The 57,671-nt window shown below is 67.2% G+C and carries 55 protein-coding genes (2 of these 55 cut by a window edge); 36 read left to right on the top strand and 19 right to left on the bottom strand.

Annotated features, from left to right (window positions below):
- A protein-coding gene (locus tag ABZ824_RS33320; RefSeq protein WP_356968095.1) for a hypothetical protein crosses the window boundary here: on the top strand, nucleotides 1–62 show its end. The gene continues 136 nt to the left of window position 1, outside the view; 62 of the gene's 198 nt are visible here — the last part of the coding sequence; its start codon lies beyond the left edge, outside the window; it ends in the stop codon at nucleotides 60–62.
- Between the two features lie 540 nt (nucleotides 63–602).
- On the opposite strand, the gene ABZ824_RS33315 is transcribed toward ABZ824_RS33320, so the two are convergent.
- The 3 genes from ABZ824_RS33315 to ABZ824_RS33305 form a co-directional block, all read right to left on the bottom strand.
- Nucleotides 603–2,033: a hypothetical protein gene (locus ABZ824_RS33315; RefSeq protein WP_356968093.1), complete on the bottom strand. Its 1,431-nt coding sequence runs from the start codon at nucleotides 2,031–2,033 to the stop codon at nucleotides 603–605.
- Nucleotides 2,030–3,412 carry a DUF4365 domain-containing protein gene (locus ABZ824_RS33310; protein ID WP_356968091.1) on the bottom strand — a complete coding sequence of 461 codons (1,383 nt, stop codon included), beginning with the start codon at nucleotides 3,410–3,412 and terminating at the stop codon, nucleotides 2,030–2,032. Before ABZ824_RS33310 ends, ABZ824_RS33315 begins: the two co-directional genes overlap by 4 nt.
- An 816-nt stretch (nucleotides 3,413–4,228) precedes the next feature.
- On the bottom strand, nucleotides 4,229–5,836 hold the full coding sequence (locus ABZ824_RS33305) for an HNH endonuclease signature motif containing protein (protein WP_356968117.1): 1,608 nt from the start codon (nucleotides 5,834–5,836) through the stop codon (nucleotides 4,229–4,231).
- 705 nt (nucleotides 5,837–6,541) lie between these two features.
- Here ABZ824_RS33305 and ABZ824_RS33300 point away from each other — a divergent pair.
- The gene (locus ABZ824_RS33300; protein ID WP_356968089.1) at nucleotides 6,542–7,531 is read left to right on the top strand and encodes a hypothetical protein; all 990 of its coding nucleotides are present in this window, start codon (nucleotides 6,542–6,544) and stop codon (nucleotides 7,529–7,531) included.
- On the opposite strand, the gene ABZ824_RS33295 is transcribed toward ABZ824_RS33300, so the two are convergent.
- The 3 genes from ABZ824_RS33295 to ABZ824_RS33285 form a co-directional block, all read right to left on the bottom strand.
- Nucleotides 7,528–8,001: a DUF488 domain-containing protein gene (locus tag ABZ824_RS33295; protein WP_356968087.1), complete on the bottom strand. Its 474-nt coding sequence runs from the start codon at nucleotides 7,999–8,001 to the stop codon at nucleotides 7,528–7,530. The two genes, ABZ824_RS33300 and ABZ824_RS33295, sit on opposite strands and share 4 nt — an antisense overlap.
- Nucleotides 8,002–9,336: 1,335 nt before the next feature.
- The gene (locus ABZ824_RS33290; RefSeq protein WP_356968085.1) at nucleotides 9,337–9,789 is read right to left on the bottom strand and encodes a phosphotransferase; all 453 of its coding nucleotides are present in this window, start codon (nucleotides 9,787–9,789) and stop codon (nucleotides 9,337–9,339) included.
- A gap of 1,323 nt (nucleotides 9,790–11,112) precedes the next feature.
- Nucleotides 11,113–11,931, bottom strand: a complete 819-nt coding sequence (locus ABZ824_RS33285; RefSeq protein ID WP_356968083.1) for a helix-turn-helix transcriptional regulator — start codon at nucleotides 11,929–11,931, stop codon at nucleotides 11,113–11,115.
- 286 nt (nucleotides 11,932–12,217) lie between these two features.
- Here ABZ824_RS33285 and ABZ824_RS33280 point away from each other — a divergent pair, with 286 nt between their 5' ends.
- From ABZ824_RS33280 to ABZ824_RS33140, 29 genes are all read left to right on the top strand, one after another.
- Complete coding sequence (locus ABZ824_RS33280; protein WP_356968081.1) at nucleotides 12,218–12,457, top strand: hypothetical protein; 240 nt, start codon at nucleotides 12,218–12,220, stop codon at nucleotides 12,455–12,457.
- 274 nt (nucleotides 12,458–12,731) lie between these two features.
- Nucleotides 12,732–13,544, top strand: coding sequence for a hypothetical protein (locus ABZ824_RS33275; RefSeq protein ID WP_356968079.1), 813 nt, complete (start codon nucleotides 12,732–12,734; stop codon nucleotides 13,542–13,544).
- The gene (locus ABZ824_RS33270) at nucleotides 13,541–14,767 is read left to right on the top strand and encodes a cutinase family protein (RefSeq protein WP_356968077.1); all 1,227 of its coding nucleotides are present in this window, start codon (nucleotides 13,541–13,543) and stop codon (nucleotides 14,765–14,767) included. The genes ABZ824_RS33275 and ABZ824_RS33270 overlap by 4 nt, the downstream gene beginning before the upstream one ends.
- A gap of 2 nt (nucleotides 14,768–14,769) precedes the next feature.
- The gene (locus ABZ824_RS33265) at nucleotides 14,770–15,912 is read left to right on the top strand and encodes a lipase family protein (RefSeq protein WP_356968075.1); all 1,143 of its coding nucleotides are present in this window, start codon (nucleotides 14,770–14,772) and stop codon (nucleotides 15,910–15,912) included.
- 67 nt (nucleotides 15,913–15,979) lie between these two features.
- Nucleotides 15,980–17,479 (top strand): cutinase family protein, encoded by a 1,500-nt coding sequence (locus ABZ824_RS33260; protein WP_356968074.1) that lies wholly within the window; start codon nucleotides 15,980–15,982, stop codon nucleotides 17,477–17,479.
- A gap of 136 nt (nucleotides 17,480–17,615) precedes the next feature.
- Nucleotides 17,616–18,329 carry a hypothetical protein gene (locus tag ABZ824_RS33255; RefSeq protein ID WP_356968072.1) on the top strand — a complete coding sequence of 238 codons (714 nt, stop codon included), beginning with the start codon at nucleotides 17,616–17,618 and terminating at the stop codon, nucleotides 18,327–18,329.
- Between the two features lie 2 nt (nucleotides 18,330–18,331).
- A complete protein-coding gene (locus ABZ824_RS33250; RefSeq protein WP_356968070.1) occupies nucleotides 18,332–18,991 on the top strand; it encodes a hypothetical protein in 660 nt (219 codons plus the stop codon).
- Nucleotides 18,988–19,287: a hypothetical protein gene (locus ABZ824_RS33245; protein ID WP_280186298.1), complete on the top strand. Its 300-nt coding sequence runs from the start codon at nucleotides 18,988–18,990 to the stop codon at nucleotides 19,285–19,287. The genes ABZ824_RS33250 and ABZ824_RS33245 overlap by 4 nt, the downstream gene beginning before the upstream one ends.
- Complete coding sequence (locus ABZ824_RS33240) at nucleotides 19,287–19,583, top strand: hypothetical protein (RefSeq protein WP_356968067.1); 297 nt, start codon at nucleotides 19,287–19,289, stop codon at nucleotides 19,581–19,583. The genes ABZ824_RS33245 and ABZ824_RS33240 overlap by 1 nt, the downstream gene beginning before the upstream one ends.
- A 5-nt stretch (nucleotides 19,584–19,588) precedes the next feature.
- The gene (locus tag ABZ824_RS33235; RefSeq protein ID WP_356968066.1) at nucleotides 19,589–20,257 is read left to right on the top strand and encodes a hypothetical protein; all 669 of its coding nucleotides are present in this window, start codon (nucleotides 19,589–19,591) and stop codon (nucleotides 20,255–20,257) included.
- Between the two features lie 16 nt (nucleotides 20,258–20,273).
- Nucleotides 20,274–21,056, top strand: coding sequence for a hypothetical protein (locus ABZ824_RS33230; RefSeq protein ID WP_356968064.1), 783 nt, complete (start codon nucleotides 20,274–20,276; stop codon nucleotides 21,054–21,056).
- Nucleotides 21,053–22,489 carry a hypothetical protein gene (locus ABZ824_RS33225; RefSeq protein ID WP_356968063.1) on the top strand — a complete coding sequence of 479 codons (1,437 nt, stop codon included), beginning with the start codon at nucleotides 21,053–21,055 and terminating at the stop codon, nucleotides 22,487–22,489. Before ABZ824_RS33230 ends, ABZ824_RS33225 begins: the two co-directional genes overlap by 4 nt.
- A complete protein-coding gene (locus tag ABZ824_RS33220) occupies nucleotides 22,486–23,958 on the top strand; it encodes an SCO6880 family protein (protein ID WP_356968061.1) in 1,473 nt (490 codons plus the stop codon). Before ABZ824_RS33225 ends, ABZ824_RS33220 begins: the two co-directional genes overlap by 4 nt.
- Nucleotides 23,955–25,658, top strand: a complete 1,704-nt coding sequence (locus ABZ824_RS33215; protein WP_356968059.1) for a hypothetical protein — start codon at nucleotides 23,955–23,957, stop codon at nucleotides 25,656–25,658. The genes ABZ824_RS33220 and ABZ824_RS33215 overlap by 4 nt, the downstream gene beginning before the upstream one ends.
- An 18-nt stretch (nucleotides 25,659–25,676) precedes the next feature.
- Entirely contained in the window at nucleotides 25,677–26,777 is a 1,101-nt protein-coding gene (locus ABZ824_RS33210) for a C40 family peptidase (protein ID WP_356968057.1), read from the top strand.
- Between the two features lie 166 nt (nucleotides 26,778–26,943).
- The gene (locus ABZ824_RS33205; protein ID WP_356968055.1) at nucleotides 26,944–27,621 is read left to right on the top strand and encodes a hypothetical protein; all 678 of its coding nucleotides are present in this window, start codon (nucleotides 26,944–26,946) and stop codon (nucleotides 27,619–27,621) included.
- Nucleotides 27,618–28,160: a hypothetical protein gene (locus ABZ824_RS33200; RefSeq protein ID WP_356968053.1), complete on the top strand. Its 543-nt coding sequence runs from the start codon at nucleotides 27,618–27,620 to the stop codon at nucleotides 28,158–28,160. The genes ABZ824_RS33205 and ABZ824_RS33200 overlap by 4 nt, the downstream gene beginning before the upstream one ends.
- Nucleotides 28,157–29,224 carry a hypothetical protein gene (locus ABZ824_RS33195; RefSeq protein WP_356968051.1) on the top strand — a complete coding sequence of 356 codons (1,068 nt, stop codon included), beginning with the start codon at nucleotides 28,157–28,159 and terminating at the stop codon, nucleotides 29,222–29,224. The genes ABZ824_RS33200 and ABZ824_RS33195 overlap by 4 nt, the downstream gene beginning before the upstream one ends.
- Before the next feature lie 19 nt (nucleotides 29,225–29,243).
- Nucleotides 29,244–30,125: a hypothetical protein gene (locus tag ABZ824_RS33190; protein WP_356968049.1), complete on the top strand. Its 882-nt coding sequence runs from the start codon at nucleotides 29,244–29,246 to the stop codon at nucleotides 30,123–30,125.
- Between the two features lie 65 nt (nucleotides 30,126–30,190).
- Entirely contained in the window at nucleotides 30,191–31,120 is a 930-nt protein-coding gene (locus ABZ824_RS33185) for a hypothetical protein (RefSeq protein WP_356968047.1), read from the top strand.
- Complete coding sequence (locus tag ABZ824_RS33180; RefSeq protein WP_356968045.1) at nucleotides 31,117–32,097, top strand: hypothetical protein; 981 nt, start codon at nucleotides 31,117–31,119, stop codon at nucleotides 32,095–32,097. The genes ABZ824_RS33185 and ABZ824_RS33180 overlap by 4 nt, the downstream gene beginning before the upstream one ends.
- A 182-nt stretch (nucleotides 32,098–32,279) precedes the next feature.
- Nucleotides 32,280–33,278 carry a hypothetical protein gene (locus tag ABZ824_RS33175; RefSeq protein ID WP_356968044.1) on the top strand — a complete coding sequence of 333 codons (999 nt, stop codon included), beginning with the start codon at nucleotides 32,280–32,282 and terminating at the stop codon, nucleotides 33,276–33,278.
- Between the two features lie 49 nt (nucleotides 33,279–33,327).
- Nucleotides 33,328–35,199 carry a TraM recognition domain-containing protein gene (locus ABZ824_RS33170; protein ID WP_356968042.1) on the top strand — a complete coding sequence of 624 codons (1,872 nt, stop codon included), beginning with the start codon at nucleotides 33,328–33,330 and terminating at the stop codon, nucleotides 35,197–35,199.
- Nucleotides 35,196–36,101 carry a DUF4913 domain-containing protein gene (locus ABZ824_RS33165; RefSeq protein WP_356968040.1) on the top strand — a complete coding sequence of 302 codons (906 nt, stop codon included), beginning with the start codon at nucleotides 35,196–35,198 and terminating at the stop codon, nucleotides 36,099–36,101. Before ABZ824_RS33170 ends, ABZ824_RS33165 begins: the two co-directional genes overlap by 4 nt.
- On the top strand, nucleotides 36,098–37,003 hold the full coding sequence (locus tag ABZ824_RS33160; RefSeq protein WP_356968038.1) for a hypothetical protein: 906 nt from the start codon (nucleotides 36,098–36,100) through the stop codon (nucleotides 37,001–37,003). The genes ABZ824_RS33165 and ABZ824_RS33160 overlap by 4 nt, the downstream gene beginning before the upstream one ends.
- On the top strand, nucleotides 37,000–37,917 hold the full coding sequence (locus ABZ824_RS33155) for a hypothetical protein (protein ID WP_356968036.1): 918 nt from the start codon (nucleotides 37,000–37,002) through the stop codon (nucleotides 37,915–37,917). The genes ABZ824_RS33160 and ABZ824_RS33155 overlap by 4 nt, the downstream gene beginning before the upstream one ends.
- A 166-nt stretch (nucleotides 37,918–38,083) precedes the next feature.
- Nucleotides 38,084–38,941, top strand: coding sequence for an MBL fold metallo-hydrolase (locus tag ABZ824_RS33150; protein WP_356968034.1), 858 nt, complete (start codon nucleotides 38,084–38,086; stop codon nucleotides 38,939–38,941).
- Between the two features lie 32 nt (nucleotides 38,942–38,973).
- A complete protein-coding gene (locus ABZ824_RS33145) occupies nucleotides 38,974–39,639 on the top strand; it encodes a GNAT family N-acetyltransferase (RefSeq protein WP_356968032.1) in 666 nt (221 codons plus the stop codon).
- Between the two features lie 493 nt (nucleotides 39,640–40,132).
- Nucleotides 40,133–41,698, top strand: coding sequence for an NAD(P)/FAD-dependent oxidoreductase (locus ABZ824_RS33140; protein WP_356968030.1), 1,566 nt, complete (start codon nucleotides 40,133–40,135; stop codon nucleotides 41,696–41,698).
- A 295-nt stretch (nucleotides 41,699–41,993) separates the two neighbouring features.
- Here ABZ824_RS33140 and ABZ824_RS33135 read toward each other — a convergent pair whose 3' ends face one another.
- From ABZ824_RS33135 to ABZ824_RS33110, 6 genes are all read right to left on the bottom strand, one after another.
- Nucleotides 41,994–43,802 carry a hypothetical protein gene (locus ABZ824_RS33135; RefSeq protein WP_356968028.1) on the bottom strand — a complete coding sequence of 603 codons (1,809 nt, stop codon included), beginning with the start codon at nucleotides 43,800–43,802 and terminating at the stop codon, nucleotides 41,994–41,996.
- A 271-nt stretch (nucleotides 43,803–44,073) separates the two neighbouring features.
- Nucleotides 44,074–44,391, bottom strand: coding sequence for a hypothetical protein (locus ABZ824_RS33130; RefSeq protein WP_356968026.1), 318 nt, complete (start codon nucleotides 44,389–44,391; stop codon nucleotides 44,074–44,076).
- Nucleotides 44,378–44,650, bottom strand: coding sequence for a hypothetical protein (locus ABZ824_RS33125; protein WP_356968024.1), 273 nt, complete (start codon nucleotides 44,648–44,650; stop codon nucleotides 44,378–44,380). The genes ABZ824_RS33130 and ABZ824_RS33125 overlap by 14 nt, the downstream gene beginning before the upstream one ends.
- A gap of 75 nt (nucleotides 44,651–44,725) precedes the next feature.
- Nucleotides 44,726–44,860 (bottom strand): hypothetical protein, encoded by a 135-nt coding sequence (locus ABZ824_RS33120; RefSeq protein WP_356968022.1) that lies wholly within the window; start codon nucleotides 44,858–44,860, stop codon nucleotides 44,726–44,728.
- 3 nt (nucleotides 44,861–44,863) lie between these two features.
- Nucleotides 44,864–45,481: a TetR/AcrR family transcriptional regulator gene (locus tag ABZ824_RS33115; protein ID WP_356968020.1), complete on the bottom strand. Its 618-nt coding sequence runs from the start codon at nucleotides 45,479–45,481 to the stop codon at nucleotides 44,864–44,866.
- Nucleotides 45,478–45,672, bottom strand: coding sequence for a cold-shock protein (locus ABZ824_RS33110; protein ID WP_280184792.1), 195 nt, complete (start codon nucleotides 45,670–45,672; stop codon nucleotides 45,478–45,480). The genes ABZ824_RS33115 and ABZ824_RS33110 overlap by 4 nt, the downstream gene beginning before the upstream one ends.
- A 15-nt stretch (nucleotides 45,673–45,687) precedes the next feature.
- Here ABZ824_RS33110 and ABZ824_RS33105 point away from each other — a divergent pair, with 15 nt between their 5' ends.
- Nucleotides 45,688–45,849: a hypothetical protein gene (locus ABZ824_RS33105; protein WP_356968017.1), complete on the top strand. Its 162-nt coding sequence runs from the start codon at nucleotides 45,688–45,690 to the stop codon at nucleotides 45,847–45,849.
- A 100-nt stretch (nucleotides 45,850–45,949) separates the two neighbouring features.
- Here the strand turns inward: ABZ824_RS33105 and ABZ824_RS33100 are convergent, their stop codons facing one another.
- From ABZ824_RS33100 to ABZ824_RS33080, 5 genes are all read right to left on the bottom strand, one after another.
- Nucleotides 45,950–46,543, bottom strand: coding sequence for a hypothetical protein (locus tag ABZ824_RS33100; protein ID WP_356968015.1), 594 nt, complete (start codon nucleotides 46,541–46,543; stop codon nucleotides 45,950–45,952).
- A complete protein-coding gene (locus ABZ824_RS33095) occupies nucleotides 46,540–47,088 on the bottom strand; it encodes a hypothetical protein (RefSeq protein ID WP_356968013.1) in 549 nt (182 codons plus the stop codon). Before ABZ824_RS33095 ends, ABZ824_RS33100 begins: the two co-directional genes overlap by 4 nt.
- Nucleotides 47,085–47,897, bottom strand: a complete 813-nt coding sequence (locus ABZ824_RS33090; protein ID WP_356968011.1) for a hypothetical protein — start codon at nucleotides 47,895–47,897, stop codon at nucleotides 47,085–47,087. Before ABZ824_RS33090 ends, ABZ824_RS33095 begins: the two co-directional genes overlap by 4 nt.
- 548 nt (nucleotides 47,898–48,445) lie before the next feature.
- Complete coding sequence (locus ABZ824_RS33085; RefSeq protein WP_356968009.1) at nucleotides 48,446–49,348, bottom strand: aminoglycoside phosphotransferase family protein; 903 nt, start codon at nucleotides 49,346–49,348, stop codon at nucleotides 48,446–48,448.
- 9 nt (nucleotides 49,349–49,357) lie between these two features.
- Entirely contained in the window at nucleotides 49,358–50,437 is a 1,080-nt protein-coding gene (locus ABZ824_RS33080) for a hypothetical protein (RefSeq protein WP_356968007.1), read from the bottom strand.
- Between the two features lie 614 nt (nucleotides 50,438–51,051).
- Between ABZ824_RS33080 and ABZ824_RS33075 the strand changes: the two genes are divergently transcribed.
- From ABZ824_RS33075 to ABZ824_RS33065, 3 genes are read left to right on the top strand one after another with little or no spacing between them, the layout of a single operon-like run.
- Complete coding sequence (locus tag ABZ824_RS33075) at nucleotides 51,052–51,945, top strand: helix-turn-helix transcriptional regulator (protein WP_356968005.1); 894 nt, start codon at nucleotides 51,052–51,054, stop codon at nucleotides 51,943–51,945.
- Nucleotides 51,946–51,981: 36 nt separating this feature from the next.
- Complete coding sequence (locus ABZ824_RS33070; RefSeq protein WP_356968003.1) at nucleotides 51,982–52,806, top strand: SAM-dependent methyltransferase; 825 nt, start codon at nucleotides 51,982–51,984, stop codon at nucleotides 52,804–52,806.
- Between the two features lie 58 nt (nucleotides 52,807–52,864).
- Nucleotides 52,865–53,269, top strand: a complete 405-nt coding sequence (locus ABZ824_RS33065) for a hypothetical protein (RefSeq protein ID WP_356968001.1) — start codon at nucleotides 52,865–52,867, stop codon at nucleotides 53,267–53,269.
- A gap of 434 nt (nucleotides 53,270–53,703) precedes the next feature.
- Here ABZ824_RS33065 and ABZ824_RS33060 read toward each other — a convergent pair whose 3' ends face one another.
- On the bottom strand, nucleotides 53,704–54,666 hold the full coding sequence (locus ABZ824_RS33060; protein ID WP_356967999.1) for a hypothetical protein: 963 nt from the start codon (nucleotides 54,664–54,666) through the stop codon (nucleotides 53,704–53,706).
- A gap of 233 nt (nucleotides 54,667–54,899) precedes the next feature.
- On the opposite strand from ABZ824_RS33060, the gene ABZ824_RS33055 reads away from it, so the two are divergent.
- A complete protein-coding gene (locus ABZ824_RS33055; protein ID WP_356967996.1) occupies nucleotides 54,900–56,702 on the top strand; it encodes an IS481 family transposase in 1,803 nt (600 codons plus the stop codon).
- Nucleotides 56,703–57,192: 490 nt separating this feature from the next.
- On the opposite strand, the gene mobF is transcribed toward ABZ824_RS33055, so the two are convergent.
- On the bottom strand, nucleotides 57,193–57,671 hold the final stretch of the coding sequence (mobF, locus tag ABZ824_RS33050) for a MobF family relaxase (protein ID WP_356967994.1). Its footprint extends 5,584 nt past the window's final position; the window shows 479 of its 6,063 coding nt (coding positions 5,585–6,063); its start codon lies beyond the right edge, outside the window — the gene reads right to left on this strand; its stop codon occupies nucleotides 57,193–57,195.

Below are 57,671 nucleotides of genomic sequence, written 5' to 3'. Positions count from 1 at the left end.
TGGAACGGTCGGCGCTCGCCGCATTCGACACCGCCCGGCCCTGCAACCACCGGCTCGCATAATCCCGCCCAGAAGGTGGTGATCGATCTTGCCGTTTATGCGGCCACCGCCGCGCAGCTTTCCGTTGCACCGCAATCTGATGCGCCTGAACAACAGTGAGGAAGACCATCCGTTGAACAAATCCACCCCGCAGATGAGCGAGACACGCCGCTATCAGCAATAGCGTGCTCACCTGTCGTATGTAAAACTCGGCGACGCCGCCGAAGCGTTGCCTCGCGTCCTCGACGCCGCTACGACATCCTCGGCTGGTCCGATTGGCAGTTGCTCCGCGATATCGCCGAACTGCACTCGATCGCGTCCTACATCCGCCTGGCTCCGCACAAGCCAGCTGCGGCCGAACAGCTGGCAGTGCGGATGTGGTCGCTCCAAACCGGCCAGCGGCAAGTCTTGTGGCGATCGGTTGCTTGACGCGCGTCGATCTGCACAAATTGGCTTACTCTCCCCAACCGTCCGGCTCGTCACTGCAGACGACGTGGCCGCCATCTTTCCATCAACGTAACGACAAATGGCTGCTCAGACCTTGTCGTAGCCCAGGTGAAAGCTCACATGTAAAAGGCGTACCGCCCCTGCGGACGATCCTGCGGGCTGAGATGGCGCAGGATTTGACCGACCCGGTCCGCTGTGCGCAAGGTGATCGGCTGCCGCCCATCGAGCTGGGTCTGGTTCCAGTTCATCTTGGTCAGAGCAAGCAACTCCTCGGCCAAGTGCTCGGGACTGGACTCGGTCTCGATCATGCGAAACGGCAGCGGGGTCGGGATGTACATGCCGGGGTAGGTGCCGTAGAAGGGGACGCTGCCGCGGGTGTAAAGGACGTGCTGGCGGGCGTCGAGGCTGAACAGGGTGCCCCGCAGGGGCGGGTGCGCGGCGGGGCGAAACAGCCGCACGGGGTCATGAGCGGGGAACCAGAGCAGCTCCACGGTGTCGATGTCGGCGGCATCGGCCGCAGCACGGAAGCCGTTGATCTCTTCCGGTGTGTAGGAGGAGGTTTTGTGCAGCACGACGCGAGCGGGAAGGTGGCGGTGTTCCTTGCGGTAGCGGCCGAGCGCATCGGTGAGGAGGGCGTGAGCGTCGCCTTCGGTGAGGTGGGGTTGTTTGTCATGGTGCGACACCTTGGCGGGGGCTCCTCGGACGATGACGCCGTCGCCGCGCTGGTTGAACACCTGGGCGACGCTGGTCTCGAGGGTGGTGTGGTCACCGCTGCGGTAGAAGGTGACGCCGACGTAGCAGCTGTCGAGGTCGGTGGATTCGCGCGGCAGGCGCCAGGGCACGCCGCCGGCCTTGTAGTAGAGAGCGGTGTGCAGGTTCCATGCCCGCGTGGCCAGGTCCTGGAGACGGGGCTTGTCCCCACCTGGCGGAGTGAAGCTCGGATCCCATGTACTACGGCGGATGATCTGGATGGGGCGGCTGTAGCGCATGGCCACGGCCTTGAGTACGGCGCGGAAGTCGTCGACCGGCTCTGCGGGCCGAGCCTTTTTCCAGGGGGCATCTGGGTCGACCTGTGCTGCGGGGCGTTCTGGGAGTTGTTCGGGTCGAGCGATGAGGACAACATCGCAGCCGGGCTCCTCGTCGAGCACTTCGAGTTCGGCGGCGTACAGCTCCACAGCGGCCTTGACGGCGGCCTGCGGTGCGAGGTCGGTCAACCGCTGGAGGTCGCGATCGCGGATCGGTCGCTCCAAGCGCGAGTCCCACACCAGCGTGGAGCGGAATCCGGCACTGGTGTCGAAGCCAGGGAACGGCACAAACAGTCTTCCGAGTCGGCTGTCTTTGGCGGCGATGGGCTGACGGCAGTTGTCCAGCCAGCGCCGCAGGCCCTGAATGGATGACGGGGTGCCCACGATGCCGACCCGGATCGTGCGCACGGCCGTGTTCGTGGCGTCGGCGGGTCCGTAGTCGGTGATGCCGTGGCGCGGGTCGATGTGGCGGGCGCCGCCGCTGAACTCCAGCGGGGGTTCGTCAAGGACGGTCAGCTTCACGGTTCCACCTCGAACAAGGCCAGTTCATCGTTGATCGGCTCATCAGGTTCGTGAGCACCGTCGGCGTCGTCCGCGGTGCCGGGGTCGTTCTTTCGCGGATCGGCCTGCCAGGCGGCGTCGTCAATGGCACGGTCGGAGGTGTAGGTCACCAGGTCGCCGTAGGTGAGTATGGTTTCGCGAGGGTCGAGGACTCCGTCTTCGCCGTGGAGGTAGGTGGCCCACATAAGGGTCTGGCCGTGAACGGCGGGGTTCTTGTCGAGTCGCTTGATGCCGGCGAGGTGCTCAGACATGAACAGCGAGTCGCGATACCCATCACGGGTGTAGTGGTAAGTCGGGGTCAAGGCGCAGTACCACTGGCCGTCTAGCGGCATGAATTGCCATTCCAGGGCGACGTGCTTGTAGTAGCCGACCTGGTCGGGTTTGTTCTTCTTGAACTTCGGGTGGAACACCAGCCGTTGCCGTCCGCTTGCTCCTCGGATGTGGCGCGGCTTCAAGTCGGAGGTCGGGCGGAAGTAGACGATCTTGCGTCCGCCGTGCCAGGCGCAGTCGATGCTCACGTCGCGCTGCAGCGCGTAATTGAGCAGTTGCACGAGCCAGCGCTGTCGCATCGGGTCGGAGTTCCACGACGCTGTTTCCACGGCGTCAGTAGGACCGTTGGCGACGTGGCGCAGGGCGGTCTCCTCCACTGGCATCCAGCTGTAGATCTGTCCACCTCGCAGGATGAAGTCGCGCCGCACATCAGGGTCATCGCTCTCGCGCTGTCGACTGATGACCTCCCGCGGGTCGGTGTACTTCGTGGGAGCCGCGTAGAGGAGGGCGGGGACGGCGACCGGCAGGAGGTTGGTGGTCAGTACCTCCTCGCGGTGCTCCGCGACTGCGACATGAGCACGTCCGTGCGGGTCGGCGAGGTTGAGTAGCCGGTGCGCCGCGTTCTGGTCGAAGCGCTGGGTGCCTTTGTCGAAATCGATCCGGCCGGAAGCGCGGTGATTGGCGTCGGCGAACCAGCTTTGGATGTGCATCCACCATGCTTCGCCGGTCTGCGGGTGAGCGCAGACCAACAGGACCGGGTTGTCGGCACTCATCCAGTAGTCCACGTCGGCCTGTTTGCACAGGTAGTGGAAGCCACGTTCGTTCTCGCCGGGAAAGGGGCGATCACTCGCCTTGCTCTGCACGAAGATCACCCTGTTGGCAACCTCGCCGGTCGACGGGTCGCGCAGCTCGATCTCCCCGTCGATTCCAGCGTCGAGGGTTCCGGCCCGCTCGTGCCACACGAAGCCCATCTTGTTGACCATCTGGTGAATGAGCGCAATACCGCTGTCACCGATGTGCGAACCCACACCGATCTTCTTCATGCGCACCTCACCGGGGCCGGGCTGCATGTCCCATGCCTCCGGCCGGAACTACCTGTCGCAGCGTGACCGACCATCTGCGCGACTCCCTTCGCGATGACCATGCACGCTACGCCGAGGGTCCGACAAAACGAGGCAAACAGCTGCAGCGAGCCGTCGGATCAGGTGCACAGCGTGTCCGGTCCCGGCGGGTGCGCAGAGGCCGAGCAGCATGTAAGCCGTGGGCGGTTCCGTCACGCTCCGTCCACCGCCTAGCGACTCACTCGGACGGTTGGAGCCCGAAGCGGCCCTCGACCATTAGGCTGCCGCGATAAATCCGCTGGTCAGCCCTGTGCCCATCCTTGGTACTCCCGCCCGAGGGCACATCGAACGTGGGAACGCCAGCGGTGCTGGGCGTGTGGTGTCGCTGGCGTTTCCTTGTGATGACAGTCTTGGCGGTGCGTTGCGCGTCTGCCAGGGTCAAGCCCGAGAGGGTGATGCGGTAGGTCGCTCGGTGCTGGAGCTTGTTGTAGCGGATTTCGAGTCGTAGGGCACGCCGTGAAGGAGATCGCTACAGACCGAGTGCTCGACCCAGCATCTCAGGGCTCGCAGCCTGCCGAACATCCGCACCGATGACCGGGTCGCTCTTGTCGCGCTGTGTATGGTGGCCAGCTCTGCATGGAGACTTTGAAGATTCGAATACAGTCGAGGACAGAACCGGACGGTTTTCCTTAAAGTGCAGGGTTCCGTGGCTCGACACCGCGAGAAACAGGGGTGTGGCGCGGCGAGCGAGGACCCCGCCACACCTGTCCACCTCTAGAGCCGGAGGACGCAGGGACTTTGGACACCTCCCACGTATTCCTGTCATCATAGGGCCGGAGGCTCACGGGGCCCTTCCCTCGGCTCGTCAGTGAGCGCGGTGGGGTCGGCACTGTATTCGGTAAACATCTCCAAGATTTGACGCGCCTGCGCCTCATCGTGTTCGCTGCGTTCCAGATCCTCTTCCCATTCGACGGTGCCAAACAGCCCGGTGTGCATCCAATCATCGATCAGGTCGTTCGGTAACGCATCGTCGCTGAATGCAGCATCCGCTGCGCTGTACAGGATGTGAAGATCTGTCTCCACAATCCGATAGCGGGGTGGGAACTTATATAGCCTCCGATGTATCGGCCGATCCGGCGCGTACTCAAATGCTCCCAGGTACCACTTGACATCACGCCGGAGCAGATCATGTAGATCTTGCCTCTGAGAAACGGTGAGCCCGGAAACAACCACGACAGCGACAGCGTACTGCCGAATCATGTTGTCGAAAGCGGGAACGGACATCGCTTTCCATAGGCCAGCCTTATCGAAAACCCTCAAGGCGATCTCGGCCGTGGACAATCGCGTCTGCTGCAGGATGCGAGCGGATAGAATACATGCTGCCGTTGTGGTCAGCTCGCGACGGTACTCCGGGACAACGCGCAGCAACCTTCGGAACACTTCCTCCTCGATCTGCAGCGGCATGACCCGATCCTCGTCGAAATGCAATACCACCGTGCGGGTCACCGGGATGGGTTGTGAAGGTGCGGCGACATCCTTCGCCGTGGACCCTGACGCCTCGTCGGTGAAGTCCGCCAGATCTAGCTCATCCCGGCCGCCGCTGCCCAGTCGTGCATATTCGAACATGGCACGCATCGGACTCATCGGCTGCCCGAAAAGCCACGCGGATATCTTGATCTCGGTCTCCGAGACGCCGACGACCACACCCAGTCCCGCGTACACAGTCGGCTCGCGTCGGGCCTCGTCCAGATCGGTTGTGGCCGTGGCGGTGGTCAACCACGCCGGGTCGAACCGGATCTTCACCACGCGGTCGCCGAGTTCGCAGGTGAGGTACGGATCCTTTGCCCACGAACCGGTGATCGGCCGCGGCGGAAGCTGCGGCGGGTTCACCACGCGCATGGGGCCGTCGAAGGCCACCGTCAGACCCTGCGTCAGCACATCGGCATGTTCGATATCGAGCCGTACAGCCTGCTCATTCCAAGTCTCGAAGATCGGTTGGATGCGGTGCACAAACATGCCCACAACAGAGCCTTGGCCGTTGAAAGGGCGCGACGGATCCAGCCCCACCGCATTCGCTATCCGGTGTAGACCGAGTCCGTCTGTCTGCATACTGACGCGCGGTAGATTGACATAGTCCACGGTGGCGTAGCGGATGTTCCAGGACCGGCCAGCCTTCCGTAGCACTGCACACCAATGCTCGTGCGCCGCCTTCTTGGTGCGCAACTCCTCGGCGCCGACCTTGGTTTTGTCCACGATGTCGTGGCAGCTGGGACACAGCAGCATCAGGTTCTCTACGGAATTCCTTTCTTCCGTAGACATCCCGGTATCAGCGCGTGGACCGAAATCCGAGAGTGCATGGATATGCGCAGTCTGCGCTGTGGGCACCGCCCCCGCAACGCCGGGGTCGAGTTCGCGTCGACACCGATGACACATACCGTTAGCCATGCGCCAGAGCTGGCGCTTTACAGATTCCTTTACCTCGGCACTACGCCCCATACCCACCTCGATACCGACAATGCTTGTACGGTAGAGCGATTCGATGAAACCACCAATAGGTGGATCCGATGAACCCCCATGACGGGAACAGCATAGCCAACACCGCAGCGCGGCTCGGGCCTGGCACGCGAGTGTACGGTTCGACCTCCGTGCTCAAGCGGCCTGTTCAGGCGACAGCGTCTTAGCAGTTGGTCAGCAGCTTCGAGTTGCAGACGGCGGCCCGCCAAGTGCAACGGCACCGCCGTCGGGATTTTGCGGACGCGGACTGCCTCTGGCAGGTGCAGGTCGGTCCACGCTCCTAGCCAGAGACCACGGTTCATCCACTCGAAGGTACGCGTCATCCGCAGCTTGAATTTCTCCCTCGGTCTCTGGGTTCAGACAACCACGGCTGCCGGTCGCCCGGCACCGGTGGTTTGCAAATATTCGTCGGCCCCGTTGGTCATCAGTAAGCGGTGCCAGCTGGGCTAGAAGAGCTGCGACACGTTCGAGGAGGGTGATTCGCGGTCCACGCAGGCGGGACTCAATTGTTGAACCGCTGGTGCCGCCTCGCCGATGTCTATATCAAGATCGAAGCGCGCCCGCCGACAGGCGGCCCCCGAATCTCAAAGCTCGGCGCGGTCTGAAGGAATACCTGGTTCCCAGGTGCAGTTGGCGCATGACTTCTCCAACCTTGTTGCGATAAGGGCTTACCGAGCGTCGCCGGTTCTCATTCACCTCGGCGAAGCCGCTCCGAGTCGAGTTCTTAGTTGTTACGCTGACCACGTGGGGGACAGCGAATTGCCAAGCGCGACATACGCGACGGGGCTCAGGCATCCTCGCATAGGGGACCAGACGGTAAAGGTCATGATCACCGTCAAGACCTACCCGAACCCGAGCGACACGTACGGCGAGACCGTCTGCGTGGCGGGCGTCAGGCTCGATCGAAAGCGTCCCGAGTGGATCCGTCTGTACCCGGTGAAGTTCCGCAACGAGGATTTCGACAAGCAGTTCAAGAAGTACGAGGTCCTGCGTCTCAACGGCACGTACAGACAACCCAACGACAACCGCCCCGAATCGTTCCGCCCGCGCCAGGACGAGCTGGAACATGTAGAGCTGTTGGACACGAGCAGCAACTGGCAGCGGCGCCGGATGAACCTCGACGGCCTCATCGGCGCCACCACGATGTGTGATCTCCGCGCACAGAACCCCATCGGCGGCATGGGCACCCCGTCACCATCGCTCGGGCTGATCAAACCGACCGATGTCGAGGTCAGCGTCGTCGCCGGAGATCCCTGGTCCGCAGCGGAGCAGGCGAAGATCGACAAGTCGTCGGCGCCCGATCTGTTCGGGACCTCGCTCGAACCGCTGGAACCGGCGCCATTCGCCGTGCGATACAGGTACCGCTGCGAGTCGTCGAAATGCCCCGGACACGACCAGAAAGTGCTCGACTGGGAGGCAGGGCAGGCCGGCCGACGGTGGTTGAAGTCCTACGGCGCCCTCCGAGCGCAAGAGATGCTCCTCGCGAAGTGGCGCGACATGATGCTCTCACCTGACCGCGACGTCCACTTCTACGTCGGCAACCAGAACCAACACCGCCGATCCTTCTCCGTCCTCGGCGTCTGGTACCCCAAGACCGAACTCGCCTTGTTCTAGACGTGCACCACGGCGGCATTGGGCCGGGCTTCGAGAAGCCGATCCACAACAATGTCACGGTGGCACTCGGAGTGGTCGTGCTCGAAGCACAGCAGCGCCACCACGCCACCATCGAGAAGCTCGCACACGTGCGCAAGAGCGTCAGTCGCAGCGGCACTGTCGAGTAAGTCGTGATACCGAGCACGGGACTCCGGCTCACCGGCACGGAACCCCTCCCGATTGCTCTTCGGATTGCCGAGTGCGCGATGGTGAACGTAACCGATACCCACCGCAGCCAGGGACTCGGCGAGCCTCGTCTTCGACAACCCAGGCTTGCGGCTCAGCGGAGTCAAACGCACATCGACGAGCACCTCGACGCCTTGTTCGACGAGCTGGGCGACGAGATCGCCGACGGTCTTCCCCTCGTAGCCGATGCTGACAAGGGTTCCTTCGGCGCCGGCATACTCGGCGGCAGTGTCAGAGGTTCCCATGGGTTCCTATGGTGCATCAAACCACGGCGATGCAGTGCGACAGACCCCAAAATGCGCGACAGAATCACGACCACAGCTCAGGCCGAGTCCGACCAGTCGCGCGGCCCGCTGAGTCGCGCGGTGACGGCGAAGAGGTGTCTAAGCAGCCAGCCCACTCCGACACGAACAGCGACCTCAGTGATCGGAATCACAATCTGGATATTTAGCCTGTCTGACCAGTGGCTCCACAGCACTGCACCCCCATCTTCCAGTCCGAACGAGGGGTGGCTTGCCTGCCGGACGGGATAACTTCAGTGTCGAATCCATGAGTAGCGCGATTGCAGCTGGTCTGTTGTCCCTTCTGATTGGTGTTCCCGCCTCCGCCGCCGTGTTGGTGGCCACTGTGGGTGCCGTGTTCCATCGTGACCGTGAACACCGAAGAACCGCAGTGGAAGTTCTTCGAATCCTGCTGCGACGGAGCCGCTGATGGAAGCGGGGATTCGTCGCGGGAAAGGCGTAACTGCAAAACTCCGGCGCCGCGAGCGGCTCCACTGGCTTCTGTCGGTGATCGCCGCATGCGGTCAAATAGAGGTGCCACGACTGATACGCGGTTCAGCGCCCTCCGCCGCGCCTGCCACCCTCGAACGCTACCAACGTTATCTTGACGAACTCGTCCAACTCGACCTGGTGTGGATACACCGGGGACGTCGAGGGGTCCGCATTGCCAGCGCGACCGCTCGGGGCCACAGTGCGCTGGCACGAATTCAGACCATCGAGTACCCGCCCCAACATCCGCGTGTCAGATAGCTGCCCGAGGCTCTCACCCAGTAACACGCGAGAGCCTCTCATATCGTGCGACGGAGCAGCCCGGCGGAGCTTCGGCATGCGCCTTGCCCACAGCTGGTAATCCACTTCGATCACCAACCGCCCACCCGAAAACCGCAGGTCATCCCCGTTCCCATGTTCAATGTGTCCCGCCCCGGGCACGACGAACATGGGAACGGTGAACCGATCCGTGCGGACGCACCGCAAATCGTCAGACCGGATACGCACCCACTATGACCAGGCGTTTTGCAGTTGCCCATGTTTTGTGTGTCCTGCCGAGGGAATGGTGCTCGAGCCCGGACGTCTGTCCCTGGGTGAGACGGCGGAGGTGATGGGGAGTCCGGTGTATGCGGCGATGCTGCACGCGAACCCATGCTGGCAGCTGCGACGCGGTGGCACCGACCAATCTGATCGGCACATCCGCAGTTCAGCGGGTCTTGAAGACTCAGCGCGTGCGAAGGGCGGCCTCGACCTGATCACGCCCGGGTGCCGGACGGTCCCACAACGGTGAGGCCTCGGTGAGTCGTCGGGTCAGGCCGTCGACGAGCGCCTGTTCGCCTGCGGGGTGCGGTCACCCGCCGCGATGACCTTCGCGTAGCGGACCGCGTCGATGACAGCGGCTTTGATCCTCTCGCCGGCGAGGTAGCGGTCCAGGTCTTCGGACCAGCCCGGATGCGCGGCGTCGGGTTCGGCGGCGGCCCACGCGGTCAGGAACGCCTGCTGCTCGTGCGGGAGGTAGGTCATTTTCGCCAAGTGGATCGCGACATCGGCCAACGGGTCACCGTAGAGGGCCAGCTCCCAGTCCAGGAACACCGTCCGGCCCTCGCGGATCATCATGTTCTTGCGATGGACATCGCAATGGATCAGCCGGAACGGGCGCGCACGCAGCGATTCGGCGGCACCCGACAGGGGCGCGAACGGATCCTCGGGGATGCCCAGGCACCGGAACAGCGCGGTGAAGTCCGGGCGGTGGCTGTCGTGCAAAGCGGCGGGTGTTGTCCCACAACCGGTTCGCGAACCGGCGCGGATCGTCGTCGAGTTCGTCTGCCGGAGAGGGCAGCTGGTCGGTGGGGATCGCGCGGAGCTGACCGAACAGGCTGGCGACGTCGGCCGGGACGTGCTCGGGGACGGCGGTGCCGCGCGGTGCAATCGCATCGAGTTGGTGGCCGTGGATGTATTCCTGGATCTGGTATCGCGGCTGGTCACAGGAGCTGTAGAGGCGTGGGGCCGCAGCGACGTGGGCGGCGATCGCGGCCAGGATCCGCGGTTCGGGCCATTGGGTGACATCCATGAGGTCCGCGTGTTCAAGCGGTATACGGACATTCACCGCGACGCACGCGACATCGACTCGGATATTGCGGTTGTAGAACCCGGCCGACGCGTTCGGACTGTCTAGAGCCTGGCGGTGCAACTCGGCGGCGGCCATGGCCAGGACAGGGAGCGTGTCCCCACAGGATGAGATGTGGTGCGCGAGAACGGACGAGGCGGCGGATCCGGATGCGGCACAGCTGCCATGCACACGATCGTAGAGCTCGCACGAGGGCAGTCACCGAACAGGGCACCGCGCGCATCACCTGCTTCCCTTCGCCGCTGGCGGTACATGCATCGTCGGGTCACCGGCGCGTCGAGCCCGCCGCGCACATAATCAGCCTGCCGAGACCCGCAAACCATCGGTGAATTCAGTTGGTCGGCCGGGCCAGGTGGGGCGAGCTCGGTCGGTTGGTTGTGGTGCAGGTTGGCGTTTGGTGGGGCGCGAAGATGGGCTTCGGGAGCCTTCGATCGCGGCGTCGATGTCGCTGGCGGTGAGGAAACCAGGTGCGGCCGGCTTTGTGGCCGGGGAAGCGTCCGCTCTTGAGTTGTTGGAACGTAACAGCGTTCGGATTTCCCTAGTGCGCGGGCACCGGCGGATACCGGATAGGTCTGCTCGTGAGGTCCGGTGGGAAGAGGTGGGGTCCGGACCGGGTGCGGGGTGCGGGGTGCGAGGGTTTTCAACCATGGTCAGATCCAGTGCTCAGTTATGGATCCCGAAGTGCGGATCCGGCGAAATCGACGTCGAGACGTGGATTCGATCCGAATATTCCAGCAATTTCTCGACGGCTGTGGGGACGACGAGTTCTTACGTCCGCTTCATGGCAGGGGATAACAGACATGTCACGGTGCCCCGAGGTTGCCGATGGAGGGGCATCGACAGCCTCGGGCGGGCGACATGTCGGCGTGCGGTAACGCTGAGCTTGATCAACATGACCCGGTGGTCGGCTGAACTCCGAGAGAGGTCTTCGGCGTGTTGTAGCGCGTGTCGAAAGTTTTCTATCCGTCGGCTTCTCGGTTCGTCGTCGAGCCGGGGGAGGGTTTGGGCGAGAGGATGAGCAGCAGGACGGACTCGGACTGATTAGAGATGGTCAGGCTGTAGGCGACGGGCAGGCCGGTGACGGGATGGATGGTGTGCATCAGCGCGCTGGGGTCACGCCCGTAGGCGGCGCGTACGTGATCGCTCCACGATTTCCGGAACTCGATGTTGGGGCCCAGGTGTCGGAAGACCACTCGGACCTGCTCGGTGTGGCGATAGCGGCCGGTCATGGCACGAATGGAGGCTGTTGTGTAGTCGAGTTCGAAAGGCCGGTCGGTCAGGATCGGTTTGGTGTTGTCGCTGAACATCCACACTGGGACCGACCCGGTGCGCTCGAGTCCTGGTGTCGCCTCGCGGAACAAATCGTTGCAGGCCAGCACGTTCCATATCGGGTCGATGTAGGCGGCGAGGTCGCCTCGGGCGTTCAGGTCGCGGAGATGGGCGATGAGCAGGTCGTTGGCGGTGACCGACCTGGCCAGAACCGCGGTGGGTTCGAGGTCGAGTGCTGCCACTCCTAATTCGCGCACGTGGCGGGCGAGGGCGGAATCGAGTCGGTAGCCGGCGATGATCAGCTCCAGCAGTTCTGGGCTGGGGTTTCGGCGGCCTCGTTCGATATCGGTGAGGTAGCTTCGGCTGATTCTGAGCATGGCCGCGGCGTAGTCGCGGGTGTAACCGCGTTCGTCACGGATTCGGCGGACGGTGTTGCCGAGAGTGGGGACACGCGGTGGTAGTGCGTGTCGGGATCCGGGTGATCGGCGTAGTTCGGGATCACGGGTCATGGGAGTGGAATCCCCCTCCTCGAAAGTCTTCCACGGCAGGATGGGCAGAGGTTATGGTGATCGGTTGGCCCCCAGGTGATGTTTCGTTCCTACCAGAGCGGGTACCGCCCGGCAAGCGTTTAGATGATCACATCATCCAAACCAGTAGCTCCGAGGATGCGAGCGCCGAGGATGGTCGTCTCGATGGACGGTGTTGTGGCGGAGCGACTTCGGTGGAAATTCCAGGTATTGCAGCTTGCATACATTCCGCAGCAAATCTGCTGATCAAGTAGTGAATAGCAAATGTATGCAAGTAGCGGTACCGCAAACTGCATACCTGAAAACCCTGGATTTCCAGCAGTTCCGGGCGTTTGGTTGGAAGCGCGAGGTCGACACCGATCCCGCCGAGAATCCGAAAGACGCTGAGAGGAACGCGATCGTGGATCCCTTCGTAATTCTGGGCTACATCAACGCCGGGCTGTCGGTGCTGTCGAGCGGCCTGAACGTCGCAGCACAGGCACTCAGCCCGATCCTGCCCTTCATCTGACCGAGACGACCTGAGAAGCGGTCTCCCACAGCGGATCCCCCGCTGTGGGAGACGCCGCCCAATTCCTAGGCCGCACTCTCGCGCGGCAATTCCACTCCCCGTATCGCTCACCCTCACTGGGAAGGCTTATTTCGTCATGCCCTCATCCGGGAATTCACCGCTCCATCGCACGTCGGCCAACCACCACGCGACGCATACGCCTGGTAATCGCGCCGCACGCCGAGCCCGGCACACACCGCGCACCACACACGTAGCCCGCGTCACCCTCTGCGCGGTGGTCCCGGTCGCGGTCCTTCTCGCGACAGCGGGGACTGCGCAGGCCGCCGAGCCGCTCACCGCGATCGCCGACCAGCCCGGCGTCACCAGCCCCGGTCAGCCCGGAACCACCGCGCCGCCACCGCCGCCCGCGCCGGAGCCGTCCCCCGAACCGGCGCCGCCGCCGGAGTCCGCGCCGGCACCGCCGGTGTACTACGCCCAGCCGCCGGAGGTGCGCAACGCGCCGACGCGCCCGGCGCCGTCGGTGGACGAGCCGGTGGAGCCGATCCGCATCGAGGACCTGCATCTTCCCGAGCCGGTGGAGCCGGTCGCGCCGGTCGAGGTCCCCGACGATGTGATCCGGTTCGGCCAGTGGGAGACCGCGCGTCCCGGCTGGCTGGATCCGCAGTGCGCGGACGCGATCAACGATTTCTCCGCGGGCATGGAGGCGCAGCTGGCGACCGCGCTGGACTCGATCGGCATCCCGGCCGGGCGCTCGGATCGGGTGTCGGGTGCGACGCTGGCCGGTGCCGGGATCGGCGGCGCGGTCGGTGCGGTCGCGGTCGGCGCGCCCGCAGCGGTCGCCGGTGCGGTCGCCGGGGGCCTGATCGGGGGCACGGTAGGCGGGATCGCGGGCGCCGCCCTGGGCACGATCGTGCCGGTCCCGGTCATCGGCGAGGTGACCTCCGGTGTCGCTGGTACCGCACTCGGTGCGGCGGCCGGTGCCGTCGCCGGGGCGGTCGTGGCCGGTGTCCCCGTCGCCGCTGTCGGTGCGGTCGCGGCCGGAACCGTCGGCGCGGGCTTCGGCGCCGGAGTCGGAGTCGGCCAGTGACCACGACGACCTCGAACGCCCGCCGACTGGCCGCTGCCGTGGCGATCGCCGCCACCGCGTCCGGTCTGACGCTGGCCTCGGCGCCCGCCTCGGCGGTGCCGATCGGCCCCGGGTGCCCGGCACTGTACGTGCTGGGTGTGCAGGGCACGGGCCAGTCGTCCCCGACGGCGGACCCGCTCGCCGACACCGGGGTGGTGGGCGCGCTCATCGCTCCGGTGCTGTCGGCCGCCCCCGGCCTGGTGCAGCGCTCCTATATCCCCTACGGCGCCGGTTTCGGCGGTGCCGTTCCCGGCGGAGGCCCGGATCCCTACGCGGTGTCGGTGACCGACGCCCGCCGCCAGCTCGACGCCGCCGCGGCCCAGATCGTGGATACCTGCCCGGACACCTTGATCGCCGGAATCGGATACTCCCAAGGCGCACAAGCTGTCTCGGATTTCGCCGCCGACATCGGCGCGGGCCTGGGCCCGATCGGTGCGGACCGCATCGCCGGTGTCGCGCTGTATGCCAACCCCGATCGCGCGCCCGGCGCCCCGGTCTTGCCGGGCCGGCCTGGACAGGTGGTGCCCGATCCCGCGCCGGGCACCAGCGGTGCGGCGGTCTCGCAGGTCGCGATCACCAACCCCGCGGCCGGTGGCGGCGGGATCGCGGGCGCGGTCGGCTACGGCGAGCTGACCGGCCGTGTCGCCGATATCTGCACCGACGGCGACCTGGCCTGCTCGGCCCCCGACCGCGCCGCGCTCCTGCGGGTCGGCGCCGAGATCGCGGCCCAGGCCGACCTGCGAAACCCGATCGCCGCGCTGGGCACCCTCAGCGGCCTCTTGCAGGCCGCGCTCGGCGATGCGTGGAACACGGTGCTGCTCAACGACTTCTACGTCGACGGCGGGGATGTCGACTACCGGCCGCAGCGGGGGCTGGCCGATCGGCTCGTCGAGGCCGCCGACCCGCGCACCCCGACACCGGACGGACAGGCGGCGGCGGCACGCTGGGGTGAGATCACGGCCACGGTCGCCTCGAATCCCTTTGTGCTGCTACCGAAGCTGGCCGGACAGCTGTCGGCGGCGTGGGGGCAGTTGGTCGCCGACAACGCCGACTTGGTGAATCCGGCGGTGCTGCTGCGCTACGTCGACACCATCGCCCGCCATAACGGCTACGCCACCGGCGGCCAACTCGCTTCCGGGGTGGCGTGGATGGTCGCCCTGGCCCACGACCTCGCGGGACGGTGACCATGACCACCTTCGGCATCGACGACACCGTGGACGAGTTCTACGTACCGGACTCCGACGACTTCACCCAGCCCGCAGGTGCGCTGCTACGAGCACGCGAGGTCGAGGTCCCGGTGTTAGCAGGAGCGGGACGCGCGTGGCAGGTGGTGTACTCGACCCGCACCGCGTTCCACGCCCCACTGCCGGCGTCGGGGCTGGTGGTGGCTCCCGAGCAGGCCGTCGCCGGTGACGGGTCGATACTGCTGTACTGCCCGCGGTTCCAGGGACTGGGAGGGCGCATCGCCCCATCTCAGCGCCTGGACCAGACGGCCCTCGCGGATGTGGCCGCGGATGTGGCGATGGCGTTGGCGCGGGGCTGGGTCGTCGGGGTGCCCGACGGCCAGGGCGTGGGCATGAGCGGTCTGGGCGCGCACCCGTTCCTGTCCGGTGCCGCCGCCGCGCACACCGTGCTCGACCTGGGCCGGGCCATCATCGGCTCGACCGATTTCGGCGCATCCGGCCCGTGTGCGATCTGGGGGTACGGCGACGGCGGGCGGGCCGCGGTGCTGGCCGCCGAAACCCACCCCGACTACGCCCCCGAACTCGACCTGCGCGGCGTCGCCGCCGGCGCGGTCGTCGGCAACCTGCGAGCCTTGGTCGCCGACCTGGACGCCGGACCGTGGGCCGGACTGGTCTTCGCGGGGATGGTCGGACTGGCTCGCGCCTACAGCCATCTGCCCGTCACCCACCTGCTCACCGAGGAGGGACGGCGTGGCCTCGCGCACGCCCAGACGCTGACGGTCGATGAGCTGATCGAGACCTACCGGCACATTCCACTCGGCACGTGGTGCGAACGCCGCGAACCCTGGAACGACCCGATGTGGCGTTACGTGCTGGCCGCAGAATCCGCCGCCTATCGCGCCCCCCGGGCGCCGGTGCACCTGTACCACGGCACAGAGGACGCGCTGGTCCCGATCGCGCTGAGTCGCGCCCTGTTCGCCGAATACCGGGCTCTCGGGGCGGATCTGAGCTGGCGCGAATACAACACCGGCCACACCCGCACCGCCGCCGTCGGGGCACGCGAAGCGCTGATGCGGCTGAACAGCTTCCTGCTACGCCGCCGGACACCCTCTGCGGCCACCATCTCGCAACCACCCGCCACCTGAATCGTGTCTGCCCGCCCCGGCCCCCTCGCCACGGGGCGGGCAGGCACCCCCATCGAGGTGAAATCTCATGCACAGCAACCGCATACGACCCCGCCACCTACTCCGTAGCGCCGTGATCGCGTTGATCATCGGCACTACCACCGTCAACGTCACCGTGACGGCATCAGCCGAGCCCGGCGCGGCTGTGGACGGCCCGTGCCCGGTGCTGTACGTGCTCGGTGTGCAAGGCGGCGAGGAAGGTGATGTCGTCTCCGGCAGCGACACCGGCGCGTTGGGACAGGTATTCGGACCGCTGACAGCTGCGGCGGGACAGGCCGTGCAGCGCGCCTACATCCCCTTCGGGCACAGCGGCGACGGGAGTTCACTGGCCTACGACGACGCGGTCATCGCAGCGGCCGACCAGCTCGAGCAGGCCGCGGCGGCCGTGGAAACCCGCTGCCCGGACACCCGTCTCGCGGTTGCGGGATACGCGCACGGCGCCGCGGCGGCGGACCGCTTCGCCACTCGGGTCGGCGCGGGCAGCAGCACGGTCGACGCGGACCGGGTGGCAGCGGTCGCGCTGCTGGCCAATCCCGCCCGCCAACTCGGCACACCCGTGTTGCCCGGCCGTCCGCAAGCGCACACCCCCTCGGCCGCGCCGGGCACCGGCGGAGCCCATGTCTCGACGATCACGCTGCTCAACTCGGCGCTGACCGGAGCCGGGATCACCGCCACGACCACCGCCCCGACCGGTTACGGAACATTGACCGGGCGGGTGGCGGATCTGTGTGTCGGCGGCGACGCCACCTGCGACACCGCACCCGGCAGTCCGCTGGCGGCGACGGTGGCCAACATCGCGGCGCGCTCGGACCTGCGGGATCCGATCGCGGCGATCTCCACCATCGCCACCGCCTTGTCCACGACGGTGTTCACCACCGCGGTTGGCGTCGTCAACGACGACCTGTCCGGCACCAGCCTGGACCAACTGTCCTACGACCCCGCCAAATCCCTCGGACAGCGCCTGGCCGAAGCCTCCGACCCGGCCACCACACCACCGAGCCACGCCGACGCGCTCTCGGCGCTGTTCAAACTCGGCACGATCGGGCTCAACGCCGCGATCTCGGTCGCCCGAACGGTGATCACTCCGGCGACGGTGGCTGAGCTGGCAACCGTCGGCATGGCTGACCCGCTGGCCGCGGTCGGGATTCTCGGCACGAAACTCGCCGCCGCGGTGGTGCAACTCGTGCCGCCCCAGACCGCCAGCCGGTGGGTCAACGACGCCTTCGACGCGATCACCAGCACCGTCACCGCGCCCGATCAGCTCTACACCCTGGCCGGGTCCGCCCAGTACAGCGACACCACCGGCCGCCACGGCTCCTACGACAGCGTGCCCGCGGCCGGCACCGGCGAATCCGCGCTGCGCGCGGTGTCGGCCTGGTTCACCGCCGTTGCCCGCGACCTGGCGACCGCCCCGACCACACCGACGACGGCGACCTCGACGACGAGAACGCCCTCGGCCACCGCGCCCTCCCGGCCGAATTCCCTCCCACCGGTGACCACGAGCTCCGTGGCTCCGTCGAGCCGGTGAACCACCCCAGACCCCTTCGGGCGGAAGCCGGATTCAGCGGACGCTACCCCTTCGGTCTGCTGATCCTCCCCGGAACTTCCGCCCGGAGGGCCCACCCCGACCCCGACACCGACCACCGAAGGAGGTGGCACCGACAATGGCGGACACCGAGATCGACTCCCCACACGGGGCCGGGTGGCTCGAGAAAACGACACCCGCGGCCCTGCAAGCCGTTGCGCCCGATACGGGAACCCCCGACGGTGACGATCACGCGTGGCGGTGGCTGGATCGGCCTGCCGAGGAGCCACCACAACCCCGCAACCGCCGGACCGCCCGGCCCACAGCGCGACTGGGGCGGATAGGCATCGCGCTCGGGACGGCACTGGTCGCTGTCGTCGTCCTCGTCGCTGTCGTAATCCGTTGGGGCAGCCATGAACCCGACACCAGTAGGGTGGCGCCCACCGCCCTGGCCGCGCCGCCCACCACGACCGCGGTCGCCGCCGCGGCGTGCACCGGGTTGAGCGGTGACGTGGTCACCGACACCGCTGGTGACCCTCGCACGATGGCCGGGGTGATCGCGGCCTTCGAGCACGCCTACTACCAGCGCCGCGACGCCGAGGCCGCGCTGCGGCTGGTCGCACCCGAGGCCGGTCTGGTCCCCGAGGCCCTGGCCGCGGGTATCGCCTCGATCCCCACCGGGAGCACGCACTGCGTGGCGATCACCGCGGTCGCCGAGACGACCGCCGAAGTGCACCTGGTCGAGCGGCATCCCGATGGCAGCCGCATCGACTACCTGCAATTGGTCAACGTCCGGGCCGGCACCCCGAACAGCGGCGATCTGGTGATCTCCAACATCCAGAAGCGAGGGTGAGGATGACCGCCGCGCACCGCCTCGCCGACACCACGCGACCGCCCGGGCTGGCGCGGCTGAACCCGGACACCGTCGCCGTGCCAGACCCGCAGCACCGTGCCCCGGTGCGTGAACAGCCCTTGGCGATCACCGGCGCGCACCCGCCGCTGTTCGCGGTTCTCGGCGCGCACGGAGGCGCTGGTGCCTCCACCCTGGCGCGCTGGTGGGCACCGGCCGCGGACACCGGCGCGGCCTGGCCCGCCTGCCCGCACACCACCCAACGCGTGCTCGTGGCCGCGCGTCTGTGCACACCCGGTCTGACCGCGGCAGCCGATCGACTGCGGGAATGGCACGCCGGGCTGGCACCGACCGGAGTCGAGGTGATCGGGCTGGTGCTGACCCCGATACGGCCCGGCAAGGTCCCGGCGGTGGTGCGCCGCTACCGGGCACTGGTCACCGACCTGGTCACCGACGTCTACGACATCGGCTGGCACGACCAGCTCCTCGAGATCGAACTCGGCGAGCTGGCCGAATTCACCCCCTTCGACCTACCACCGTCTCGTCGCGCCGGGTTGCGCCACGCCGTTCCGGCCGATGTGCATCGCGCCGGAACACAGATCATCACCCGTTTGTCCGCGACCCACATATCGGTTGCGGTACATCCTGATTCGGAGACGACATGACCATCGTCGCATTGGCTACCGACGTGGCCTCGACCGTGCTGGCCCAGGAAATCAAGATCACGCCCACGACCCCGCCGGGCTCGAAGCAGATCATCAACCTGGTCAACTATCTGGCCTGGCTGGTGAGCCTGGCCGGGATCGCCGCCCTGATCTACGCGGGCGGGAAATTCGGGTGGGAACGCTGGCACGGCGGCAGCGTCGAATCCCCGAAGATCATCGCCGCCGCGATGGCCGGAGGCATCCTGGCCACCAGCGCCGGCCCCATCATGAACGCCGTCGTCACCGGAGGCTCCTGATGGCCTCCAACAACTCGAACTCCGTGCTCGCGCATCAGGATTGGATGCCGCTGGCGGCCTCACCGCCGGGCAGCACGATCCTGCCGAGGCAGGTACTCGAACCTCTGGCCCAGCTGCTGGGGTATCTGGCCTGGTGCGTGCTGCTGTTGTGCATCGCGCGCGCGATCTGGGTGGGCGGGCTGCTCGCGATCCGCACCTACCGCGAGGAAAGCGTCGAAGGGCTGCTCGGTGCCCTGCTCGGCGCGGCGCTGCTCGGCACCGCCAGCTCCCTGGCCCTGGCCGTCATTCCGCGGTGACCACCATGCCCACGACACCGACACCCCCGCACCCCGACCGACTCCCGCGCTGGGCCGCGACCGCCGTCCTGGCTTTCATCGGCTCCCTGGCCGCCGCCGCTCTGCTCGCCTGCGGCGCCGACGCCACCGAACCCACCCGCGCCCCGGTCGCCGCGAGCGACACCCTCACCCCGCCGACCGGGCTGCGATGGCAGCCCTTCCAAGGTGTCGACCTGCCCGTCACCGACCAAGGCCCCCACCGTATCGACGGTGCCGTCGCCGCCGGGTTCGACCACTCACCCGCAGGTGCCGCCGTCGCCGCGGCGCAGGCGACGGTGCGGGCCTCGATCGCCACCGACACCCAATGGCCCCAGGTCGGCGCGCACATGCTCGCCGCCGGTGCGGGCCGTGACGGCTGGGCAGTGGCGCGCGCGCAGATCTCGATCACCGCCCCCGTCGCCGAGGGCGCCCCGCGCCTGCTCGGCTACATCGTCACCCGCTACAGCCCCGAGGCCGCCGACGTCGAGATCTACAGCCTGCACCCGGACAACTCGGTGACCCGCAACCGCGCCGCCGTGCTGTGGCAATACGAGGACTGGCGCCTGGACCTGCCCGCCTCCGCTGTCGCCGCCCCGCCGGCGGTCACCGTCACCACCGAGCCGCCCCCCGACCTCGTCGTCTTTCTGCCGCGTTGAAAGCGAGCTGCCCCGCATGCGAATTCCTCGACTGCTGATCATCGTCTTCGCCGCCATCGTCGTGGTGGTGATCGTCATGTTCGTCGTGACCATCACCCGCGACGACGGCCCCGCTCAATCCGGCAGTACGACAACACGTCCGGCGCTTTCCTCCTCCGAGCCCCGCCCCATGGGACCGACCGCGGACCTGTTCGGCAACCGGCTCGAGATTCCCGCGAGCGAGGCCGGGACCGCACTCGCGCAGGATCGCACCCGGCGGGCCGACCCCGGACAGCCGGACTACCTGGTGCACGCGCCTGCGGGCCTGCGCTGGCAACGGGGATGGGGCGGTGCGGCGCTGCCGGTCTCGACCGGCGACGGCCCGACCACGATCGCCGAGGGCATCGCCTCGGGTTTCGCGCACACCCCTCAAGGCGCCGGGCTCGCCGCCGCTGACGCGCTCGCCCGCGCGCTCGCAGCCCCCGAACCCACCTGGCAGCAGGTCGTCGCGACGCGCTATCACGGCGGCGGACAGGCGCTGATCGACCGGTTCGCGCGCTCGCGGGCGCGCACTCCCGACGCGGCCCGCTACGTGACCGTGCCCGACGGCGTGCGCATCGCCGACGGTTACAGCCCCGACTACGCGGTCGTCGAATTCGCGACCCGCGACGGGTTCGGCTACCGGATCGCGCGCTGGCCGATGGCCTGGCTCGACGGCGACTGGCGCGTCGCGGTCCCCACCGAGATCGAAACCCTCTGGGGACCAGGGACCTTCGTCGACTCGATGACCGGATTCGGTACCTGGAAGGCCACCTCATGAACGACAGCCTCGTATCGGCGTCCCCAGCCGGCGGTGCCCGTGAGCAGCTGCCGGTGCCCGGCGTCTGCGATATCCCCCTCGGGCCCCAGCAGGTGTGTGACCAGGTCGGTGAGGTCGCGACCCAGGCGGTGGGCTCGGCTTGGGAGGACATGGTCGATTTCCTGATGTCGGGTTTCGGCCGTGGGGTGCGTTTCGTGATGGCCTGGTGGACCGACCTGCCGTCGCCGGTGCTGACCGGTCCGGGTGGCCAACCGGGCGCGGCATTGACCGCGGTGCGCGACTTCAGCGGCGGGCTCCAGGTCGTGTTCCTCACAGCCGGGATCATGTTCGCCGCCGCGCGGTTGGCGCTGGCCAAACGCGGTGGATTGGCCGGAGAAGCACAGGAGAGCTTCCTGATGCTGGTGCGCGCCTCCTTCACCTCGATGGCGTTCGCGGTGCTGGTCACCACCGGTACCCGCGCGGGCGATGCCTTCTCGGAGTGGGTGATCTCCACCTCCAGCCATGGGGACTGGATGCGCGCGGTCGACCGGCTCACCGAATTCGACAAGGAAACCAACGCCGGGCTCGGCACCGGGATCCTGTTCGTGGTCGGGCTGCTCGGACTCATTAGCACCCTGATCCAGCTGGTCATGCTGGTGATCCGGCAAGCCCTGTTGATCCTGGTCGTGGCGGTGATCCCACTGGCCGCCGCGGCGTCGGGCACCGGCCCGGGATCGCAGTCCTACAAGAAACTGTTGTCCTGGTCGCTGGCGTTCGTGCTCTACAAACCCGTCGGGGCACTCGTTTACGCCATCGCCTTCACCGTGATGGGGGATGAGAAGCAGACCGATCCGCAGCAGGTGCTGCTCGGGTTGATCCTGCTGGTGATGAGCGTGATCGTGCTCCCGGCCCTGGTCCGCCTGGTCGCCCCCGCGGTGTCCACCCTCGGCGGGGGTGGCGGCGCGACCGCGGTGCTGGCCGGTGGCGCGGCCGGTGTCGCGATGGGCTCGACCGGAGACCGCGGCAGCGCCCGCAAGGTCAGCGAAGGCGAGAACGCGCCCAGCAGCTCCGGCTCCGGCGACGCCTCCGGTGGCGGTGGTGGCGGCGGTGGTGGGGGCCGACCACTGGGCGGCGGTTCGGGCAGCGACTCCGGCACCGCTTCGGAAGCGAGCGCCGGCACCGGGGGATCGAGCGGATCCGGCGCAGGATCCACAGCCCGGTCGACCCCGCCGAACGCGAACCCGTCCTCCGGAGCGGGAGCGGAGTCCGGGGGTGCTGCTGGTGGTGGTGGGGCTGCGGCCGGTGCCGGTGCGGCCGGTGCGGCGGTGATGGCCGCGCAGCAGATCAAAGCCGCGGGCGAGCAGGGAGTCGCCGCGGTCGAGTCGCAGACCCGCGACGCTGCCGACGGGGGCTGGAATCCCGATTCGCTGACCCCGGCGGAGGTGCGGCGGTGACCGCGCGGATGTACGGACGGTGGGAACGCCCTCGCAGCGCAGGCTTCTTCGGCCTGACGTGGGGTGTGTCGATGGTGGGGCTCGGGCTGGTGATCATGATCATGGCCGGGTTCCTGATCTCGCGCTCGCTCGGCGTCGCCGCCGGCCTGGTGGTCGTGGCCGCGGCGGTGTTCGCACCTTTGGCGGTCACGATCAACGGCCGCACCGGCTGGGAACTCGCGCTGCTGCGCGTCCAGTTCGCCATCGCCCGCTCCCGCGGTGAACACCTCTATCGGGCGGGCCGTTTCGCCCGCATCCCTGGCATCGCGAAACTGCCCGGCCTGCTCGCGGATTCGAGCCTGTCGGAGTACGAGACCGCGGGCGGGCGCCGGTTCGCGATGCTGCACATCCGCCGCAGCGACCACTACACGGTGGTGCTGCGGGTCGTCCCGCGCGGCAAGGAACTGGTGGATCAACCCCAGATCGATGCCTGGGTCGAAGGATTCGGGCATTTCCTGGCGACCCAGAGCCGCGGCGGCGAGGTCGTGGCGGTCACCGCGGTGCTCGACAACGTCGTCGAGACTCGGCTGCGCCAGGCCCGCGAGGTCACCCGGCTGGTGCGTGAGCAGGCCCCGGAGTTCGCGCAGGCTGTGATGCGCGAAGCCGCTGCCGACCTCGGCGGCGTCGGGGTGCGGATCGAGGCGCGGATCGCGATCACCTACCGCGCCATCGGCAAGGGCCGCGTGCGCCGCGACGACGCCGAGCAGGCCCGCGAGATCGGCCAACGCCTGCAAGGAGTGCTGTCTCAGCTCGCCCGCGCCGGCCTGCCCGCCACCCCGCTGCAGGCATGGGAAGTCCTGGCGCTGGTGCGCACCCGCTACGACCTGGCCTCCCAACGTGACGTCGAAGCCGCCGGCGCGTCACTGCTGGAAACCCAGTCCTGGGATTCGGTCGGCCCGATCGCCCACGTCGATCGCTGGGATCACTACGTCCACGACGGCGCTCGCTCGATCACTTGGGAGATGGACGCCGCCCCCCGCGGCGCGGTCATGGAAACCGTGCTCGAGGAACTGCTGCGTCCTCGCGCGGATGTGCCCCGCAAACGTGTGGCTCTGGTGTACCGGCTGCACTCGGCCGCCGAAGCCACCTCGCTCGTGGATTCGGACTTCCGTGACGCGATCGCCGCCGAGCAGACCGAACGCGGCATCGCCTCCGCCTCGGCGCGCATCCGGGTTGGCAACACCCAAGCCGCCCGCGAAGAACAAGCGCGCGGTGCGGGCCTGACCCGGTTCGGGGCGCTGGTCACGGTCACCGATCACCTCGACGGGGACCTGCCCGGTATCGAGGCATCGGTCAAGGCGATGAGCGCGGCGTCGCGGCTGTCGGTGCGCCGCTGCTACGGCTCCCAAGCCGCGAGCTTCGCCGCCAGCCTGGGGATCGGGTTGATCCTGCCCGAGCACTCCTCGATCTCCAAGCGGGTCAGCGCATGACCGGCAACAACGACCACCGGGACCGGCGGCGCCGCGAGACCGTCGCGGGGGTGCGGGTGCTCACCGCGACCGCGCGGGCGGCGACCGAAGCCGCTGCCGCCCGGCCCGGGATCCGGGGCTGGTGGGCGAGGCTGGCGATATCGAGCGATGATCATCGCCGGGCCACCGCCGCCCGCCGCACCGAGAACGCCGGTGCCGGAGATGGCTTCGACCGATCACTGGCACAGCTCACCGACCGCGGCTACCGCGGGCCGGGCGGCGGCCGAGCCGCCGTTGTCCCCACCACCCCGGAATGGCGCGCCACCACCGTCCAGGTCGCCGGACTATGGCCCTTCTCGGTCGGCGCCAGCGCCCCAACCGTCGGCACCCCGGTCGGCTCGCACTACATCACCGGCGCACCGGTCCACTTCGACCCGATGAGCTGGTTCCTCAAAGGATTCATCACCGCACCGATCGCATTCGTGTTGGCACTCAACGGGTTCGGCAAATCCTCCCTCATTCGGCGCATGGTCACCGGGGCCGTCGCGGCGGGGGAGACCGTGCTGTGCATGGGCGACACCAAACCCGACTACCGCGACCTCGTTGAGCGTCTGGGTGGACAGGTCGTCGACGTCGGGTACGGGCACGGCACCCTCAATCCCCTCGACGTCGGTGCGTTGGGGGCGATCGTGGACCAGCTCACCGACGCCGACCAGCGCCGTCAGGTCACCGCGCGGGTGGAAGCCGGACAGGTCAATATCGTCGCCGGGCTGATCGAACTCGTGCGCGGCTCGCGTGTCGCCGACTACGAAGAAGTCCTCATCGCCGCCGGGCTGCGCGAACTCTACAGCCCCGCACACGATTTCAACCACGAACGGCCACCGCTACTCGAGAACCTACTCGAGGTGATCTCCACCGGCGGCGAACAGATGATGCGCTTCGCGGAAGAGGACGACGAAACCAGCTACCGCGCCTCCACCAAGACCCTGCGTCGTTCCCTGCGTGCCCTGGTGGAGGGGCCGTTCGGGGCGATCTTCAACGGCCCCACCACCACGCAGCTGGACCTGGCGAGCCCGGCGGTGTGCGTGGATGTCTCGCGCATTCCCGAAGGTGACACCAAACTGCTGGCCGCGGTGCTGATGGTGTGCTGGAGCGAGGGCTTCGGTGCCGTCGCTGCTGCGCACGCCCTGTCCGATGCCGGGCTCGCCCCGCCGCGCACCTTCGAAGTGGTGATGGACGAGATCTGGCGCGTGCTCGGGGTCGGTGAATTCATGGTCGATCGCGTCGACGCCCTGACGCGGCTGAACCGGACTTTGGGCACCGGGTTGATCATGTGCAGCCACACCATCAAAGACCTCGCCGCCTTCGATTCCGCTGCGGCGCAGGCGAAAGCGCTGGGGTTCTTCGAACGGGCCCGCGCGAAGATCATCGGCCCGGTCGGCCCGGAAGAGATCGACCGCATCCGCGCCGCGGTCGGCATCACGGACACCGAGAAACTCCTCGTCACCTCCTGGGCCGCGCCACGCCCACCTACCGACGATGACCTCGGCCCCAGACAGCGCGAAACACCGCCCGGCACAGGATGTTTCCTTCTCAAGACCGGTGAAGCGGCCGAGCCGGGTGTGGCCTTCCGCATGACCTTCACCCCGACCGAACGGGCGAGTCAGGTCCACAACACGAATCAACGTTTCGATCTGGACAGCGAGGCGACGAGGCGATGACCGGCGGCGATGATGAACGTGACCTCGAAAACGACCGCCGCCGCAGCGATCCTACTACCGATCGCGCTGCTGGTGTTGCTACTCGGGGTGGTCGCAGCCGATCCCCGCACCTCCTGCGCCACACCGCTGGCCGCCGGAGCGGGCGGGCCGACCGGGCAGACGGTGGCGGGTTTGAGCGAGGCGCAGTTGCGGCTCGCGCGCGACGGGGTCGTGATCGGCAAACAGCGCCGGATGCCCGAATCGGTGATCCTCGCCGAACTCGCCGCCCAAGCCACGGAGTCTGGGTTCCGGAATCTGGCGAATCCGTCGGTTCCGGAATCGCTGAGCTATTCCAACGACGGGCTGGGTCACGACCACGACTCGGTCGGCCCGCATCAACTCCGGGCCAGCGTGTGGGGATCGGTCGGCATCGCGAAGCTGATGCAATCGAGTTACCAGATCAACTGGTTCTACGACCGCGCCGAACAATCAGGGCTACTGGCGCAACAGCTCTCACCCGCGGAGTTGGCCCAGCACATCGAGCGCTCGGTGCCCAACGCCTACGCCGGACAGATCGAGCTCGCGCGCGAGTTGTATCAGCGTTTCGCCGACGTCGACCCCCGCACCGCACCCGCCTCGGCGGGTGCGGCGCCCACGGGCTGTGGTTCGGGGGCAGCGTCGGTGTTGAGTCCCGCCGAGGCCAGCGCGTTCGGGCGCGCGGTGATCGAGCACGCCTCCCGCTGGATCGGCACCCCGTATGTGTGGGGCGGCGGCGATATCAACGGCCCGACCAACGGTGGTGTGGACTGCTCGGGACTGACCCTGTATGCGATCTACCACGCTTCCGGCGGCCGGATCCGGCTCCCGCATTACACCCAGGCCCAGCAGGACCATCCCAGCGCGGTCGTCGTGCCGTTCGCGCAACGACAGCCCGGCGATTTGATCTTCTTCACCTCCCAAGGGGACTCGGATTCCCATCACGTCGGGATCTATCTGGGACCCGACGATCAGGGGCGCGACCAGCTCCTGCACGCTCCCCAATCCGGGCAGACGGTGACCACCACTCTTCTCAGCGGATTTGCGGGGGAGCGAATGGACGTGCGCCGCTACGAAGTTCGCGAATCGACCGGGTTGTCATGACCGATTGCGTCTTCTCACCGGATCTTGCGTCGATCCCGTTGCGCGCCGGTGCACGGCCCACAGCATGCCGCGAGAACCCATCCCCCGGCCGCGATCACCGCCCCATCTGCCGACGCCCCGCAGAACCGGAAACAGCACGTAGACAACGACACACGGAGGTCGAACCGTGAGTGAGAACCCCACAGACCGCCCCGCCGCCGGTGCGGGAACGACGATGCGCGATATCGAATTACTGGTCACCACCAACACCGCGCGGCTTCGCCGCACCACCCGCGCCCTGGACCTGGAGCGCTTCGCGATCGAGCACGGACTCGACGATCCGGCCGGATTTCAGCGATTCGTCCGCGTTCTGCGCTCGATGGCCGGGGTCGACTACGAGGCCGTGCGCGCGCTGAACATCGCGCAGAAGGGCGCCGACCCGATCTTCGCGGTCCGCGCGGTCCACGGTCCGAGACTAGCGCTGTGGTGCGCGGGAACCCGTGCTCATTTCACCGTCATCCGCTCGGGCGGAGAGATCGTCTGGCGCGACCGCCACCCGCCGGACGCGACGGTCAAGAGCGCGGCGCAGGCCGCCGAATCCGCCGCACGCCAGGCGATCCGGGTCGCCGGGCAGACGTGCCGACGGTGGGATGTCGACGCCGCCGCCCTGCGCCTGACCGTCGCACGCAGCCACGGGCTCGATCTGGCCGGGCTCTACCGCGCCGCCCTCGCCGCGAATCTGTTGCTCGAGATAGTCACCGATCCCGTCCGCAATCCGGCAGCCCGCGCCTCGAGCGCCCCCTGCGTCGAATGGCGCGGCAGCGACCTGCTGTCGCTGACCGACCCCGACCCCGACCAGTCATGAGCAGCCGACGCACCGCGGCGGCATGGATCGCCACCGTCGCGATCTGCGCGACAGGATGTGCCGCACAGTTGCCAGCCAGCCCCACTACTGGCGAGATCAACTGCCACGGGAAAGATTTCGCCGCACCGTTCGATCAGGTTGATCCCTGCGATGCCGAGCAGGTACTCACCGCCGCGCTCGGCGCGATCTTCGGCTACCAACCCGGTGAGCAGGCCGACCCCACCGAGGCGCTGGCCTCGGCACGAGCGTTGCTCGAGGACCGGTTCGCCGCCCGCGCCGCATCCAGCGCGCTGGTCTGGGCGCCGGTCACCACCGCCGTCTGGCAGCAGTGGCGCACCGACCGTGTGCAGGTCGCGACCACCGCGCGAGTACTGGCCGATGACCACCCACCCGACACCGCCACCCAGGTGGCACGGGTCGTGACCATCGACATCGACGCGCCCGTGTCGGATCCGACCGCCTTCGCGGTGTATGCCACCGCGACCCGCGACAGCGTCGAGACACAGTGGCTCCTGTCGGAATTGCAGGTGACCCAGTGAGCGGAGACCCGGTCGAGGAGGGCGGCCAGCAGATGCGTCAGGGCTTCGTCCAAGCCCTACAAACCGCCCACACCACCGCAGCCCTGATGCGCGGCCGCGGCACCGATAGCCGCTCGCACACCGAACACCTCCAGCGCGTCGAACAAGCCGACCGGCGCGAGCAGCGCTCGATCCGCGAGTACAACGTGCGCGTCGCCGCCACGATCGACAAATCCAGGTCCGAGTGGCAGCTCAACCAAGCCCGCATCACCGAAATCAAGGGTCGCACCACCCACAACCAGGAAGCCCACACCCTCGCCCAGACCGAAACCCGGCGGCGCATCGAACGCGCCGACAGCGACCTGGCCCGCCGCAACAAACTCGGCGATCAAGAGCACACCCACAACCAGCAGATCCACGACAAGAAGACCACGGCGTACGACAGGCGCGAGGCCCGCGCCGACGAACTCCACAGGCTCGACGTCGAATACAAGCAACTGCTGATCGGAATCCGTAAGCGTGCAGCCGGTTTCACCGACACCCTCACCGGCCAAGGCACCGACGGTGAGGCTGCGGCGTCGACGGCGGCGTTCGCCGCCGCCGACGCCAACCGGGACCTGTCCGAGGAACACGAGCGCGACGCCGATGCATACGACCAGCGCTTCGCCGAGGACACCGGCCACAACGTCACCGAGGTCATCGACGCTCCTTCCCTCCCGGCTGCCGATGCCGACGCCGTGATCGACGTCGAATTCTTCGACATCGAGCCCGACCAGCCCGGCGGCGACGACTTCGGTGTCACCGACCCCACCGCATCCACCGAACCCGAGTACCCGGGGTCGGTGGCACCGGATGCGTGGCAGCGACTGACCGAGGACCTGACCGCCGAGACCCGCCTCGCACACGCGGTCGACGAACTGATCGATCCCGCGCCCGAGCCGGATCTGCCGATGGCATCGGTGGTCGCCGACGCCGTGGACGCCGCGGTCGGTGGCAGCACCGGTGAGGAACCGCTGCCCGAGGACGCGCCGGGCATCGATCCCACGACCGAGCAGTTCGGTCCAGAACCGGAGTGGGAGCTGTGACCGGGTCGAGGAGTCAGTGATGGACAGCCCGACCGCGCTCCAGGCCCACCTGCTCAAGGGCATCCAGAACCTGGCGTTGGACAACGAGCGCCACCGCCCGCGCCCGGCCGAGACCGGCGAACCCGCCGGCACCGACGAACAGTGGGGAATTGGACAGCGCTGCCTGGACCAACTCGAACAGGTCGCCCTCGGGATTGGGGTACCGCACGCGTGGATCGACTACGCTCGCGCCTCCGGGCAACGCGGCGAACGGTGGCAGGCGGGCCGGCAGATGCTCGGATCCGGGCGCATCGAACGCTCACTGCTGATCACCGCGCTGGGCCGTGACGTTCGCGGCTTGCAGGACATGGCCGGTATCGGCGCGGTCTTCACCCACCGTGGCGTCGACGCCGAGGTCACCGCCCGCTTCCGCCGGATCATGGGCATGACCTGGCAGCGTCTGGGCGCGATCTCCCACGCCCTGGGGTTGACGACCGAAGAACGACACCAGGTCTGGGCCCGAGGCGAGCGCCACTGGTCCACTGCGGTCGCCGAGCGACTCCGCGACACCGACTTGAAGTCGTTGGCACAGGACTGGAACCGGATCGTCACCGCTGACTTCAGCGCGGCGACCATCCCGGTGGTCGTGCTGCAAGCCGCCGGGATCACCGCCGCCGACGCCCACGCGGCGATGCCGACCTCGCCCGACGACATGGTCACCGAGGTCACCGAAGCCCTCGCCCTGCTCGACGAACGCCACATTCCCGACCCCGCCATCGCCCGCACGGCCGCCGCGATCGCCACCGCGGTAGAGCCCTCACCCGAGCCCGGCGCGGCCCTCGCCGATCCGGACTCCACCTCGGCGGGCGAACAGATTGCCCTGCCGTCCTATCCCGATCCGAGCGACGGAGCCGAACCATGACGGCAGCTACAGAGATGCAACCGAAAACCGTTGTGCCACAAGCCCAAATAGGAAGGAAAAGGCAGATGAGTCGAACCGATGATCTCGGGGACTTGGCGGGCTGGAAAGCCGGGCTGCTCGCGCGGATCCAGGAGCGTGGCGCCGAGCACGCGCGGTTGCTGTATCGGGGATATCCCGAATACGGCCCCGGCTTCGGACGCCGTGACATCGCGATCCAATCCTGGCAAGCGCACCTGCGCGACCTCAAGGCCGAACAGCGGGAACTGATCGTGCGCACCGACACCTCCGGAATCCCGCCCACGGCGATCACCGCGGCAGTGGAAAACGGCAAGGCGGGCCGACGGTGGGGCGAGGCGGTGACCGATCCACCGACAACCCGCCACGGCGACGACCCAGTCCGCGCGCAGATGATCGCGACGATCGCCGAGGACATCTGGACGTTGGAACACATGGCTGCCATCGCCATCGCGCGCGAAGAACGCGAGGTCGGCAACCCGACCGACAGCGCCGGTCACCAGCAGTACCTGATCAACATGGACCTGCTATGGGAACGCGTCGACTCCGTCGCGGCGCTCGCCGAACTGACCCAGGCCGAACGCGATCAACTCTGGGGACGAGACGAACTCGGCTGGTCGTGGCTGGTCGAGTTCAGCGTCGACGGCTACGACGACACCGAACTCGAACAGGCTTGGCGCGTGCACGCCTGGGCGGGAATCGCCTGGGACGTGCACCGCAGCGTCGAGAACATGACCGCCGACGCCGCACGGTCGATGGTCGCCGACCGGGCGCGACCGCCGACGCCGCAGGCGCTGCTCGGGCGCGCGGGCGGCGGTGACCGGTGTCGCCGAGGCTCCGGGGGACGCGATCACCCGCGCACTGTCCACGACTCGCAGCGAGGTGACGGCGAGCACGGATCGGCGGCTCGAACCACCCGATCACACGCCGGAGAACGGGCCGACCGGCGGGGTCGAGCTGTGAGCGGGTGGCGATCATGACCACTCCGCCCCCGGCGCCAGGATCCCGCGAATCGGTCGTGCAGTGGCAAGCCCAGCTGCTCTCCCAGATCCGGCTGCTCACCGGCGAGCACACCCGAATCCTCGGTGCCGGCTGGGAAGGGTTCGAACCGCTGGATTCCGGCGGTGACGCCGAATCGGCTTGGCGGCAACACCTCGACGCTCTGTCCGCCGAACGAGAGCGCGTCGAGCAGACCGCGCTCTCGGCGGGTGTGCGGCAGGAATGGATCGACGACGCGGTCGCGCTCGGCGAGAACAGTGCCCGGCCCCGTGTGGATGCCCTGTCGAGATTGGATTCGATGCCCTGGCGCGACAACGCCGCCCAAGGATTCTTCGTCGGCATGCTAGGGCTGGACCTGTGGCATTTGGAGCGGATGGCCGCGTTGGCGGCCGAACGTGACGACCGCGTCGCTACCGGCCGCTGGAGCTACGGCAAGAACCCGATGTCGGAAAAGCAGTTCGCCCAGAACATGGAGCTACGTCACGAACGGGTGGTCGCGCTGGCACACGCCGCGCAGATCACCGAGGACGAGGCCGACATGTTGTGGGGCGACGCTGCCGAACCCTACCGGCGTGATCACGCCGTACGGCTGGAAATCCGCGACGAACTCAGTGTGGCCCGAGCATGGCACTCCTACACCAAACCCAGCACCGAACTGTCGGTACCACCCTACGTTCCGACCGACCCCGCCACAGGCACCCCAATCGTCGGCGCGCACACGCTGCCCCCGACACCGCAACAGATGATCGCCGCCGCCGCCGCGACACTGCGCGCCGAATTCATCAACGCCGCGTTAGCCGACACCGACGTCGCCGCCGACACCACCACCGCGCTCGGCGCGATCTCCGCTGCCGTCGACAACGAGCTGCCAGCCGAGGACACCGGCCTCGCCGTCGACCCCGGACCGGATCCGGACAGTGACGGCGGATATCGCCACGACTACGGCACCGACCCCTGACCACCTGACAGACCCTGCGTTTCGTCGATGCCGTTGGTCACGGGTACTGGCCGCGACATCGAACCCGCCACCGGGGACACCGATTCTTCCTCCTCTCTGTTTCGGAGGCTGCCGATGTCCATCCCGCAAGCACCACACCACCGAACACCGCGACACCGTGACCACACCGCGGGCAGGCGCTGATGAGCTGGCCCGACTCGCACCCCGGATCGCCCACCGATCCCGGCTACTACCACGACACCGCCGACGAGCGTGAAGCCCAACTGCGCGCCGATTTCGCCCGCTACCACTACCTGCGCGAAATCGCCCCGTACGGCGAAACACCCGATCAGATCGCCGAACTCACCGCCCAGGCCCAGATGCTGTCCAAGCGGTGGACGGATCCCGGCGACGCCGAAGCGCGCGCGTTGTGGACGCAATTGGACGCCAGCACCGCCGCCTGGCAGGCCCGGCCGGAAACCACGCGCGCCGCCTACGACCGCCTCGCACAAGCACATGCCACAGGCGATCAACTCGTCGACGACCTGACCTGGCGCACCCTGCGCCAGACCGCGATCCTGACCGGACGCATCGAACCCGGCATCACCGGATCGGTACAGGACAGCGCACGCTCACGCCCCCAGGACCAGGCGAAAGTGATCGAGCTGCGCCCGACGAGCCGAGTGGACCGCGCACTCGGCGGACGTGGACCCGATATCTCGCTGAAGGAAGTCGACGCGCTCATCGCTTCCACCGACGAGCTGCTCGACGCCGAAGAACGCCAGGGCGACCTCGATACCGGCGCAGACCAACGCAGCGTGGAGCGGCAAGCGGCACTGCGGCAGGTCCAGGACCTGTCGGCCGAGCACACCCGCACCAGCACCCGCTTCGCCGGCGTGCCCAGCCACGACCAAGCCCTCATCGAGCGCCTGGACGAACTGCTGGCCCAGACCCGCGACGCCCGCGCGGAGGCGGCACGGGCAGGGGCCACCCAAGACCAGATCGACCTCGCCTACCTCGCCGGACGCGACGGCACCTACGCCCACACCACTACCGAACCCGACGCGACCGCCGCCGACCGCATCGACGCGGCAGTCTCGGCCGCCATTTCCGCCGACCCAGTCGACACACCGAGCGCGGAGTCAGACACCGGCGTCGACACCGAGCCCGACCCGTCCCGAGACATCGAGGTGACCCTGTGAAAACCGCTGTCCACCAACAGATATCGGAACACAATCCAGAAGCGCGCACATGATCTCGACACGGGAGACCCGTCGACGGACCAAGAGCGGGATCGGGGAAGAGACCACGATCCTGCTGCTGTTCGTTGCGGCGGTCGCGGTGTCGCTCACCGCCTGGGCGGCGCTGTCGCTGGGCCGGTGGTGGGCCGGAATGCCGGTCACCGGCAACCCGGTCGCCGCGCTGCTGGCCGTCGCGATCGGCGAAGCGAGCTGGCCGTGGCAGGCCACGCTCGTGGCCGTCGCACTCTACGGCCTTGAGGCAGGCTTGCTCGCTGCCGGATGGCTGCTGCTGCGCACACCGCACGAGATCGACAGCGCCGCACGAACCATGCAGCGCCCGAACCAGATCCGTATCGCCCGCGCCCGCGACAACGCCGTGGCCAATCGGCGGTTGCTGGCCGACGCCCCCGAGGACGTCCAAGAACTCAAAGGCCCGCCCCTGGGCCGAACGGTCGTCGGCGGGGTCGAGCTGTTCGTGCCCGCCGAGTTGGGGGTGACGATCGCGGCGGGCACCCGAACCGGCAAGACCATGGCCTGGGCCATCCCGGCGGTCCTCGCGGCGTGGGGGCCGTGCCTGGCTACCTCGAACAAACCCGATCTCTACCGCCACACCCTCGCCGGACGGCAAGAGGCGGGCGATATCTGGCTTTCGGACCTGCAAGGGGTCACCGGAACACCGACCTGCGGATTCTGGGTGAACCTGCTGACCCAGGTCACCGGCCTACCGGCGGCACGCAAACTGGCGGGATTCTTCGTGTCCGCCGCCTCGGGAACCGCCGCTCAAGCCGCGAATGCCAAGGTGGACAGCTATTTCGATGGCGGCGCCCAAGAACTACTCGCCCTCTACATACTCGCCGCCGCCCGCGCGGGCGGGGATCTGCTGCACGTGGCGGAATGGCTGGGCAAGGACCAGGACCCTACCCCGGCGCTGATCCTGGATGCCCACGGCCAGCGTCGCCCGGCCGAGCGTATCCGCGAGTCCCAGGCCCTCTACTCGCGCCAAAGGGACGGGCTCTACGACATGGCCAGAAGGTTCTTGAACGTCTTGGCCGATGCCGATTACGCGCAAATGGTGACCCCACCTTCACGCACTCATCTGCGGGTGCGTGAAGGCAAAGCGGGCGTCGTGATCGAGAAGGCGGCCCAGCCCCGCACACACGAGTTGCCCGAGTTCAAGCCGGTCGATTTCGTCGAATCCACCGACACCGTGTACGCGCTGTCGATGGCCGGACCCGACGGGGCGACACCGCTGACCTCGGCGTTGGTCGGACAGATCATCGAGGCCGCACTGAGCGCCGCGCGCGCGCGTCCTGACGGGCGGCTGGCGGTGCCGCTGCTCGGTGTGCTCGATGAGGCCGCCAATTGCGCCCGCATCAGCGAACTACCGTCCTACTACACCTACGCGGGGGGCTGCGGCATCATCCTGATGACCATCCTGCAAGTTCTCGAACAGGGCGAAGACCTGTGGGGCGTCAACGGGCTCAAGACGATGCGCGCCCAGTCGATCGAGGTCTATGGCGGTGGCATCGCCGCGGTGGACTATCTCCAGCACTGGTCGCAGATGGCTGGACAGCACGATGTCGCCGACCGCTCCCGCAGCCGAGGCCAAGGCGGCACTAACCGCACGCTGTCGTGGCGCGCCGAACCCATCCTCGAGGTCTCCCAGCTCGCCGCGCTCCCCAAAGACCGCGCCTTGGTCCGGCTGCCCGGACACGGACCGGTCCTCGTATCCAAAACCTGGTGGCAGGACACCCAATACGCACCGCTGATCCATCGATCGCTGAAGCAATTCGCCACCGACAGCCAGCCCGTCGCCCTCGTCGTACCCGAGAAACCCGACGACGCAGACGACGGTCCGGATGCCGAAGGGCAGCGGTCATGAACTCCACGAACCCGACGGCACCAGCCGCCAAACCGGCGCAGGCCCACAAACCCTCGTATCCCCACTTCGTCGCCTTCGCCGAGAAATGGCTGCTGCCCTTGATCAGCGTCCGGATCTCCGGCGGCCAACGCGAGAACACCTACACCTGGTGTGAGCAATGGTGGGCACACCGCCCCGTCGCGGTCCGCATCGCTTTCTTGCACACCGCGTTCGAAGCCTCCCGTGGCCCCGGCGCCAGCGGATTCGTCACCGGCCACGTCGACCCCCATTTCCGCGTCATACTCGACGCCGCCAAAGGACCCCTGCACCGCTGCACCCCGACCGACCACGTCAAGACACCCTCGCTGCCGTTCGAACCCGTTCCCCCCGAACGCATTCCGCCCAACGTCCGCGCGGAACAAGCCGCACCCACCGGGACAGGTACCGGCTCGACGAAGGACACCGACTCCGAGAAGAAGAAGCCGCCACCGCGGTTCACCAACTACGGACTCTGGGTGCAGCAGTGGCTGCTACCGGTGACCTCGGTACGCATCGCCGCCCAGCATCGCGAGGGCACCTACACCTGGTGCACCCGCTGGTGGGAACACCACGGCGTCGCAGTTCGGTTCGCGCTGCTGCACGCGGCGTTCGAGGCCGCGGTCGTCTCCACCGACAAGACGGCGATGTCGTCGCTGTTCACCCGTCAGATCGATCCGACCATGCGCTTGGTCCTCGACGCCGCCAACGGGCCGCTGCACCGCTGCACACCCGGCGACCACGTCGAGCTGCCCGGACTGGCCGCCAGCCGCGTACCCCGTAACTGGTTCGGCGCGCCCGGCGCGCGGCCGGCGATCGAACGGCTGGGATTCGGGCCCGATTTCCGAGCCCTCGCTCCCGGCGAGGACGAGGAGGAGCTGTCGTGATCCCGCCCTCCCGAGTCCAGACACGGGTGCTCAAGGCCGTCCAGAACCGCAGTCGCGCCATCGCCGCCATGCTCGCCGAGGCCGAAGGATTCGACCGCTCACCGACGCAGGAGTGGTTCGGCACCTACCAGCACCACGCCATCGGGCGCGCGGACCTGATCGCCGCCGCCACCGCAGGGGGACTACCGAGCGAATGGCTCGACCAGGCCCAGGCGCGCGGCGAGCGCGGGATCGGGTGGCGCGCGGATCTGTATCTGGTGACCCCCGGCCCGACAGACTGGGACCGGATCCTCGGCGATCTCACCGGGGATGTGGCCCGGATCCAGGAATGGGAAGCACTCGATACCGCCCACCGGCAGTTGCACGCCCACGACCCAGGCGGCGCGTCGGCGAGCCTGCGCACCAACCTGACCGCCATGCACATGCGCACCGCCGGTGTCGCGAATCTGCTGGGACTGACCGCCGATCAAGGAACCCAGTTGTGGGGCGAACTCGACGACTGGGCACGCTCGGCCGCCGCCACGCTGGACGGACTGCCCGCCGAACAGATCCGGCACCGCTGGCACGCCGCCGCCGACACCGACACCCGCGCCTGGGCCGGGCAAGCCACCGCGCTGGCCACCGACGCCAGGATCGCCGTCGACTCCAGCCCCGCGCTGCCCGCCCCTGCGGCCCTGCGGACCGCGATCGCCGACGAATTGGGACCGGTCCACGCGCAGTTCGTTCCTGCGCGCGACACCGAGCTTCGCGCGGCGCTGGACGCGGCGATCCCCGAACCCGACCAGCAATCGCCGAGCACCGAGGCGCTGTTCAGCGACGCACCGTCCCCCGATGAACCGTGGGTTTCCGAACACGCCGGTGGGGAACCGGTATTCCTGAGCGCGGAGGGGAGTCCGTGGTGAGCGGGGTCGCGATGCCTGTGCGGGTGCGCGATATCCCCGCCGACCACGCGCAGGGACTGCGGCGCATCCACGAGCTCGCCGCCGAAAGCGCCCGCCTGCACCATCTCCAGAACACCGCAGGGGCGTCGGTCACCGAGCGGCTGGGCCGGCAACAACAGATCGATCAGGCCGACCGCGAGCGGGGCCTGCTCGAAATCACGGTCCGGGGCAACGGCGTCCCCACCGAATGGGTGGACCTCGCCCGGCGACTCGGATTCTCCCGACAGCCCTGGACCCCGGCACAGATCCTGCCCCCGCCTTCGCCCTCGACACCTGCGCGCGGAAACCGCAACCGGGTCGCCTCCGACACCCATCTGCTCGCCGACATGGCCGCGGTCTCCGCGGTGCGCCAGCACCTGCTGACCCACCACCAGATCAGCATCGACCCGAACTCGGTCGCCGAACACCAGTTCCGTCGCAACATGCACACGGTCTGGCAGCGCGCCGTCGTCACCGCCGCAGCGATCGGTATGCCCACATCCCAGCGCGAACGCATCACCGATGCCGCCGCCGCTGGCCTCGACCAGCGCCTGAGCATCTACCGGGATCTCACCCTCGACGACCTCGACACCCTGTGGCACGCCTACACGGGCGCCGCCTTCGGCGAGACCGCGCGCCGGAAGCTCACCAAGGCGCCCGAACGCGACACCACCAACGCCGCGTTTCCCGCTCCCACGGACTGGCTCGAACAGGCCCGGACCGGTCTGTCCAGCACGCTGCCCACCGACCCCGCCGACGACATCGCCGCTGCGGTCGCCGCAGCCGTCACCGACACCGACCCCGACCAGGGCACCGAGCGAGAACGCGACCACGACCCCGTCGTGGACCAGTTCGCCGACCACCAGGTCGCGACGGAGTCTGGACCCGACCCGTGATCTGTCCGACATCGGCGCGCCCGCAACCAGCACAGGAGCAGACGTGACCCGCCCTCGCGGCAGACACGACCCGCCCGGCCCCGACAACCGCCACAACCGCCGACGACGCAGTCGGCCGATCCCGCACCGAGACAACAGGTCTCGAACATCAGAAGGAGAACCCACCGTGTCCGTCACCAACGATCGACTCACCCGACCGGCCGGACTTCGCCGCCAAGTCTTCGGCCACCTTCGCGTCACCTACCTGCCCGACGGCGTGGCGCTGCTGGATGCCCGGCGCTGGCTGCCCGACGCCGACGAACACGTGTGGCGTCAGTTCACCGCCTTGCTCGATCCCGACGGCTACCTCGTGGCCAGCGTGGGCGCGCTGCTCATCGAATACGGCAACCGCGCCATGCTCATCGACGCCGGATTCGGGCCGCTGGCCGTGCCCACCCCGGTAGGACAACTGCGCGGCGGGCAACTGATCGACAGCCTCGCCGCCGCCGGGAAATCGGTCAACGACATCGAACTCGTCGCTCTCACCCACCTGCACATGGACCACATCGGCTGGCTGTGGCAAGCCCATACCGACACCACCATCAACGTCTTCGCCGGAATCCCGGTACTGGTCAGCACCACCGAATGGGACATGCGCGACCTCGCCATCGCCGACGGCACACCCCCGGAAGTACTGGCCACCTTCGCCACCCAGATCCGTCCCGTCCCCGACAGCGAGTTCTTCCCCGGCGTGCGTGCCCTGCCCACACCGGGACACAGCCTCGGCCACACCAGCTACCTACTCAGCAGCCTCGGCGAGCGGCTGATCGTGTTCGGCGACGCCCTCACCACCCCCGTCCAGATCACCCACCCGCACCTGACCACCGCCATTGACGACGACCACGCACAGTCGCGGGACTCCGCCGCCCGGCTTCTGCGTGAACTCGCCGAGCCGCACACCCGCGGGTTCGGCATGCATTTCGCCGACATCCAGTTCGGCCGCCTCGTCACCCACGAGCACACCAACCACTGGCAGCCCGAATAGCGCCCGCCACCACACCGATGAAAGACGACACCATGACCCAATACCGACCCACGACCGTCAACACCGACCGACCGGATCCCCGCATCGCCGTGCGCGATATCGACAGCGAAGCCGAACTGCACCAGTTCGTACGCTGGGCCGCGATGAGCGGCGTCGGGGATCCGGACTTCTTGGTCGAGCACCTGCTCGGCTTCCACCAGGACGGACTGCTCGGCAGCGACCTCATCACCACCCGAGCCACACTGCGCCGGACCCTCGACAGCCACGGCGTGCCCGCCGCCGCTGCCACCCGCACCAGTGCCTCGGTCGCTGTCGTCGACGGCCAACTGGCCGGAGGCATCCTCAGCGGGCCCACCCTATGGCTGCTCACCCGCGTCATCGCCACCAGCCCCGACCACCCCCTCCTCGCGCTGCTGCGCACCAGCGAGATCCAGGTCTTGGCCGTCGATGAACAGCATCGACGAACCGGCGCGGGAGCAGCCCTGGTGAACAGCGCCATCCGATCCTCGCGAGCCCTGAAAGCCCACGTGCTCTACGGACAGTTCCCCAACACACCGCGGTTGTTGAGCTTCTATCACGGCTGTGGACTCACCGTCCACACCCCCGGCGCCGCCATCGATTTCGGCAAACTCGCCGGAATCGATTTGACCATCAATACCTCCAGCGAAGACCGGTTCTTCACCCACAACCTCCGCTGAACTCGCACGCGGCGCGACGGCGCGATTGCCGGGCACACGAGAGATCCGCCCCGCGCAACCGCGTCGTCGGCCAGTCGGCACCGACCGGCCGCCTTCTCCAGGGCGTCCAGGTCAACGAAATCCCGAACCAGGCCGCAGCGTCGCAGAGCTGACCCCTCCAACGACAGGTAACCGACCCCAGCTGAGGAACCCAAACGATCTCAGCTTCTTGTCGTTCGACGCCCGCACAACCCGTCCCCGGCACAGACCAAAGGAATGCCATGCTCACCAGCACTCGTTCGACCACACCCGCAGTCGAAATACGCCACGCCATCACCCGCCGTGAGGCGCACGAAATCGCACGCTGGCGGCGCGTGGCCGGAAACCCTCTGCCACGGCTCGCCAGACACCACCTCCTCGACATCCACCTACACCCGCGTACCGATCTACCGGCCGTCATCGCCCCGAGAGCGCACTACGAGTCGCTGTGCCATCTGACGATCGGCGATCGCTCATGACATCCGAACCGACAGCGCACGACCTGGCGCAGGCGAATACGCACCGGCATCGTTCCGCCGCGAACCCGGCAGTGCTTCAGGTCGCGGTCATCGGCGCCGGATTCGGAGGGATCGGCATGGCCGCGGCACTGCGGCGAACGGGCATCACCCGGTTCGCGGTCTTCGAGCGATCCGGCAACATCGGAGGAGTATGGCGCGATAACACCTACCCCGGATGCAACTGCGATGTCCCGGCCCACCTGTACTCGCTGCCGATCGCGCCCTACCGAGATCGCCATATCCGCTATCCCGATCAGCGTGCGATCCTGAACTACCTGCACCGCATCGTCGCCGACGAAGGACTCACACCGCACCTGCGATCGGGTATCGGGATCACGGCCGCCACCTATCTCGACGACACAGGCTTCTGGGAATTGGTTACCGACTCCGGACAGACGATCCTCACCGAAACCGTGGTCTTCGCTCTCGGTCAACTGCACCGCCCTCACATCCCCACCCTGCCAGGACACATAGAGTTCGGCGGCACCATGTTCCACACCGCGCGCTGGAACCACGACCATCCCCTGACCGGTCGCAGCGTCGCGGTCATCGGCACCGGTTCCAGCGCTGCCCAGATCCTGCCCAGTCTCGCCGACACCGCAGCCCGGGTCCGAGTCTTCCAGCGCACACCGCACTGGGTGCTGCCCAAACCCGGTCCCGCGTTCGGGCCCGTCACCACCGCGCTGCTGGCGGTCCCGGGCGCACATCACGCCTACCGTCGGCTGCTGCACCACAGCGCTGACAGCCTGCTGGCGCCGATCATGCGCCGCGGCTGGCCCGCCCGCCCTGCCGAAGCGATCGCGCGCCGCTATCTGCGACACCACATATCCGACGCGGTGATGCGCGCGAAACTGACACCGAACTACCCTCTGGGCGGCACACGGATCGTGCTCGACAACGGCTTCTACCCGAGCCTGCGCAGACCGAACGTCGAGCTGATCACCACACCGATCTGCGGACTCGACACCCGCGGACTCATCACAAGCGACGGGACACACCACGACGCTGACACCATCATCTACGCCACCGGCTTCCACGCGCCGCAATTTCTGGCCGACGTCACGGTATCCGGGCGTGGCGGGCGACTGCTGCACGAGCAGTGGGCCGAGGGGGCGAGCGCCTTTTACGGCATGGCGGTGCCGGGATTTCCGAACCTGTTCCTGATCGCCGGACCCAACTCCTTCACCGCCGCGGGCAGCAACCCGGCGATGAAACAACTCCAAATCGACTACATCCTGGCGTGTCTGCGGCTGCGTGCCGAAAGCGGTGACATGGCAATAGAAGTTGACTCCGAGGCGATGTCGGCCTACCAGGAATGGATGGACCGGGCCCTCCAGACAACCGTGTGGCCGCGCAGCCCGCAGAGCTGGTACAAACACGCCAACGGCGCGGTCACTAATCCCTGGCCCGCGACCGTAGGTCAATACCGCAAGAAGTTGCGACGGAACCCGCCGACACACTGCTTCACAACGATTGCCCACCAGCCTCCGACGATGGCATTCGCGGGTGAGTTCGCACAGTGAGCGAACCGAGTCGACGGGATCGACGCGGTCGGCTTACTGACCCGAACTCCGACGTTCCACGAGCGACGCCGACCGAGGTGCCGCTGGGGAGGGGATCCGGCGGCACTCGGACGACGATCAGCGTGTGCTGACCCCTCGCGACGTTACGCTCACACCGTCCCGTACGGCAGCGAACCCCCGATTCGACGCCACGCCGGTGAGGACTCGACAGCGGGTCGGCGCGTCGATAGGCCCAAGACGATTGGCCGATGGACTGAGGAACCGAACACGCCGGGCTGATCCTTCGACGGTGGTTCTATCGGCGAACGCTCTGGATGACAGCGATGCAGTTCAGTGGTACAGCGACGGGGTCACGGCATGGACTGATCTCCAGGAGCACGACGCTGTGGTCGCCGGTGATCCCGTACAGGGCTGCGGGAATATCGATCAGTCCTGCGGTGTATTCGGTGGGTGGATGCTCGATCTCGGGGAGCAGGCCCCACCGCGAATGGACTGTCGGGGGTTTCGCGGCGGCGATTTCGAGTCGGACCTGCACGTCGGCGGTGTTGTGGGCGCTGGTGCGGGAGAAGGCTAACGCGAACAGGTCGAGGTCATCGACACCTGGGATAAATATCGAGCCGGCATGGTTGAACGCCGCTCGTGCCTCCCAGGTGGTCCAGCTACGGTCGTCGCCGTGGAGGTGCGCGGGAAGCTCACGGCTGTTCAGGGCGAAGGGGCGGGAGTGGTACTGGAACTGGGCGTCGTTGAGCGCGGTGACCAGGCGGCGGCGTTCGGTCTCGACACGCGATGACGGTCGGGGCGAGTGAGCCAGGTCGGCCGGGTGGATCACGACTCCGACTTCGCGCAGCAGTTGACGAGCCGCAGTGACGGGGTCGACGTCGTCGATCAGCGGTGTCGAGCGGATGTGGGAAGAAATAGCATGCGCCTGTTCGGCGGCGTGGTCGGGTACCCGCAGCACTGCCACGGTGGTCCGGTCGCGATCGTCGTAGTCGTCGGACAATCTGCTGCCGTATCGGAGCTCGATCGGCATGGGCGGCAGCAGCTGCGGGTATTGGGTCAGATAGGCCAGTCGTGCGCGGGATGCGACGTGCAAAGGCCATCCGGCTACCAACAGGGCGCGTTCGGGTTCGGTGCTGTGGTCGCGGCGATGGACTCCGCGCAGCCCGTGCAGGGCCATTTCCGCGCGGTCCACCCAGGCGGTGACGGTCCGGTCCCGCAACGTGGAAAAGACCCGATCCGACCAGCTCTGCGGTGTGTCGGCAGGATGGACCGCCACCGTGGGATCGGCCGGTAACCGGGTCAGGTCCTTCACCTGGGACAGGTGTTCGGCGACATACCTGGTGGCATTCGCGGTGATCATGGCGGGATCGGAGTGGCCCTGCCGGTGCGCGGCGAGCCAGAGACCAGCGACCGACGCCCAAGCGTCGAAGGACCGATCCTTCAGGCCGTAGACCCTGATACCGGAATCGGCGGTACCGGTTATGGCCGCAAGCAGATCGCTTTCGGCGCGTGCGGGTGAGTCGGTGTCCACGATGTCGACCGCCCGATCGAGCAGCCCGTCCTCGGCATCGGAGCCGAGCCGCGTGGCCAATTGCGCGAGCAGCTCATCGTGTCGGCGCGAGTAGTCGAGGGCCGCGCTGTTGATGGCGGCGATCGTGCGCGAGTAGCCCCGAACACCCCGGATCTGGTCGATCAATCCCGCTATCGATTCTGTCGACATCGGGCATCGGGCACGCCATTTCGCGTAGTCGAGCCATTCGAAGGTGGCGTCTGGATCGGCGAGCATGCGAGTGAGCGAGTCGATGTGTCGGCGCATCGCGCTCACTTCGCCGACGGCTCGGAGGGTACTCGCGTGTACGGGGTCGACGGAGCTGGCGACATTCGCGCAGTTGCGGCACACCTCGTCCCACCGGATTCCGAGCAGCGGGATCTGCTGGACGGCTCCCTCACGCCCGTACTGACATCCGTTTCGGGCATGCCATTTACCCGACCTGGCCGCAACCAGCTCGACGGTGGCCTGATCCAACGCGGCGGGAATCGGAATCTGGTGACGCTCGAAGTCGGCACGGTCGAGCACGTCGGAAGGAAGGGTGACCGGGCTCATCGGCCGCGATCGGGACTCGTTCGCGCGGCCGAACCCGAACGCGTCGCGAAGGGGTTCGCGGGGAACTGATGCGCCACCCAGAGGAGTTTATCGGGTCACCGAGCACAGCGGATCATTTGGCGTGGCCGCAGCAGATCCGATCCGCGCATCTGGGCGGTCCCGTCGTCGACGATCGAGCGGGCACGCCGGGCAACTATGTGCAGCAGTCGGTCTGCGATCGTCGTGCCGGATTGTTCCAGCGCCTGCACCGCTGTCCGGCATGGGCCTGCGTTCAGCCGCTCGAGTGGGCAGATCCGTGGAGGTGGTCATCGGTACTGTCGCTCGCTGTTCTCGTCGCTGGTGTGGTGGGTCTGCGCGGGTGGCGCGCCTTGGTGGCGAGTGTGGGCGCGCGGGCCGGTTCGAGGTCGGCTACCGGTTCCCACGCCGGTGACCACTGCTTCGTTCGCTGACCGAGGTGGAGGAATTCGGGGACGATGAAGCGTTGCGTGATATCGGGGCGGACCTTGTGGAGCAGGACCGCGAGCATCGCGATACGCGCGACGAGATCGCCGATGGTCACGATCCCGTCGGGTTCGTCATCGAGGGGCAAGGCTGCGCCGTGGGGTGGCTGAACCGTTGGGCGAGTTCGACACGATCGCTTTAGTGGCCCGTGCTAGTGCGGCCTGGCCGCCGTGCAGGGTCCAGTCGTGGCTGTCGACGATGTCGATACCGGCGAGGTAGGCGGCCCAGATGTCGTGGACGGTGTCGAGCGCGTCCTCGATCGTGGTCGCCGGGGTCACTGATCCGTGCCGGATGCCGAGGAGCCGGTTCATGTCCGGACAGGCCGGGGCCGGTCGAAAGATGCTCACCTGTGGTCTTTCTCGGTTCGGTTGCGCGTCGGACCGCTCGGGTGGGGTCGAAGATCGCTCGTCGTTACGGCGGGCTCAGTCATCGCGCACCGCCGCGAGTGCGTCCCGCACAACGGTGATGACATCGGGGTCCTCGTCGGCGGGAGTCGTGAGCGCGATCTGGTGATCGGTGGTGGTGCGGTCGGGGGTGGGCCGGCTGGGATCGGGCATGGGTCAGCTCTCCTGGATGGGGGTGCTCGTTCTGGGGAATGTGCGGTCGTTGGGGGCAGGCAGTACGAGTTCGATTTGCGTTCGGATCCACTGGTGGTCGGAGGTGGCGTCGTCGGGCGGGCCGATGGCGAGCCCGACCAGGGCGGCGATCAGTGATGCGGCAGTGGTCGGGAGCTCGATGCCAGGGCAGGGTTCCATGGTCGTGGTGAGCAGCTCGGTCAGTGCCGCGTGGATACGGTGTCTGCGGTCGTGGTGCTGTGCGCGGTGTTCCGGGCCGGTGGTGGCGAGATCGAGTTCGAACCAGATCCATTCGGGGTGGCTGGTCACGGTGCGCGCCCACTTCGTCAGCGTCGTGACCAGGTGGCTGCGGTCTCTCGGGTGAGCATCGCGGATGCGGTGTACGGCCAAGGCGGTCAGCCTCTCGGCGACCTCGTGACCGATCAGATGTTTGTAGGGGTAGTGCTTGCCCAGCGCACCGGTGGTACACCCGGTGGCGTCGGCGATATCGGCGATATGGACAGGCCCGTAGCCGTGGGCGAGGAACAGTCGTCGTGCGGTAAGCAGCAGTCGGCGCCGAGTCCGTTGCCCGCGCCCGCGACGCGCCGTTGCCGGGGCGGTCACAGGGACCGCACGTTCTGCGCGGCAGGGCCTTTCGGGCTGTCGATGGCATCGAAGGTGACGCGTTGATCCCGGTGCAGCGCGTCGTGGCCGTGGACATCGGCTTGACGGACGAACAGGTCCGGGCCGGAGTCGGGTGTGATGAACCCGAAACCCTTCTCGTGGTTGAACCATTTCACGGTCCCGAACTTCACGTTTTCCTACCTCTCTTGGTGATTCGATGGACGGTCGGCATCGATTCCGCGGTCGGCGAGTGGGAGCTGCGCGCGGCGTTCGTGGGTCGCGGTGACCGGGTCGGCGTGGCCTTCCTGGACTTGTGCCATGCGCAGTGCCGGCTCCTGCCGGTGTTCGGCGCTGCTGGCGTGGCGTAGTACGGACCGGGATTGGCGTGGATCTGCGCGGCGTGGCGGTCGACCTCGCCGAGGGATCGCGCGTGGCGTTTCGGCAGGGTGGTTGTGGTGTGGGGCGTGGTCAGTGCCGTGCATTGGCCGGTTGTGGGACACGGGTGGGTAGATGGACCCGTCCTGCGGCGACGTCGGCGGCGAGCACGTCGTAGACCACGGCCTGACCGACCAGGGACTGGTGTGCTCTCGGACCGGTCTCGACCGGGACAGAGGGGTCGATCGCGGTGATCCAGCATCGGCACAGTTGAGATACCTCGGCGCCGAGACCGTTGCGATGACAGGTCGCCGACCGGTGTACCGGCGGGGCGAGGGTATGGGCGAGATGGTCATCGATCCGGTCGATCAATCGGCCGAGTCGTCGGTGGGCGGTATGCAGGGCGTCGGTAAGAACGTCGATGTCGACGCTGTCGTCGTGGCCGGGCGGCAGCCGCAGTAGCTGGCCGAAGGCGGCCCGGTAGTGGTGATGGGCATCGAGCATCTCCACCGCGATACCGACCAGAGTGGGGAACGGGTAGTCGGCGGCGGCGAACCCTGGTGTGTTCCAGGCGCGGAACAGCACGTGCGCGGATGGGATCGCTCCGAACCAGGATGAGTCTTTGCCGGCGGCCCGTGGCGTCCGGGGGTCTGGTTGGTGCCCGGTGCCGGGGCGTGTGCGGTTCATCGGAGCTCCTGGATTGCTCGCCAGCCCAGCGGTAGTTGGACGCGTCGGGTACGGATCGCGGTGACCAGATCGGCGTAGCCCTGGTGGGTTTGGGCCATCCGCAAAGCGGCTTCGTGGTGGTGTTCGGTGTTGGTGGTGTGGCGCAGGATCCACTGGGACTGGGCGAAGACATTGGCGTAGTGGCTGATCACTTCGCCCAGAGGATGGGTGTGGTGGGCGGCGTTGACAGGTCGGGGCAGGCGGAATATCGCCCACTCGTCGATCGCCGCCATGACCGCGGTCATGTGGTCGCGGGTCGCGATCTCGTCGAACCCGGCCGGACGCCGATCCGGTGACACCGCCGCGCTCAGCAAGCTCGCGTGGATATCGGCCAGCTCCCGCGCCCACCCGATCAGTGACGAACTGCCCTCGACACGGCGTCCGGCCACGGCGAGGTGAAGTTCGCGAGCCTCCAGTAGCCTGTCGACTGCCCCGTCGCGATCGTGCTGTCCGGCGTCGTATTTCGAAATCGCTAGCGGGCCGGTGACAGGTGTTGTGGTGCTCATCGCTGACTCACCGCCGACTCACCGGTCATGCTCACGCGGGCCGGTAGGGTGCAGCGAGTGACGGTGTGTGCGCCGCGTGGGAAGCGTTGCACATGCTCGCACAGGGCGATCAAGCCATGGGAGGGCTCATCGCTTCGCGGATACGGCTCATCGAGTTCGACGAGCAGCGACCCAGTCATGGTGTCGACCAACGTGCGGATCACCGTGTCGGGCATCGCAGTGGGTTCAAGCCACAGCGTCCGGGTGGCCGGGTGGTGGCGATCGCCGATGAGGGCGACATAGACCGCGTCGACGCGTTCCATCACCTCGGGCCACCGGTGACGGGTCAGCGCCTCGGCGGCGTCCAGTTGCGCAACGGCAGGGATCGCGCCGACTCGAGACTCGACCACGAGTTGTTCGTGGCCCGCGTCGTGCTCCTGTACCGGACGCGATACCGGAGCCGGTCGGTGCGCGGTCCCGTCGAGATAGTGCAGGGTGAGGGTGGGCAGGGCGGTGAGTTGGGACAGTGCCGCCCGTCCTGACGCGTCGAGATCGGACAGGTGTTGTCGGGAGGGCACCAGGAACCAGACATCGGTCGCTTCCAGAATTCGCGACAGGATCGACCAGAGCAGATCGGCTCGGCGGTGACCCGGTGCCAGGAGCCGTCCGAGGTCCACCCGTCGCGACCGTGCCAGCGACTCGAGGCGGTTCAACACCGGCACGGTACGGTCGATCTCGGTGAGCAGATCACCGATCAGGGTCTCCGGTGCGAGCGGTTCGAAGAAAACGCGGCCGTCCCCGAACCCGTTGCGCGCGGCGAAGTCGTGCACGGATCGATCGAAAGCATCGGCGCCGTGTCTGGACAGCAGGTCCGAACGGGCGTATCCAATCCACATTTCCTGTGACCCCTTTTCGCTGGTTCTCCTCGAAGAGGTGAAGGGCGGTAGTGACCGATGACCAGTGGCGACCCGAAGGGTCTTCGGGCATGCACGAGATGAGCCTGCGTGTCGCCGCCGATGACGTGGGCGAGTCCTGACAACGAGTGATCAGGGAAAACAGTTCTGGGGGAACGTCGGGTTCCGCAGCGCTGATGTGGCTGCCGTCCAGGCGGCGCGTGGCGACCTATCGTGTCGATCCGGTCCGGCGCCGACGTGGCGGGGCGCGGAGTACCTCATCTGCTGTCATAGACAGAGTTAATCGTCGCCGGAGGACTGCCACCATGACATCGCGCAGGGCAGAATCGGGCAAGTTCGCCGACATTCACATGACAGATTCGGACACCCGGTCCGATGACTCCGGGCACGAGCTGTCGAGGATCGTCGATGCGACTGCCCTCCGGTGCTGTCGGTCGGAGGCCGGTTTGCCGCCACGCGGGGATCTAGGTGTAGAGGTCCCAAGGGATGTCGTGCCGCCCTGTCTTGAGTGTGGCCAGGCGGTGGGCGTGTTGGGCGGCGACGCTGGGGCGGTGCTGGAGATCGGGCAGGACGCTGGTGACCATGATCAGCTCGCGGATACGAGACAGGATCGGCCACGCCGGATCGTCGCGGACGTCGCTGCCGTATGCGTGGACGAACTCGCGGTAGAAGTCGTGGCGGTGGAACCGCGTTGCTCCGACCGCTTGGGGAACGAGATCGTATGCGAGAGGACCGATCCCGGCCTCATCGAGGTCGCAGAGCACGACGGTGTCATCGTCTCGGTGCAGTAGGTTGCCGGTGTGGGGATCGCCATGGATGATGCCGGTTGGCAGCTGGTCCTGGACGCGCCGGAATTCTTGTTCGGCTCGGTCCCATTGCTCGCGCAGCCACCGGGCGTCGGCGGGGGCGAGGACAGCGGTGTCGGCGTGTGCGAGCCGATCGCGTGCGGTGGTGAACGGGTCCCAGGTCGGCAGGACGGTGTGGTCGAGGTCGAGGGCGTGAAGTCGATGCAGCGGCGATGCCAGATCGGCAGCGGCCCAGTCTGTTCGCCGGCCGAGTTCGTGCCAGAACGTCACCGTGTAATCGCCTTCGACCTTCAGCGGTTGTTCACCGTCGAGCAGGGCCGCGATCGGGGCGTTGCGGGCCTGCAACCAGCGGGCCATGGTGACCACGCGCTGTCCCCGCGAAACTCCGACCCGGTCGGAAGCGACGCGAAGGACAACGCGTTCGCGTGGGAGCCGGTAAACGGCGTTGACGGTGTATTTGATCAGTTCCGCCCCGTGGGAGTTCAAACCGATTCGGGCGCAGGCCAGCTCGACGATGCGATGCAACTCGGCGGCACGCTCGGCCGCGATATCGGTCGCCACACCCCCAGCCTATGCGCTCGTGGCACGGCCCGTGGTCGGGTGATGTGACGCGCGGGGGATCGCCAGCAGGCTCGCTTTGACCGCGTGGGACAAGTCCCGGACGTCGCTGCGTGGTGTCGCGGTGGTGGCGCAGCGGACCATGTTCTCCAGCCGGTCCGCGACCCTGGCGCTGGTGATCCGTTCGGCCATCTCGACGGCGGTGGTGGCGAAGGACAGGCCAATGTCGATCTCACCGAGTCGGAAGCAGGCGGTGGCGGCGGTGATGTTGTCGAACAGGATGCTGCGGGCCGGCCGCCCGGGCGCGGAGGCTTGCAGGGAGGCGCGGGCACTGTCGAGGGCGGCGAGGCAATAGCGGTCGGCCACGGCGCGGGGCGCGGTGGTGGCGTATTCGTTGTAGATCACGGCCTGGATACCGGTGAATTCGCCCGGTGTGAAGAACACGCGAGTCCATGGCGCGACGATGTCGCCGACGCGGTTGATCTCGTCTTCGGCGCATGCCAAGGCGAAGTTCATGCGGTTCTGATCGCCCAGCATGGCGTGTGCCCACGCCTCGTTGGCGTACAGGCGAGCCGATTCGCCGCCGTCGGCGGCGTCTCGCGCGGGAAGTTGCCCGAGCTGGAACATACGCAGTGCGGTGCGCGGATCGCGTTCGATCACACTGATGCGGCCCAGCACGTACAGGATCGACGCAGTCAGACTGTCCGCGCCCGCCCGACGCGCGAAGACCAGAGCCAGGGTGGCGAACTGGCGCGCGCGATACTGATCTCCGGCATCGTGAAACGCCCAGCCGATCAATCGGGCCAGGTCGGCCGAGGCAACCAGAATCGCCTGATCGGCAGTCTCGTCGCGACACAGCTTCCGCAGATCCGGTATCGAACCCAACAACGCCGTCGCAGAACCGGTGACCGCGAAGCCGCCGCGTTGTTGATCGAGCGACCGCAAACGCGCCGTGGCCGACCGCACACCATCGGCATCCATGGCCCGCCCGCGGCCGACCCGATCCGTCGCCTCTGCCTCGTCGAGTCGCGGAAGCCACGGGACCAGCGCGGAAGAAGATCCGACGACCGCGGCGGCGACGGCCTCCAACAACGTTGCTTCCGGCGCGCGTCCCAGCTCGGATACGCCTGACCCGACAGACCATGACATCGGTGCCTGCACGGGCACGGCATCGGTGGCGGGTCGCGCGCGTGCAGATCTCTGGTCGTGGTCAGGGACAGGTGCGCCGATTGCCACCAGTAGACGTCGATACGGTGCGCTCGGGGTCCGGACGTCGCCGTCTTCCCACCGGGCGACATGACGCTCGGAACACGCGACGTTGACACGCTCGCCCCTGGCGCGCGCGTTGATGAGCTCGGCGAAGTCCTTGCGACTGATCTGGAGGTGATCGAGCCGAAACGACCGCAGGCGTTCGCCCCAGGATCGGTCGCTCGCCTCAGCGCCGGCCGCGAACTCGGCGGTGGGATCGCGCAACATCGACGGCTCCACCGGCTACCCCTTACCTTCGGACACCACCTGCTGAACCCTGACGCCGCACGCGCCGGTTCGGCGTCCCACATCTCCCTCGCGCGTCGACGCCCAACCGAACATCGACTAACAGAGTGCTCTCTTGCCTCGGACAGATTATCTTTGCTGATAATCTAACCTGATAATCAGTGTTACGGGTGGAAAGAGTCCGATCGAGCTGTGGGATACGGTGGGAGTGCATGGCGAGGACCGCGAGGAAAGTGCTGCTCGGACGGGAAATCGATGACCTGCTGCGGCGGTCGCGTGTCACGCAGGCCGACGCCGGCCGGATCGTCGGTGTCGGCCAGTCGCGCATCGCCGCCGCGATCGCGGGAACCGGCAATCTCACCGCCGAAGCGCTGAAGAAGCTGGTCACCGAATTGGGGATCGGCGATGAGAACTATCTCCAGATCCTGCTCGACCTGCGCGAGGACAGCCATCGCCGCGGGTACTGGACCTCGGGGTACCGGCGTGCCTACATCGAGGACCTGCGACTGCTGGTCGATCTCGAAGCCGTGGCCGATCGCCTGCGCGAAACGGCCGCCGAGATCATCCCCGGGCTACTTCAGCATCCCGACTACATTCGCGCGCTGCACCAACCGTTCCAGCCCGACGACCACGATCCTGACGCCATCACCGTCGATGACTACGTCGAAGCACGAACCGCGCGCCAGCAGATCCTGTTCACACGCAACGCACCGGAGTTCCACGCGATCCTGTCCGAATCCTGCCTTCGCCGCACCTACGGCGGTGACCAGGTGATGGTCGACCAGATTAGCCATCTCATCGAAGTGTCGGCGCGGCCCAACATCCAGATTCAGGTCATGCCCTTCACCCACCAAGCCCCGGGCGCCGGTATGGAGGACCGCTACATTCTGGTCCGCGTTCCCTCACCCGGAGCGGCGGGCGATCTGGAGATGGCCGTGGTCGAAGCGCAAGGGGAAATACGCTACATCGACGACAAACCCGCGGTCGCCATCCGCGACAAGATCTTCAACCGCCTCACCATGACCGCCCTCAGCCCCGCTGATTCCCGGCAATTCATGCACCATCTGCTCCGCGGCCTGCGCAGCCGACCCACCGTCACGCGATAGCCGACCGCAGGACCACAACCGAACAGGAACCCGTCGATGTCCGAACCCGACTTCGAACCTCGCCATCTCGACACCGCCAAGCCGAGCTCGGCGCGCATCTATCTGCACATGATCACCGGCGAGGTCATCTACGAAGCCGACCTTCCCTTTATCGAACAGCTCTACACCGCGATACCCTTCTACCCCAAGTGGGCCCGACACAACCGCGCCTTCCTCGGCCGCGCCGTCCGGCACATGGTGGGCCACGGAATCCGGCAATTCCTCGACATCGGATCCGGACTACCCGCCGGTGGCAACACCCACGAAGTCGCCCGCGAACTCATCCCCGATCCCCGCGTCGTCTACGTTGACAACGACGAAGAGGCCATCAACCGCGCCCGCGAACTTCTCACTCAACACCAGCTTCTCGACACCACTGTCATGATCGACGCTGACCTGCGCCAACCGGCACGCATCCTCGAACACCCCGATACCCGCAGACTGCTCGACTTCACCCAACCCATCGGGCTGCTCCTGATATCCGTACTGCCCTGGATCACCGACGAAGACGGCCCCGCCGAACTCCTCGCAGATCTGCGCGACGCGATGCCACCCGGCAGCCACCTCGCGATGACCCATGTCTCCCTCGAAGACGCAGGACCCGAAATCAAGACCCAGGTCGCTGCCGGTGCGTCGGTGTTCGCCGACGCGAGTACCCCCGTCACTCTCCGAACCCGACAGCAGTTCGCGAACTTCTTCGACGGATGGACCCTCACCGAACCCGGAATCACCTACGCCACCGACTGGCACCCCGATACCCCCACCGACACCGAAGATGACGCACGCCCCTGCAACTTCGCCGCTACCGCCACCCTCTCGTAACGTGGACTGGTGCGAGAACCGGAAAACCCCCGGTCCCGCACGCTCGAAAGGAACGCCCATGCTGCCGACACCGACCGTAAGTCAATTCCGCAAGGCTGCCGCCAGCTCACCACAACAGGCATGCGTCATGATCTACCGAGACGCCACCCGCACCATCGTGTGGGACGACAAACTCGCCCACATTGGCGACCACGAAGTCCCCCTCGACCAGTGCCTGACCTTCGACCACGACCAATTCGAGGCGATCCAACACGCGATCCGAACAGGCGAGCCGGTGCGTCACGCGCTCACGATCACCCGAACAAGCGGCAACGGCTACGTTTTCAGCGCTGCCGAAGGGCATGCGGGAAGCGCCGGAACGGCCAGACTGTACTTCGACCACAACGAATACCGCGCTTTCATCACAGGCGTGCGAAATCGCGAGTTCGAACGCGGGGTCTACTCCGTAGCAGCCCTTTTATAGGGTCTCGAAACTCGTGTCGGAATCTTAGAACGTTTGGCGGTGCCGTGGCGGATCCGCCACGGTTCTGAGATTCCGCACCGTCGGTGGCAGATTGACATCCTCGGCTGCTGGGGTGGTCCTAGCAACCTTCGCCGACTGCCTGGCCGTTCGTCGGCATTCCTTCTTACGATCGGCTCGAAGCATGGCGGTCCGGCTGCCTCTATGCCGATGAGCCGGTAACAGGAGGCAAAGCGGGACCAGCCTCGCTTCGCCTCGGATTCCACGGCACATGCCTCGTTGAGTCTCAGCCAGCACTGTCGCCGCCTCACTGTTCGGGACTGGCCAGGAGCCAGGAGCGAGCGGCATACACCCTCATGGCTGCCCATTCAAGGCTGAAGCAGTACTGTAGAGCCCCTCTTGAACGGAGTGCGGGCCTCCGATCGCGGCCCCACGCGCTACCGCCACTGCACCTTCGAAGTCTCCGGTGCCAGCCGGTCGAAGATTGAGAAGTCGAGGCCTCTAACCCAGTCCTGGATTTCCACGCCATACCCCTCGTACAAGAAGTAGGCCGCCGAGATCCAGAAGTTGTACTGGATTCGCCCCGGCTGCTTCCACAGGGTGGTGAAGGCATAATCGATTGTTCCCGCATCCTCGTCCGCCGATACCTCGACGACATTTCGCGCCTGCAACTCGTGCAGGCCCATGTCGAACAACCTGGAGCTGACGACGCGGTTCTTAACGTTCTGCAGCGGTAGATACGGGCCGAAGTCTGATGGGTCGCCAAAGTCGCACGTGTGGTCCAATTCGTTGCGGCACTCAAGCAGCCACAGCTGAAGCAGCTGCGAAAGAGTATCGAGCGCGAGCTGCGAGAGTCGTTGCAAATCTGCCCGGGCACCGGTTAGGGCATCGACGAATCTCGGCGCAGCGTCCTCCTCGTCGTCGAGCCCGAGGGACTCCAGCAACCCTGCGGCGGTAACAGCGGCCTTCGCTGGTCGAAGTCCTGTGTCGATGGCGCCGGTAGCGGTCTGGATACCTGACTGATCTTGTGCGATCGCGGCGGTGACTGCCTCAGTGACCTTCGCTTCGTGCTTCTCCTTCATGGCGCGTAGCCGCTCCACCGAGAATTTTGCCTCACCCGTATCCGGCGCATCGACCTCGCGACCGTGGGTCGCGCACATGAGGATCAAGTTGCTGACGGCGGCCCTTTCCTCGGCTGTCATCGGGCTGGCCCCGCGTGGCCCGTCTTCTTCGGCGCCGACGATGTGCGCGACGGTGCCGATCCAGCCGCCGGTCGGAGACGTCAGCGGCAGCCCGCAGTCGGTCATTGCGCAGCGGCCACCGGACTTGAACATCAGTTCGCGCATAGCCTGCGTCTTGATCGTCAAACGGGTCTTGCCCTTGCCGCTAGCCTTCGCCATACAGATGATGTTGTCAGACCGATCACCGACAAGACGTTGGCTCGTCGAGACCTAGTTGTGCTATCTCGTAGGCGGTTACGCACCGCTTATCGAGTGAACGAACAGGCACGGCCCTGCTTCCTGTCTGTAAAGTCCCAGGACTTGCTTGACGCCGGTGTCTCGGGTGTTGGTTGACGGTCGCGGGAGATTTCTTACGGTTCAACCACATTCGTGACGGATCTGCGTCATCGTGTATGGCCGTGGTCGAGACGCAGGATGAACGTGTTGGAGTCGCTGACGGCGACTGGATGGTGGAGCACCGGTTCCGGGCCGTGGTGGAAGTGCTGGATGGATCGCCGGTCGCTGAGGTCGCCCGCCGGTATGGGACGTCGCGGCAGTCGGTGCATGCCTGGTTGCGGCGGTTCCGGGAAGGCGGCCGGGAGGGGTTGAAGGATCGGTCGCGGCGGCCTCACACTTCGCCGTCGCGTGTTCCGGTCGACGTGGAAATCGCGATTTGCCAGCTGCGGCAGACGTATCCGAAATGGGGTGCGCGCCGGATCGCCCATGAGCTGGCAGCCCGCGGAGTCTCGGACCCACCGGGCCGGTCGACGGTGCACCGGATCCTGGTGCGTAATGGCCTGGTCGACCGCCAGGTGCAGATCCACCGCCGCGTCTATAAGCGGTGGCAGCGTGATGCGCCGATGCAGTTGTGGCAGATGGACATCATGGGCGGGGTGTTCCTCGCCGACGGGCGCGAGTGCAAACTGGTCACCGGAATCGACGACTGCTCACGTTTCATCGTGATCGCGACGGTGCTGGTGCAGCCGTCCGGACGGGCGGTATGCCAGGCATTCATCGACGCGATGCGCCGCGTCGGCGTCCCGTCCGAGGTCCTGACCGACAACGGCAAGCAGTTCACCGGCCGCTACTCCAAACCGCTTCCGACCGAGGTCATGTTCGAGCGGGTATGCCGCGAGAACGGCATCTTCCAGCGTCTGACCAAACCCCGATCCCCAACCACGACGGGCAAGATCGAACGATTCCACAAGACGCTGCGCCGCGAAATGCTCGACCATTCCGGACCGTTCGCCGATCCTGCCGCCGCGCAAGCGGCAATCGACGCCTGGGTTCACGCCTATAACCACACCCGGCCCCACCAGTCCCTCGAGATGGCCACCCCCGCTCAAGTCTTCCGCCCGCATGCTCTGCCGGCCGCCGCTGCCCGGGGCTCGGTCGCGCCCCCGGTCGAACCGGCCGCGGAAACGGTGGAGGCCATGCGGTTGCCGATGCTCCCTCCGCCGGGCTCGTCCGAGGACAACGTTCCGCTGCAGGCCGTGGAATTCGAGGCCGTGATCCGCCCCAGTCGACACGTCACGTTGCCGCGGAACCGAAGCCTGAAGTTCAGCCCAACCCTGGTCGGACGCACCGTCACCGCGTGGGTTTCGCACCACTCTGTCCACGTCCTGCTCGACGGACAACTGATCCGGACCCGGGCGATGAGCTTCACCGACGCCGATCTGCAACACCTGATCATGCGCGGCGGCCGGATCGGCGGGCCCGAACCTCGCGGCGGCATCAGCGCCGATCGGCCGCTGGCGCCCACGGCCGTCGTCGAGGTAGACCGCAAAGCCAGCAAGGACGGCGTGGTTTCCCTCGGCACCTCACCGGTCGCCCTCGGACCGGAACTGATTGGCAAGCACGTCACCCTGCGCTTCGACGGCGGCATGATGTATGTCATCCACGCAGGACTGCTGGTCAAGACCCTGCCCGCCCCGATCCCGCACGAACGACGTTCGAAACTCACCGGCGCCCGAACATCCACGACACCCCTACCTCCACCTCCCTCACGGCCCCGCCAGGCCGTTCGCCGGATCGGCGCCGACGGAACATTCCAGGTCGCCGGCCAGAAACTCCGGCCCGGAATCGCGCACGCCGGCAAGACCGTCACCGTGGTCATCGAGGAAACCTGCTTCCGCGTCCTCGACGGAGAAGTCGAGATCTCCACCCACCCCCGCAAAGGCGGACAGGTCACCCGCTACATCGCCGGATCCCGCTGACGTCAACCATCACCTGGAACCGTCAAATATCTCCCGAGACACCGTCAACCATGTCCCAGGAACGGACCGTCAAGCATCTCTCCGGACCTCACACGCGGGGAGACCCAACTGGCCATTGACAGCTTCCATCGCCGCCGAGGCGGGTCGCAGCCGTATAGCGCACTGTCATGCCGCTTGTCGAGTGATCAGCCGGCGGAGGTGGTGCGGTTCGCGGCGCTATGTCGTGACGACGGACGAAGCATGAGGAAATGCCACCGAATTGAGACTGGCAACGCCCGCCACGACGTGAGACAAGCTGGAAATGGTCAGGTCAGTCAGATGGTGGTCCGCCACGGATTTCGAGAACCTACACCTTTGTAGACCTTCGATCCTGTTCGCCTGTCGAGCGGTGCCGCTCGTTATCGTCGCAGAACCACGACCGTGTTGCCGGATGCCGGAGGGAAGCTGTCCGAAACAACTACGGGCAGAACCACCCGTCCGAAAGCCGATCTCAGACTCCGATGTCGGGCTCCGGCGAGTCGCTGAGATCGGGCTGGTCCAGTCCTGTGTGGTCAAGTGGGGCGTGGAGCTCGTCGGTGAGGCGTAATGCGTGTTCGCGATGTGTCTGGGCCGCGGTGAGATCGGCTCGGCGGTGTTGCTCGGTGCGGATGCGGTCGATCTCGCTGCGGGTGTCGGCGGCTAACTGGGCGGCGGTCGCGTCGGCGGTGGCTTGCTGGCGACCGGGGTGGCTGTTCCGGGTCGTGATGTCGTCGGGGCTCGTGTTCAAGACGTCGTCCCATTTGTCGGGTGTTCCGGCGCGGTTGACCGCGTCGCGGTGGACTTCTCGAGCGTCGCTGCGGGCGCGGGTGTGGGCGCGTTCGTGGTCGGCTTGCTGGCGGATGAGTTCGTTGATGCGGGTACGCAGGACATGGCGCACGTGGCGTTTGTGGGTGGGGGTGGTGTCGAGGCGTTGGCGGTGGGTCGCGAGCT

This window comes from Nocardia sp. NPDC047038 (assembly GCF_040644075.1).
GTDB classification, from domain to species: Bacteria; Actinomycetota; Actinomycetes; order Mycobacteriales; family Mycobacteriaceae; genus Nocardia; species Nocardia sichangensis.
Note: the sequence above shows the minus strand (reverse complement) of the source record. Positions and strands in the feature narration are given on the sequence as shown.

Excerpts from the sequence above, each read along its gene's own strand:
- ABZ824_RS33310 (WP_356968091.1), bottom strand. The coding sequence starts at position 3,412 with ATGCAGCCCGGCCCCGGTGAGGTGCGCATGAAGAAGATCGGTGTGGGT.
- ABZ824_RS33305 (WP_356968117.1), bottom strand. The coding sequence starts at position 5,836 with ATGTGTCATCGGTGTCGACGCGAACTCGACCCCGGCGTTGCGGGGGCG.
- ABZ824_RS33295 (WP_356968087.1), bottom strand. The coding sequence starts at position 8,001 with ATGGGAACCTCTGACACTGCCGCCGAGTATGCCGGCGCCGAAGGAACC.
- ABZ824_RS33285 (WP_356968083.1), bottom strand. The coding sequence starts at position 11,931 with ATGACCCGTGATCCCGAACTACGCCGATCACCCGGATCCCGACACGCA.
- ABZ824_RS33280 (WP_356968081.1), top strand. The coding sequence starts at position 12,218 with ATGCAAGTAGCGGTACCGCAAACTGCATACCTGAAAACCCTGGATTTC.
- ABZ824_RS33265 (WP_356968075.1), top strand. The coding sequence starts at position 14,770 with ATGACCACCTTCGGCATCGACGACACCGTGGACGAGTTCTACGTACCG.
- ABZ824_RS33260 (WP_356968074.1), top strand. The coding sequence starts at position 15,980 with ATGCACAGCAACCGCATACGACCCCGCCACCTACTCCGTAGCGCCGTG.
- ABZ824_RS33255 (WP_356968072.1), top strand. The coding sequence starts at position 17,616 with ATGGCGGACACCGAGATCGACTCCCCACACGGGGCCGGGTGGCTCGAG.
- ABZ824_RS33250 (WP_356968070.1), top strand. The coding sequence starts at position 18,332 with ATGACCGCCGCGCACCGCCTCGCCGACACCACGCGACCGCCCGGGCTG.
- ABZ824_RS33245 (WP_280186298.1), top strand. The coding sequence starts at position 18,988 with ATGACCATCGTCGCATTGGCTACCGACGTGGCCTCGACCGTGCTGGCC.
- ABZ824_RS33240 (WP_356968067.1), top strand. The coding sequence starts at position 19,287 with ATGGCCTCCAACAACTCGAACTCCGTGCTCGCGCATCAGGATTGGATG.
- ABZ824_RS33235 (WP_356968066.1), top strand. The coding sequence starts at position 19,589 with ATGCCCACGACACCGACACCCCCGCACCCCGACCGACTCCCGCGCTGG.
- ABZ824_RS33230 (WP_356968064.1), top strand. The coding sequence starts at position 20,274 with ATGCGAATTCCTCGACTGCTGATCATCGTCTTCGCCGCCATCGTCGTG.
- ABZ824_RS33225 (WP_356968063.1), top strand. The coding sequence starts at position 21,053 with ATGAACGACAGCCTCGTATCGGCGTCCCCAGCCGGCGGTGCCCGTGAG.
- ABZ824_RS33215 (WP_356968059.1), top strand. The coding sequence starts at position 23,955 with ATGACCGGCAACAACGACCACCGGGACCGGCGGCGCCGCGAGACCGTC.
- ABZ824_RS33200 (WP_356968053.1), top strand. The coding sequence starts at position 27,618 with ATGAGCAGCCGACGCACCGCGGCGGCATGGATCGCCACCGTCGCGATC.
- ABZ824_RS33190 (WP_356968049.1), top strand. The coding sequence starts at position 29,244 with ATGGACAGCCCGACCGCGCTCCAGGCCCACCTGCTCAAGGGCATCCAG.
- ABZ824_RS33185 (WP_356968047.1), top strand. The coding sequence starts at position 30,191 with ATGAGTCGAACCGATGATCTCGGGGACTTGGCGGGCTGGAAAGCCGGG.
- ABZ824_RS33180 (WP_356968045.1), top strand. The coding sequence starts at position 31,117 with ATGACCACTCCGCCCCCGGCGCCAGGATCCCGCGAATCGGTCGTGCAG.
- ABZ824_RS33175 (WP_356968044.1), top strand. The coding sequence starts at position 32,280 with ATGAGCTGGCCCGACTCGCACCCCGGATCGCCCACCGATCCCGGCTAC.
- ABZ824_RS33170 (WP_356968042.1), top strand. The coding sequence starts at position 33,328 with ATGATCTCGACACGGGAGACCCGTCGACGGACCAAGAGCGGGATCGGG.
- ABZ824_RS33165 (WP_356968040.1), top strand. The coding sequence starts at position 35,196 with ATGAACTCCACGAACCCGACGGCACCAGCCGCCAAACCGGCGCAGGCC.
- ABZ824_RS33145 (WP_356968032.1), top strand. The coding sequence starts at position 38,974 with ATGACCCAATACCGACCCACGACCGTCAACACCGACCGACCGGATCCC.
- ABZ824_RS33140 (WP_356968030.1), top strand. The coding sequence starts at position 40,133 with ATGACATCCGAACCGACAGCGCACGACCTGGCGCAGGCGAATACGCAC.
- ABZ824_RS33135 (WP_356968028.1), bottom strand. The coding sequence starts at position 43,802 with ATGAGCCCGGTCACCCTTCCTTCCGACGTGCTCGACCGTGCCGACTTC.
- ABZ824_RS33120 (WP_356968022.1), bottom strand. The coding sequence starts at position 44,860 with ATGCCCGATCCCAGCCGGCCCACCCCCGACCGCACCACCACCGATCAC.
- ABZ824_RS33100 (WP_356968015.1), bottom strand. The coding sequence starts at position 46,543 with ATGAACCGCACACGCCCCGGCACCGGGCACCAACCAGACCCCCGGACG.
- ABZ824_RS33095 (WP_356968013.1), bottom strand. The coding sequence starts at position 47,088 with ATGAGCACCACAACACCTGTCACCGGCCCGCTAGCGATTTCGAAATAC.
- ABZ824_RS33075 (WP_356968005.1), top strand. The coding sequence starts at position 51,052 with ATGGCGAGGACCGCGAGGAAAGTGCTGCTCGGACGGGAAATCGATGAC.
- ABZ824_RS33070 (WP_356968003.1), top strand. The coding sequence starts at position 51,982 with ATGTCCGAACCCGACTTCGAACCTCGCCATCTCGACACCGCCAAGCCG.
- ABZ824_RS33065 (WP_356968001.1), top strand. The coding sequence starts at position 52,865 with ATGCTGCCGACACCGACCGTAAGTCAATTCCGCAAGGCTGCCGCCAGC.
- ABZ824_RS33060 (WP_356967999.1), bottom strand. The coding sequence starts at position 54,666 with ATGGCGAAGGCTAGCGGCAAGGGCAAGACCCGTTTGACGATCAAGACG.
- ABZ824_RS33055 (WP_356967996.1), top strand. The coding sequence starts at position 54,900 with ATGGCCGTGGTCGAGACGCAGGATGAACGTGTTGGAGTCGCTGACGGC.